This is a genomic window from Campylobacter sp. GTC17093, from assembly GCF_055397635.1.
In genome coordinates, this window is sequence record NZ_AP038832.1 from 519,045 (window position 1) to 576,715 (window position 57,671).

The window sequence follows — 57,671 nt, forward strand, 5'->3', positions numbered from 1 at the left end:
TGTTGTAATATTTGCTATAGGTGTTTTCTTTGTAGTTTTATATGCACTTGCTATATCAAAAAATATCGCATGGATTAAAACAGTAACACTACCAAGAGATGGTGCGATTTGTAGCTTTATGCTTACAATTGGTGCTGCTATTGTTATGTTTTGTAAAGTTGATACAAGCAAACTTCTTTCAACTAGTACATTTAAAAGCGGTATGAGTGCTTGTATATGTGTTTTAGGTATTGCATGGCTTGGAAATATTTTTGTCCAAGGTCACATTGGAGCTATTAAAGATGTAGCTTCACAAGTTGTTTCAGCGTATCCTTGGAGTTTAGCTGTTGCTTTATATTTTGTTAGTTGCCTCTTATACTCACAAGCTGCAACTACAAAAGTTATGATGCCAGCAGTTGCTATTGCTCTTGGTATGACTGGTCCAGAAAACTCACAACAAGTTTGGATTATGGTAGCTTCTTTCGCAGCTGCTTCTGGTCTATTTATATTACCAACATACCCAACAACACTTGGTGCCATAGCAATGGATGATACAGGAACAACAAGAGTTGGAAAATTTGTATTTAACCACTCATTCCTTATACCTGGAACAATCATGGTAGCTGTTTCGGTTGGTCTAGGATTTATTATTGCTCCTGCACTAATTGGTTAAGGAAAACTACTTATTTAAAAAATAAAATGCTTCGAGACACCTTAAAAATTAGGTGTCTCTCTTTTTTACTTCTTTAAAGGATATTAATTGAAAAGAATTGGTATCATTGGTGGCATGGGACCACTAGCAACAATAGATATTTACGAAAAAATAGTTAAACTTACAAACGCTAGCAAAGACCAAGATAATATACCTATAGTTATAGATAATTATCCTCAAATTCCAGATAGAACGGCCTACATATTAAATGGCGGTAAAGACCCGTATCCTTATCTAAAAGAGAGTGCTATGCGTCTTAAAAATGCTGGATGTGAAGCAGTTTGTATGGCGTGCAATACGGCTCATTACTTTGCAGATAAACTTGTAAATGAAACAGGTATAAATTTAATCCATATAGCAAAAAATGCCGTAGATGCCATAAAAGATGAATTTCCAAGAGCTAAAAAAATAGCAGTTATTGCTACAACCGGCACAACAAAGGCTAAAATTTATGAAAATAAATTAGTTGATGCTGGATATGAATGTGTAAAAATAAACGATGAAAATATGCAATCCATAATGGACTGCATTTATAAAGGGGTAAAAGCAAATAAAACAAAAGAGTATGTAGATCTTTTTAATGCAACGCTTGAAAATATACAAGCAGATGCTTATATTGCAGCTTGTACGGAGATTCCTATATTATTACCATATTGTAAAAAGAAAGACCAATTTGTAGACGCAACTCTTGAGCTTGCCAAAACAATGGTTAAATTTAGCCTAGAAAAATAATTCTAGGCTTCTTTTGCAGCTAATTTAATAATTTCTTTTATAACTTCACTTGCCATTTTTAAAGAATTTACAGGTATATACTCATAAATCGAATGAAAATTGTGTCCTCCTGTAAATAAATTTGGAGTTGGAATTCCTTTTTGAGAAATTACCGCACCATCATATCCACCACGCATAGGTTTTATTTTTGGCTTAATTCCTAGTTTTTCAAAAGCCTTTAGTGGGAGCATTACAGCTTTATGATCTAAGTTTAGATAATTAAATACATTTTTGTATCTATCACTCAAAGTTATTTTAACTCTTCTATTGTAAATTTCATTAAAAGAATTTACCAATGTTTGTAAAAATTCCCTTCTTTGGCGATACTTTTATTCATCAAATTCTCTTATATCAAGCTTTAATATAGTTTTTGCACTATTGCCACTTAATTCTTTTACCCAGAAATATCCCTCTTTATTTTCGGTATACTCCGGAGCTTCTCCAGCTGGCAAAAGTGAAATAAACTTATGAGCCATTAAAAGCGAGTTTATAAGTTTACCTTTTGCATTCATTGGATGAGCAGAAGCTCCAGTAAATTCTATCTCACAATCCCCAGCATTCCAGTTTTCATATATAAACTCACCTATCTCGCAACAATCCAAACAATAGCCAAAATCAGCCCCAACATCTTTTACATCTAAAGCCTTTGCACCTCTTAAACCCTGCTCTTCATCTGGAACAAAACATAAGATTATTTCACCATGTTCTTCGTTTTTATTTGAGCAAAAATACTCAGCCATATTTACAATAGCAGCAATTGCTGCTTTATCATCAGCTCCAAGTAAACTTCTGCCATCAGTTGTTATAATATCATCTCCGTGATAATTTTTAAGCTCAGGATTTTCACTAACTTTTAATAATATTTCATCATTTAAAGCTATATCTCCACCGGCATAATTTCGCACAATTTTGGCTTTTGTATCATTAGTTTGTTCTGCGCTTGTATCAAGATGTGCAAAAAAGGCTATTTTGGGTAAAGATTTTTTAGAATTTGTTGGAATTTTTGCTATCAGGATAGACTTCTCGCTTAAGCTTATATGTTTTATGCCAAAAGTCTCAAGCTCATTTTTTATAATTTTAGCAAGTTGTAACTCATAGGGGTTGGATGGCATTATGCCATTTGCCCCATTTTGTCTATTTGTGGTAGTATTTATCTTTGTATAGTTCAAAAATCTTTCTACAATATCCACATATTATCCTTTTATAGTATAAAAAATGCTATAACCACAACAGATACAAACATTCCTAAAAATGTTCTTTTTGCAAGATCGACTGGATTTGCCATGGCAATTCCAGCACAAACAATGCAAGCTCCAGCTATAGGAGATGCACTTCTACCTAAACTTCCTGCAATTTCTGCTGCCATTCCAAGCTTATCTTGAGCAAAACCAAGGTCTTCAGCATGAACAGTAATAGCAGCATTAAAAGCCATGGTTGCAGCATCTCCTGATCCAGTTACTATTCCCATGATAAATGGTATAAAAGTTCCACCAAATTTAACATATGTTTGCTCATGCTTTAAAAACTCTATGACCCATTCAATAGCTCCACAAGCCGTAAGTCCTGCCACAAAAACACTAGCAGCTATGATAATACCCATTATCTCAGCATAAGCACTTCCCATACCGCTAAAAAACTCTTGTGTTATTTTTTGCGGATCTGTCCATGTAATAAAAATAGATATAATCGCACCTAAAATCATTGCTTCAGCAACACCCATTTTTGTCCATTTTAGATAATCATATTCACTCAAGCTTGTACCGCCTATTATTAGTATTGCAAGCGGTATTAAAGGCATCAAAGCATAAAGAATACTTGCTTTAAATTTATTATCACCTTTAGAATTATTTATTAGCGTATAGTCTTTAGTTTTGTCATAATCTTTTAAAATTATTGCCATTATAGATATACAAATAGCAACTATAACAAGAGCAGTAAAAGCATTTGGCATTTGAACTTTTATAACATCTTGAACTGTATAAGCAGCATTTCCTGATTTTACAACCAAGTCTGTTACATATATGTTGTGTGACGCACCAGGGCTTAAAACTGAACCAAAAGTTCCAGCAAGAACACTAGCTGCAGCCATAGAAGGTCTAACACCTGATGCCATTAAAAGCGGTATCAAAGTTGCACCAACTGCAGCAGAACATCCAGCAGCTGATGGGATGGCAATATTTATAAAATATGTTAAAGTTGTCGCAAGTGGAATAAGTAAGAATCCTAAATTTTTAATAGGCTTCGTAAGAAGCGCAACTAAATGTTGATCGCATTTTGTAAATTTCATAACATATGCAAATCCCATACTAGCACATATTGCTTTTATTAAATTTGCATTTGTCATAGATTTTGTAAATGCTTCAAACGCCCCCATAGGCTTTAAACAGATCACACACAATATAAGCCCAACACCGCCCAAAACCGTCTTTGTATCGCACTTTTTTATAAGTAGAAAAACAACTACAAATATACTAGCAAGTGCTAAAAATAGTTTTAGCATCTCCATAAAAACTCCTTTTAAATTTCAGTTATTAAATTTTAAATTTCTCGCCAACTTTTAAATTTTGAACATCTTTTTGATATTCAAATTTATAAATTTCATCTGCCAAACCACAAATTTTGCATGTATTATCATTTATCTCAAGCCATGTTCCTTCTGGTAAAGCATATATTGTTTCGCCAGGATTTGCAACCAAAAACTCCTCTAACCTCTCTTCCCTGCTCTCGCCATTGTGTCCAGATATTTTACCGCTTATAAAATGCGGATTTATCTGATAAGGAAAAATTCCAAGAGTTTCAAAGCTTTTTGGCATGATTATAGGCATATCATTTGTCGTCATCATGGTTTTACCAGCTATATTTGCACCAGCTGACCAGCCGAAATAATTTACTCCATTTTCTACTGCATTTCTTATCTCGCCAAGCAAATCAAGTTTATAAAGCTCATGCAACAACATAAAAGTATTCCCGCCACCAACTGCTATGGTTTTAGCACCTCTTATGGCTGCTTTTTTATCCTCATAGCGATGAATAGACTTGATATTTTTGGTTTTTAATCTATCAATTACTTTTAATTCATATTCTTCATTTGTTCTTCTAACTCCAGCATATGGGATAAAAAGAATCTCTTCTTTAAAATCATCTCCTAAAAAATCTTTTATAGGATTTTTACAATGTCTTAAATAACCAGTATCTCTATAGCTTGATGCACTAAAAAGCAAAGCTCTTTTCATATATTTTCCTTTATTTTGAATTTATTTTGTACGCGGCTCTTAAAAATAGATCTACACCAGCTAGCATTGAGTCTTCATTTATATCAAATTTGGAGTTATGATGACCTGCGCTTAAATTTGTTCCTATCATTACATATCCGCTTTTACCGCCACTTTTTTGAACTGAATGCATAAAATGAGCGTAATCTTCACAAGCGCCAAAGTCTTTTTCTTTTATGATTTTATCATCATCTATAAATGGTGATATTTTAGCGAGCTCATAAATCATATCACTTATCTCTTTGTCGCTATCGCCACCTGCTGTCCCGCCAGTTATAGTTATCTCACTTTGTACATCATAAATTTCGCTCACTCCTTTTATGATATCCTTACATCTTTTAAGCATAAATTCATTAAGTTCTGTTGTCTCACCTCTTGTCTCGCAGGCTAGATATCCATTTGGTGCTATGACATTTCTACCCTCGCCAGCTCTTAACACACCAACGTTTACGCGTGTTACGCCACCAGCGTGGCGAGTAATCCCATGCATATTAAGAGCCATCTGGGAAGCCGCAAGAAGAGCGTTTTTACCATTTTGAGGAGCTCCTGCTGCGTGAGCTGAAACACCTTTTATATTTACATCAAATTTTGTTGTTGCAAGAAGTTTGTTTGAGCCGCAAATTACTGAGCCCATAATGTCTGCTTGAAATCCCATATGAGCACCAAGCAATACATCTACACCATCACAAACTCCAGCTTCTTCCATAGCAACTGCACCTCTTGTGCCTTCTTCTGCTGTTTGAAAAATAAATCTAAATTTACCACTAAAGTCATCTAAATTTTCAGCTATTAGCTTTGCTAAAGCTAATCCCATTGTAATGTGCGAATCATGCCCACAAGCGTGTGTAATGCCAGATATATCCGAACAAAAACCTTCTTTGAATGGTCTATGACACTCTTCGTTACTTTCAGTAACATCAACACCATCTATATCAAATCTAAATGCTACTAGCTTTCCACTTCTACCAGTATCAATTTGTGCAACAAGCCCAGTTAAGCCATCTTCCATAATATCAAGATATTTTGCTTGCTCATCGTTTAAGAGAATTTTTGCTCTTTTTATAGCATCCTCACATGATTTTTTATCTCCAAGACCTTGTCTTGCTTCAGGCTTTATGGCCTCGCGACCCATTTTTAACTTATAGCCAAGCTTGCTTAACTTATCGGCAATAATGGCTGTTGTAAAAAATGTAAAAAATCCAGTTTCTGGGTGTGAATGAAAAAATCTGCGAGTTTGAATCATATCTTCTTTCAAATTTGTAACCATATTTGCTATATTATCCATCGATATTCTCCTTTTACTAGCGAATTTATTGATTATATAATTTTAAATCTTAAATAAAAATGTATTTTTAAAAATTAAGTTATTTTTTATATTTATAAAATTATCACTCGCTTGCTAAATTTATCATAGTACGGATTAGTATTTCAGTACCTTTTATAGCATCTTCAAAATTTATACTCTCGTTTATATTATGACTTATTCCATCCTTACAAGGGATAAAAATCATTCCAACGCTTTTTGCTATACCTTTTAGATGCATTGCATCATGACCTGCACCACTTGGCATTTTAAGGGTATTTATACCCAAATTTATAGCATTTTCATCAAGTAAATTTACCATATCATCATCAAGCTTTACAGGTGTATCACATGCTAATTCTTTGATCTCATAGCTAAATTTTAGCTCTTTTGACAAATCTTTTATATATTTTCTTAAATTTACATTCACCAAATTTAAAGTTGCTTCATTAATATCTCTAATATCAATGCCCATAATAACTTCACCTGGAACTACATTTATCGCTCCTGGAATTACTCTTATATATCCAACAGTTGCTACTAGTGTTTTTTCTTGTCTTGCTAAGTTTTGCGCTTTTATAATTATATGACTTGCAGCGACTAAGGCATCATTTCTCATATCCATGGGCGTTGCGCCACTATGATCTGCTCTACCTTTTATGTTTAACTCAAAGCGAATAGGCGCTGCTATGCCAGTTACTATGCCGACACTAAAACCTTTTTCTTCAAGCACTCTACCTTGTTCTATGTGAAGTTCTAGATAACTTTTATATGTATTGTTTTCTAATACACAGCTTTGTAAATTCTCTGGCTCTAAACCAAAGCTTTTCATGGCTTCAAAAACTGAAATTTCATCATCATCTTTTAAATCTTTAAGTCTTTGGATATTTATTTTACCACTAATAATCTTGCTACCAAGGGTTGCCATTTTAAAGCGACTTGATTCTTCACAAACAAAAACTATGAGTTCGAGTGGCCTTTTGAGTTTAACGCCACTTTCTTTTATAGAAATAATCGCCTCAAATCCGGCCATAACCCCTAAAGTTCCATCATAAAATCCACCTTTTGGCACGCTATCTATATGTGAACCCACACTAACTGGAGGTAAATTTGGATCTAGCACATCATCAAATTTGGCAAAGATGTTTCCAACTAAATCTATTCTAACTTTCAATTCAGCATTCTTCATTAAATTTAGCAAATATTTTCTGGCATTTTTATCTTCATTACTAAAAGCTAGCCTAGTAAGTCCTCCACCGCTTAAAGCACCAAATTTAGAAATTTCTCTAAAATTTTCTTTAAATCTTTCTTGGTCTAGCATTGCCATTCCTTTCTATAAAATTAAACTTAAAATATAGTTTTATTGTATCAAATTTAATACAGCTGTAAACTTAAAAAATTTTTGTTTAAGTAGGAATATAATAAAATTACAAAATTCAATTCATTCACGAGGTTACAAATGACCTACACACAAAAAGACCTTATAAGCACACAAAATCTCACAAAAGGTGACATAATTTCATTTTTAAATTTAGCAGATAAATTTAAAAATCTCAACAAACAACCAAACAAAAAAGATAGTTCACTCGCTGGTAAAACTGTTATAAATGTCTTTTTTGAAAACTCAACTAGAACTAGAACTTCTTTTGAGATAGCAGCAAAAAGACTTGGAGCAGACGCTATAAATTTCACAGCTTCAAATAGTAGCACTAAAAAGGGTGAAACCCTCATAGATACGATCAAAAATATGGAAGCTATGAGAAGCGACATTTTCGTAGTGCGTCATGACTGCTCAGGAGCTATTAAATTTATAGCAGAAAATACAGATGTCTGCGTGGTAAATGCAGGAGATGGATTAAACGAGCACCCTTCACAGGCTCTTCTTGATCTTTACACCATAAGAGAGCAAAAAGGTAGCTTTGAAGGACTAATCGTAGCTATAATAGGTGATGTCTTTCACAGTAGAGTTGCAAGATCTGACATTTGGGCTATGAAAACACTTGGCATAAAAGTAAAAATTTTTGCTCCTCCTATCATGATGCCTTTAGGCATGGAATCTCTCGGTGTTCATATCTGTAAAAATATAGAAGAAGCTATAGAGGGAAGCGATGTTTTAATAATGCTTAGAATTCAACTTGAAAGACAAGATGGAAGCGCTAAATTCCCATCAGTTAGAGAGTATTCTAAATTTTTTGGCTTAACAAAAAGTAAAATGGAGCATGCAAAAAATGATGTTATGATACTTCATCCAGGTCCTATAAACCGTGGTGTTGAAGTTGATAGTAATGTAGCCGATGATAAAAGATTTTCGCACATATTAAACCAAGTTGAAAACGGAGTTGCCATCAGAATGGCAATACTTAGCACTCTTGATCAAAATAGATACAAAGGCAAATGATGAAAACCCTTATAAAAAACGCAGTTATAGTAAATAGAGATGAAACTATAAAAACAAATATTTTAATAGAAAATGAGATTATATCTCAAATCACAAATGAAGAAAAATTAGCTGATAAAATCATAGATGCAAAAGGGCTTTTTGTTGTACCTGGACTTATAGATATGCACACTCACTTTAGAGATCCTGGGCAAGAGTATAAAGATGACATAAATAGCTGCTCTGAAAGTGCCGTAGCTGGTGGCGTAACAACAGCAATGTGCATGGCAAACACAACGCCAGTTAATGACAATGCGTCTATAACTAGACAAATGATAGCAAAAGCAAAAGCAAGGGGGCTTATAGATTTATTGCCAATTGGCGCTATCTCAAAAGGCTTTAATGGCGATGCTATCGTAGAAATGGGTGATATGCTTGAAGCTGGAGCAGTTGCATTTAGTGATGATGGGCTTCCAGTTAGCAGTAGTCTTGTTATGCGTTCGGCTCTTGAGTACTCAGCTCACTTTGGCTCTTTTATTATAAATCACTCAGAAGACTGTTCGCTTTGCAGACATGGTGTTATGAATGAAGGCAAAGTTGCAGCAAAACTCGGACTAAAAGGTATGCCAAAAGAACAAGAAGAGATAATGATTTCAAGGGATTTACTATTAGCAAAACTAACAGGTGGACACATTCATGTAGCTCATGTTAGCTCTGCTTGGTCTTTAAAACTCATACAAATGGCAAAAAACGAGGGTATAAATGTAACTTGTGAGGTAACGCCTCATCATTTTACATTCAGCGAAGAAGAGCTTTATGGATACAATACAGCTTTTAAAATGTCGCCACCTCTTCGAACAAATGAAGACATACAAAGCATGAAAGATGGATTAAAAAGTGGTCTTATTGATGTTATAGCAACTGATCATGCACCACATAGCTGGGATGATAAATTTATAGAATTTGATAAAGCTCCATTTGGTATTTTAGGGCTTCAAACGCTTATTCCCCTAACTCTAAAACTAGTTGAAGATGGTGTCATTTCTATGCAAAAATTTGTTGAACTAACCAGCAGTAATGCTGCAAAAATTTTAAAAATTACAAATAAAGGCAAAATAGCTCCAAATTTTCTAGCAGACATTACTATAATTGATCCAAATTTAGAGTATATTTATGATGCAAATTTAAATAAATCAAAATCTACAAACTCGCCAGTTTTTGGCAAAAAACTAAAAGGCGCAGCAGTTTATACCATAAAAAACGGTGAAGTTGTATTTGATTTTCCAAATGTTATAAAATAGAATTAAAAATAATTCACAAAAAAACTATTTTTATAGTATACTATATGTTAAATAAAATTAGCGAAATTTAAAGGATTAGAAATGGGTTTTAAACAAAAGATTTATGCTACTATTAGTTTATTGCTTATACTTGGCTATGCCACTTTTACCTTTGTTAGCTATCAAAGCAGTAAGCAAATCATACAAAGCGATATTGAAAAATCTTATACTGATGCTGTAAATACAAATTTAAATTATATAAGAAATTTTGTTTTAAATATCCAAAATGTGAATGATTCAACAGCAAAAGCAGTGGCACAATTTAATGGAAATGAAAAAGAAGATATTTTAAGATTTATAAAATCGGCTAGAACCTCAATGGGTTCAATTACTACATATGTTGCTCTAGAAGATAATTCTTTTTTTGATGCAACAGGTTTTATTCCACCACAAGAATGGAAAGCAACCCAAAGACCTTGGTATAAAGATGTAAAAGCTGCTGGAAAAACAATTATAACAGATACATATTTGGATGTAAATACAAATAAAATGGTAGTAACCATAGCAAGTCCTATTTTAGAAAACTCTAAATTCAAAGGAGTAATAGGATCTGATATATCTCTTGAGGTTTTAAGTGATTATGCCAAAAATGCAAAATTAAATGGCGGATCATTGAGAATACTTGATAGAACTGGTGTTGTAATAGGAAATGAAGATACAAAAATTGTAGGAAAAAAATATATAGATCTTTTCCCAGAACTATCTCATGTTGTAAAAGAAGTATACTCTAAAGATACAGGTATAATAGAATATAAAAATAAACAAGGTAAGAATAGGATTAATTTCTTCTCAACAGGAAGTACAACAGGTTGGAAAGTTATGGCCATACTTGACAAAGATGTTGCTTATGCAAACCTTAATAATCAACTACGTAACTTAACAATCTTATCAATCATAGCAATAATCTTAAGCATCACAGTAGTCATGAGTGTACTAGCAGTTTTATTTAAACCACTAAGCAGATTATCTTTAATGATAAAAGACCTTGCAGTTGGCGAAGGAGATCTAACTAAAAGACTTAATGTAAATGGCAAAGATGAAATAGCTAATATGGGTAAAGATGTAAATACATTTATACAAAAGATTCAAACCCTTATAATAAACTCAAAAGCAACTAGCTCTGAAAACGCTTCAGTTGCAAATGAACTATCTCAAACATCTCTTGCAGTTGGAAAGAAAGTTGAAGAAGAAAGTGCAGTAGTAAATAATGTAACAAAAGATGGAGAGCAGATCATTCATGATATAAGCTCTTCTGTTGAGAATGCTGAAAATAATGCTAAAGAACTATCTAAAGCTAATGAGAACTTAGAGAATATCAAAAATGATATGATAAAACTAAATGCAGTTTTAAGTAATATCTCTCAAAAAGAAATAGAGCTATCTCAAAAATTAAATCAAACAAGTAGAAATACTGAAGAGGTTAAAACTGTTTTAACTGTTATAAATGATATATCAGATCAAACAAATCTTCTAGCTCTTAATGCTGCAATAGAAGCTGCACGTGCAGGAGAAGCAGGACGTGGATTTGCAGTTGTTGCTGATGAAGTTAGAAAACTAGCTGAGAAAACTCAAAAGAGTTTAGATGAGATAAATACAACTATAAACCTAGTTGTTCAATCAGTTAATGATGCAAGCTCTCAAATGGAAGAATCAACCAAAGATATAACTGATATTTCTGAAAATGCTAGAAGCTTAGAAGATATAGTAAGTAAAAATACTATTATCATTCAAGAAAGTATTAACTCTAATCTAAATAGCGTAAAAGAGTATAAAGAAGTATCTAATAATATTAAAAACATTATGAAAAAAGTAAAAGAAGTTGATGCAATTGCTAGTGCTAATGCTAGAAGTGTTGAAGAAATAGCAAGTGCTAGTGAACATCTATCAAATATGACATCTAAACTAGATAATGAGCTTGGGAAGTTTAAGGTGTAAGATAAAGCCTAATTCATACTGCCATAAACTTAAACTTATGGCAGTAAATTTAAATACTTATAAATAAATTTGGTAAAATATACTCAATTTCAAACAATATCACAACAATAAAACAATTCTAATTAAATTTTAATCTTATTTTAATATTTTTAAATATAAAATGAAAAGCTATTTATAATTATTTACAATAAGGATTTTAACTATGTCAAACACTATAAAAATAAGTCTATTAGCATCTATAGTACTTACAAACCCACTACTTGCCAATGCTTCTACAGAGTTAGAAGAAGCTATTAAAAACACTAAATTTACAGCAGAAATTAAATCTCAATATGCGTATTCTAATCTTTTAGGATATGATAGCGCTGATAAAATGGCTGGAGTTGGTGGTAATATAGGTTTTTTAACCGGAGATTTTTATGGTCTAAAACTTGGCGCAACACTTCAAGCTATGGGGAAAATTTATAGCGATAGAAAAAATGATTTATTTAAAGATAGTCTAGATGCAAATGGGCTAGCTTTATCTGAAGCTTATGTAGACTATACACTTCAAAATACAAATTTAAAACTTGGTAGACAGTTTATATATACGCCATTAGTAAGCTCGGCAATAAACGGCAAATCTTCTGAAGTTATACTAAAAGATGCATTTGAGGCATATACTATAACTAACTCAGATCTTCCAGATACTACTATTACCGCAGGTTTTATAAATAGATATCAAAACTCAACTGATTACAATGGTCATATAGGTAAGTTTAAGAAATATGACTTAACTCAAGACGGTGCTTATACTGTGTATTTAAAAAATACCTCTATAGAAAATTTAAAGCTTCAAGCACAGTATTTAAGAGTAGATGGTTATGATGATAATAAAGATGCTGTATTTTTTCAAGCAGATTATAATCTAATGGGACATATTCTTTCGGCTCAATATACTTTTGCCAAAAATAGAATGATGCCATCTGAGCTAGAAGACTCTGCTGTTTGGGGTATTAGCGCAACAGGTCCACTTGGAATATCAAATTTAGGATATGCGACAGCTTTTACATCTAGTTATAAAGATGGCGATAGCTATGCTGGTCTTGGAAAAGGTACAAATGATACATTATTTACAGCAATGCCACTTGGTGGAGATCAGGTAGCTAGACGCGGGAATAGCGATACTGTAGTTGGTGCTATAGTTGTTCCAGTTGAGCAATTCACTTTCATACCATATCTTGGCAAATCTTTTGCAAATCCTAATGATAAAAATCAAAGTTCTTTAATAGGAGATGTTTTGGCATATGGTCTTGGTGCAATGTACAAATATGATGAGCATTTAAATTTAAAAGCAAACTGGGAATATGCTAAAACCGAGGAAAGCATAATTATGCCAAATGGAAATCAATCAGACAAAGACAACAACACGGTAAAAATTTACGCTTCTTATCTATTTTAATAGGTTAAAAGGCCATAAATGAATGTATGTATAATACCAGCAAGAGGTGGTAGCAAAAGAATCCCTAGAAAAAATATCAAAGATTTTCATGGGCAGCCAATCATAGCTTACAGCATAAAGGCTGCCATAAACTCTAAACTTTTTAATGAGATTATAGTCTCAACAGATGATGATGAGATAGCTGGGATAGCGATTAAATATGGTGCAAGTGTACCGTTTCTGCGCCCAAAAGAACTAAGCGATGATTATACAACGACAGGAGATGTTGTTGCACATGCGATTAAATTTTTAAAAGACAGTGGTAAAGTGGTTGATTTTGTCTGTACGCTTTATGCAACAACGCCATTCATTCAAGAAAAATACCTTAAAATTGCCTATGAAAAGCTAAAAAACTCAAATGCATGTAGTGCGTTTTCTTGCACTTCTATGCCATTTCCAATACAAAGAACGTTTAAAATTACACAAGATGATAGATGTGAAATGTTTTTTAAGGAGCACTTTAATACAAGAAGTCAAGACTTGGAAGTTGCATATCAAGATGCGGGTCAATTTTACTGGAGTAATCTTGCTAAAACTCCAACAGATATTTTCTTTGGAAAAGATAGTATACCTATAGTTTTACCACGTTACATAGTGCAAGATATAGATACTATGGAAGATTGGGCAAGAGCTGAGATAATGTATGAAGCGATAAAAAGGATAAAGATATGAAAAAACGCGAAGTTAGTATCATAAATTTTTTACACCTCAACAACGAGGAATACTATAAAATTTTAGAATATCGCAATCAAGAATTCGTACGAAAATTTTCAAAAAATAAAAATATCATATCTCAAGAAGAGCATGAAAACTACCATAAACTCCTAGAAAAAAAAGATAAATTTTTTGCATTTTTGATAAGGGTTGATGGAAAAGACTATGGTGTATTAAACTTGAAACAACAAGATGCAAATACATATTATGTAGGAGATTATCTTGTAAAAGAAGATTATAAATTTGAAGGTGGTGGTGTAGTTAATACAATTTGCTTAAATTATATATGCGAAAATTTAGGAATCAAATATTTATTTTATGAAATCTTAAGAGCAAATACAAGAGTTTTTAGACTTGGTATAAATAAAATTCACTCACAACAAGATAATGGTGACTCTTTTTATGAAACAGTAGAGATAGTGCCACTAAAAGATAGTTCAAATTCAAAAATTAAAAAAATATTTGATAAAATGTATGAAATAACCAATTATAATTACTAAAACTCAGTTATTAACATATCACAAAAATCAAATTTACCAAGTTTCATAACAATGCCAGAGTATGCAAGCCCTGCACCAAAACCAGCTAACATACATTTATATTCATTGCTTATTAGTTCATTTTTTGCATTATGACAAATACAAACTGGTATTGTTGAACTATTTGAGTTGCCATAATGTGTTACAACATTACTAGGCACCTTTTGCTCTGGCATACCTATCTTTTGTGCGAGCTTATCAACCATAAATTTGTTTGGTTGATGAAAAAAATAGTACTCAATGTCGCTTTTGCTAATTTTTGCAAATTCTAAAGTTTGAAGTATATATCTTGATACATCTTGCATAACAAACTGAAAAACAGCTTGTCCATCCATATGTATACACTCTAAATTTTGAATATTACCATACTTATTACTAGCAAATTTTTTCTTCTCAGAATCACTTAATGGTCTGAAGCCAAGTGCTGGATAAACAAGTGCATCGTAAGACTTTGCATCTATAACAGAGTGAAAATAAATAGGTTCATTATTAGTAGAGTTTTCAACAATAGTTATACAAATCGCATCTCCAGATAACGGATATGAACTAGTATTGCTTCTGTCAGGATTTTTACACATTACATCTCCTGTTATAAGCACAACTTTTTTCATATTATCATTATTTAAAAGCATAAAGGCTTGCAAAAGCCCATTTGTGTAACCAGTGCATTGTTGATTTGTATCTATACAATATACACTACTATCTAGATTTGCAGCTTCCATTATCAAATTTGCAGTTGAAGGCATCAAAAAATCTGGCGTAGTAGAAGACACAACAATAGCTGAGATATCCTCTTTTTTGAGCAAACCGCGCTTGAACATATATTTGAGCCCATAAACGGCAATTTGTGATACATAAGACTCATTTTTAAAAATCCTATGCCTATCATAACCCATAGTTTTTTGTAGCTTTATGTTTTGAGCTCTAGAAAGAGAGTTGAATTTCATATCTTCTTCAAAAGTATATTCAGTTTCTGGTAAAAGCGTCAAAATACCTGAAATTTTTTTACCATGAAATACAGTTTTCACAACTCTCCTTCTAAAAGTATCATATTTTATTCACTACTTCTTTTTGCTTGATTTAATCAAATTTTCAATAGCTTCAATGCTAGCAAAATTTTCAGCTAAAATCTCACTTCCATCTACCTTTACATTGAATTTTTCTTCAAGTTCCGTAACTAAAGTTAATATATCAAAGCTATCCAACATTCCACTTTCTATAAAATTTTCGTCTCCTAAAAAATCATATTCTGGTCTAATGTCTATTAAAATTTCTCTTATTTTATCTTGCATATTTACACCCTTAAATACTAATTATAAAAAAGAACCACCATCTATAAAATAATTTTCACCAACTATGTATTTTGCACTATTGCTTAAAAGAAATATAACCATATTTGATACCTCTCTTGTGCTAAGAATTTTAATATCACGAGAATTCTCTTTTTGAGTATTTTCATCTTGCAAAGATCTTATAATTTCTGTTTGTTCCACCATTTTAGTGATAACACCACCAACTAGTATATTGTTTACTCTAATTTTTCTTTTTAAAAGTTCTAATGAAAGTGTTTTTGCGAGCGATTGAGATGCACTTTTACTCATGAGATACGCTATTTGTCCTTTAGCACGATTGTTGTGGACTAAAAATGATGACAAAAATACAACACTTGCACAATCATTTGAAAATTGTTTTTTTGAAAATTGTTTTATAAGTTCAAGATAAGAAAAAGTATTTATCTTAAAAACTGTATCTAATTTTTCATAATCCAAAACTTTTATAGGGTAAACAGCAGGAACACCAGCTGCATAAACAAGACCATCAAATTTAACACCATCAAAATTAACTGCACTATTTATAAGCTGTGAAATACCATTTATATTTTCTAAGTCATAAATAAAATACTTATGTTTATTTGGCTCCATCATTAAAGAAATACTCTCTTTAAGGTTATCTTCATCCCTAGCTACTAACACAACACTAGCTCCTAGCTCACTAAGATGAATAGCTATTTCTCTACCTATACCAGAGCTTGCACCAGTAACTAAAAATTTCTTACCATTAAATTCGCTCATAAATAACCCCTGACATCAAAGCATCTTCCATAAACACCGCTTGATGCATCGCTCAATAAGAATGCGATATGTTCTGCTAAATTTTTTGGGTCTATTGCATCTGTTTTCATCATATTAACTAAATCTAAAACTCTAGGAGAAAAATCTCTTATACCATCATCCACTACAGCCGGTCTAATGGCATTTACTCGTATATTTTTTTTATGTAATTCCTTTGCCATTGCTATAATGCTGCTATCCATAGCACCTTTTGATGCTGCATACGCGATTCTTCCAATATCAGGGTTTATACTAGAATATGATGATAAAGCAACTATGCTAGCGTTTGGATTGGATATTTTTTTATGACTAAAACATCTTACCAATTCTACAAAAGAGAAAAAATTTACAACCATTACATTGTTTAGAATATCGTATGTTGTATTTTTCAAAGGGATAATCGGAGCAGTGCCAACACTATAAACAAGTCCATCAAATTTATGTCCGTCAAATTCTACTAATTTATTTATAAAATCACTAATTTGAGATAGATTTTGTAAATCAAAAGATAAGTATCTATGAGATGCGTTTTTATTTAATAAAGAAAAAACATTATTTAATTTTTCTTCAGATTTAGCGCTTATAACAACTTTTGCACCAAGTTCACTAATTTTGATCGCAGTAGCTTTTCCTATAGTACCAGTTGCCCCCATTATGAGGATTTTTTTACTATCAAGCCTTAGGAGTTGCATCTAAGACCTTCTCTCGTCCTTCATCCCAAGTAATATCAGTTTGTATGATAGAAAATATATCAGATGGCCTTATATAAGCATCAGCCACACCAAGTGATAAGCCTATACCAAAACCAGACATTATAATTTTTATATTTTCATTTGAGTTATTTTCTCCATAATGATAGCACATGGCATTTGGTATACTAGCACCTGACGTGTTGCCATACCATTCTAAAGATAAAGGAACTTTTGATATATCAACTTTTAGTTTTTTAGCTATAACTTCCAACATCGATTTATTTGCTTGATGGAGTAAAATTGTATCGTATTCATCTGTATTTGTATTAAAGGTTTCAAGAAATTTTTTAAATAGTTTTGGAACTCTAGTAATACTAAATGTAAAAATAGCAAGTCCATCCATATTTATTTCTGGATCAAAATCTGGATTATCTACAAATTCATATCTAAGACCCTTTACGGCGCCAAGAGCTTTAAAGCCACTTCCTATAGTTTGCAAAGCAAACCTAAATCCAGGAGCACCTTCTTCATAATCTATAATAGTAGCACATCCACAGTCACCAAATAAAAATGTATTTAAATTTTTATGTTTTGGATTATCTGAATGCACATCGCCAATCAAAAGCAAAACTCTTTTTAAATAACCGCTTTGAAGTTTTGAAGCCGCAAGATGAAGACCATAAACATATCCAGAACATCCCAAGTTTACATCATAAGCCATACACTCTTCACTTAAACCAAGTCTATATTGTAATGTGCTTGATGTTGTCGGATCTGGATAATCAGGAGATTGTGTGATAAATATAAGAGCATCTATACTATTTCTATCGATGCTTTTTTCTGTAAAAATTTTTTCAGCTGCTGCCAAACATAGATCAGAAGTTATAGTTTTTTGTTTTTTACTATAAAACTTACGTTTTACTCCGGCATCTTTAACAAATCTATCTACACTATCTTTTCCAAGATCTTCATAAAAATCTTTAGCCTCTAAGCTACTGTCTGGGACAGCACAACAAACAGCTGAAATTTTGACATTTTTTATATGATCTATCATTATTTCATGCTATCCAAAACATCTTGTATAGTTTTAAATTTTCTAATATCCTCAGGTTTTGCAACAATCCCAAATTTCTCATCCATCATAACTACATATGATATAGTAGCAAGAGAATCCCATTCCTCTATGTCTTCTAGTTTAGTTGAGGGCGAAAAATCACTAACTTCTAGTTCCAAAAGCTCAGCTATGAGCTCCATTTTTTCTTCTAACTCCATGATTAGCTCCATTTAAAGAAAGTTTGAGAAATAAGCATAATTTTAGCTTATAAAGTTTAAAATATAGCTTAAGTTTAAGCTTAAAAATCTAGTAGGATTTTATTATGCAAAAAAATATTTTAGAGTATTTAGAAAAAAGTGCCACAAATTTTCCAGATAAAATAGCCATAGAAGACAAATCATCAAATATAAGTTTTTCAAATTTAAAAAATAGCTCTAAAGCAATTGCTACTCATTTGCAAAAACTAAACATAAAAAAAAATATGCCAATAGCTACATTTTTACCAAAAAGTATATCCGCTATACAAGCATTTTTAGGGATAGTTTATAATGGTGATTTTTATGTCCCGCTTGATGTCAAAAATCCTCTAGATAGAATAAAAGCCATTATCAATAATATGCAGATAAAATATATCATAACAGATAAAAGTTATAGTAATTTTTTTAAAGAATTTGATATTAATTTAATTTTATTTGATGATATAAATTTAAATGAATATCAAACTTTTAATGATACAAATTTCAACCTATCACTAGATACAGATGTATTGCATGTTTTAAATACTTCTGGTTCAACTGGCGTACCAAAAGGGGTTACTATACCTCACCGCTCTATAATTGATTATATAGACTGGATAACTAATGAATATAAATATGATGATAGTTTAATAATAGGCAATCAATCCCCCCTAAATTTTGACATTTCAACATCAGATATTTTTATGACATTAGCAACTGGATGTAAGCTCATTCTTATAGATGAACAACTATTTATGTTTCCAGCTAAACTTATTGAATTTTTAGAACAAAAAGATATAAATTTTGTATTTTGGGTACCATCTATACTATCAAATATATCCAAACTAGATCTACTTAAAAACAGTAACCTGAAAATAAAAAGCGTGTGGTGTGGCGGAGAATTAATGCCAACCAAGCATCTTAAATACTGGCAAAAACATTTGCCAAATACTATTTATGTAAATACTGGTGGCGCAACAGAAGTTGGAGTTGTGTGCACGCATTATAAAATAGAGCGAAAATTTAATGATGAAGAATTACTGCCAATAGGACAAGCTTGTAAAAATATGCAAGCATTTATATTAGATGAAAATAATAATTTAATCGATAAGGCAGATATTGTAGGAGAGCTTTGTATCAAGGGTAGTGCTTTAGCTTTAGGATATTATAATAATCCAGAAAAAACAGCACAGTCTTTCGTGCAAAATCCACTAAATAAAGCATATCCAGAAAAAATATATCGCACTGGAGATTTGGCATATTATAACGAAAATAAAGAATTGTTTTATAAAGGTAGAAAAGACTTTCAAATAAAGCACATGGGATACCGTATAGAACTAGGAGAGATAGAAACCGCTGTTTTAGCCATGCAAAATATAGACAATGCATGCACTTTATATGATAAAGAAAACAGTAATATCATTTTAATATACGAGTCAAAAACCAAAGCTTCACAAAAAGAAATTTTGCTAGAACTTCGCGATAAGCTCCCAAAATACATGTTACCAACTAAGTTTATTTGTCTTGATGAAATGCCGCTTAATGCAAATGGGAAGATTGATAGAAAAAAACTTCAAACAATGATATAAAGAGGATTTTGTGAATCAAAATAAAATATTAGAAAATTTTAAAGTTAGCTTTTCTAACAGCTTTAAGCTTCACAACAATCTTATATTGCCAAACGAACTTTTTGATAAACTAGAAAAAAATGAGCTTTTACTAACTCAACATGAAAATAACTTTTTTATATATACTAAGCAAAACGCTCTTACTTTTTTTATAAACAATGATAGTAAAAACTTTAATTTGCCTAGCTGTGTTTGCAAGATAAGTGCAAGAAAAGAAGAAGATTTCGCTAAATTTGATAACTTTTTAAACCAAAATCATTTTAAAACAGCAGATGCACTCTTTTTAATGTATAATCAAAAGCCTATACAAAATCCACTTGACGATAAAGACATAGTCTATACAAAAGGTGAAAACTTGGCAAAAGATATACATGAGTTTTTATCATATTTTTTTGGTGATACTTGGATGATTTACATCTCGCAAAATGACATAAAAGAAAAAATAGCAAAAAATGAAATTTTATTAGATGTTTATGGTGGCAAGATAAGCGGTGTTTTAATTTTCAGCAAAAATTTAGGACAAATTGTAATAGATTATATTGCTACAAAAAAAGAGTATAGAAAAAACGGTGCTTTTTTACTTATGAGTAAGCTTTTTAGCGATACTTCAAATTTAGCAAAAAAAATATTTGTGAGCTACAAGAACGAGCACGCTATAAAATTTTATGAGCGTCTAGGTTTTGAAAAGCTTACCTCATCTCCTAGGATAATCAAATTTTATAAAAACTACTGAAATTTTTCTGATAGTAAAAATTCCTTAAAATGCCCCGGTTTTACAAGTAAATTTCTATCTAAACTTTTAAAAAACGGCACCGAAACACTCTCATAGATTTTTTTGCATTTTGAGTTTAAAAAAAATGGCTCTACATATCCGCTAAATAAAGAATCTCCAGCAAAAAGCAACTTATCCAAGATTATCACACACGATCCATCACTATGCCCTGGCGTGTGAAAAAACTTAAACTCTAAACCATGCCAATTTAATATAAATTTGTCGTCAAAAACAGTATCAGCTGGTTTTATAATAACTTCTCCTCTATTTACTATTTTATTTGCTTTCATAAATTTATAAATAAGTTCTGAAAATTTGGACATATTTTTAGAGCTTGAGCCAAAATTTAGACTTGCTTTTTGCTGCGCTATAACTTTTGCGCCATATTTCTCACGAAGTTTATCAACTCCTAAAATATGATCAAAATGTTCATGTGTAACGAAAATATATTCTAATTTCGTTTTATCTATGACTTTAGAAATTTCTTCAAAATTATTTGGATCTATAACTACGCTAAACTCGCCTTTTTTTAGCACATAGCTATTTATCTTAACCTCATTATCATTGCAAACTATGATATCTGGAAGTGTGACCACTCTAAAACCTCGCCCTTTTTTACATCTTTGCTTAGCCTAAGTCCTATAACTTTATCCCTATCAAATGGCGAAATGCCATATCCTGGACGAAGCATATCAAGATCATCTTTTGTAATTATATCTCCTGCTTTTAGATCTCTTTTTAGATGTAAAGATCTTGTAGCCCAATGTTTTTCAGGTACTTCATTTTGCGGCAAAAGCTTTCTTTGATCACCAAAAGCAATTTCTAAATTTCTAACCTCATTAACTATATTTTTCATATCAATTGGATCCATACTAAACCAGTGGTCAGGTCCCTTTAAATTTTTATCTATCGTAAAATGCTTTTCTATGATTTTTGCCCCAAAACAAACCGCTCCAAGAGTTGCAGTTATACCAAGAGAGTGATCAGAAAATCCTATGACACACTGTGGATACATCTGTTTTAAGGTTTTGATTACATTTAAGTTCATATGCTCCATTTTTGAAGGATAATTAGTCACACAGTGAAGTAAGCAAAGATCTTTTGTGCCATTTTCTTCAAGCAAATTTATAGCCATATCCATCTCAGCTAATGTGCATTTGCCTGTTGAAAGAAAAACAGGTTTTTGTAACCTACCTATAACTTCAAGCATATCTACATAATTTACATCTGAAGATGCGATTTTATAGATAGGATTATTTAGCGTTTCTAAAAACTCTACACCCTCAAGACTAAAAGGCGTAGAAAAGCAAATGAGTCCTTTTTTAGCGGCGTAGTCATAAATTTCTTTATGAAATTCCCTCTTAAATGTCACCATATCAAACATCTCTTTTAATGTTTGCGTAATTTCTTTGTTGTTGCCGTATTTATATGTGTATTGCATGTCTTTGTTTGAAAGAAGTTCTTCGGCTGTATAAGTTTGAAACTTCACAGCGTCCACGCCACACTGGCTTGCAGCATCTATACTTTCTTTTGCTAAGTTTATATCCCCATTATGATTTGCGCCAACTTCAGCTACGATGAAAGCAGGAGCGTCGTTTGAGATAATTTTATCATTTATCTTTATCACATCTGTCCTTTTAAGTGGATTATGATTTTTTCTATATTGTCTAATGCGCTTGCATCTATAAGTTTACGAGCGTAAGCACATCGTTTGTTTACATCGGCAATTTTTAAATTTATTAAACTCTCATACGCTTCATTTATGCTAAAAAGATCATTTATCATACCAAGTTTAGCAAAATTTGCTACGCAATACTCTAAATAACTCCACCTAACACAAGCAACGGGCACACCAAGCACCATGGCTTCATATGTGCTCATTCCCCCAAGAGTTACCAAGATATCATTTTGCAAAAGCAAATTTATAAGACTTTTTGGACTATTTACATAATTTATATTTGGTTTTTTGATATTTGCTATTTTTTCTTTTCGCTCCTTGCTCATTGCTGGACCAAGAACTATAGTGTAGTGGTATTTATCATCATCTATAATGTTTACAAAATACTCCGTGAAATTTGCAGGATCAGCTCCTCCAAAACTTATCAAAACATTTTTTATGATATCTATATGAGTATCTTTTTTGCGGTATTTTAGCAAATCTTGCGAAATGATATAATATTCAAAGCCACGGTAAATTTGATAATTTCCATTTTTAACTTCATAATCAAATCCATCCATCACAACTAGCACGTCAGGTTCAAAACCATGCTCAACACCGTTAAAATGAATGATATTTTTTACCTCACACTCTTTGCGTAAAAAATCGCTTAAATCCTTATTTGCATCAAGCAAATCACATATATAAATTTCTGGCCTTAGCTCTTTTAAAAGGTTTAAAGAACTATTTACATCTGCACTTTTGAATACATTTTTATACTCATATCTTTTAAAAAGTTCATCATTACACTCAAAAATTGCCATAACTTCATATTTATCAAAAAGAAATTTAAAAAGTTCAAAACATCTTGAGAGATTTCCAATACCTATTTTTTCATCGCCTCTTGCGTGGATTAGTATCATTTTATAACCTTTCTAGAAAATATTATATATAAAAATTTGTAATATAAATTTTATTTGGCTTCTTTTATATAGTTTTTTTGTATAAGTAAATTCAAAGTGCTAAAACGAGATAATTTCAAAATATTTTCAAATTTAAAGGCTCAAAATGACTATAAATGAGATAAGAACCCCAGCTTATGTATGCGAAGAAGAAAAACTTATATCAAATTTAAAGCTTTTAAATGAAATATCTACCAAAAGTGGTGCGAAAGTGCTTTGCGCATTAAAAGGTTTTGCATTTTCCCTAGCAATGCCTTATATTGATAAATATCTAAATGGTGTTACTTGTAGTGGATTACACGAAGCAAAATACGCACAAGAGTTTATAAAAAATGGCGAGATACACACCTACTCTCCAGCTTTTAAAGATGAAGACTTTGATGAAATTATAAAAATTTCAAACCATATTGTTTTTAATAGCTTTAACCAAGTAACTAAATTTAAAACAAAAGCTTTAAAAAATTCCCTTCACTTGGCCATAAGAATAAATCCTGAAACTTCATTTTCACCAACAGATAGTTACAATCCTTGCTCAAAATACAGCCGTCTTGGTATGACAAAAGCAAATTTGCTTTTAGCTTTACAAAAAGATAACTCATTTTTAGATGGCATAGAAGGACTACATTTTCACGCACTTTGCGAAGAAAGTAGTGAAAGCTTAGAGATAGTTTTAAATGAATTTGAAGAAAAATTTGACGAGTTTATAAGAAAGATGAAATTTATAAACTTTGGTGGTGGTCATCACATCACAAGAAAAGATTACAATATAGAGCTTCTAATAAATTTAATAACTAAATTTAAGCAAAAATACGGCGTAGAAGTTTACTTAGAGCCTGGCGAAGCTGTCGGCTGGCAAACAGGATATCTTGTAACTAGTGTACTTGATATCGTACAAAATGAAGCAAATATCGCTATCCTTGATACATCTGCTGAAGCCCACATGCCAGATACTGTGATAATGCCTTACAGACCTGCCATTAGAAACGAAAGCAAAAATGGTGAATATGTGTATAGATTTGGCGGAAATACATGCCTTTCTGGAGATATTGTAGGACAGGATGCAGGAGATAGCGAATATAAATTTGATAAACCTCTGAATATAGGCGATAAAGTTATATTTGAAGATCAAATTCACTACACTATCGTTAAAAATACTACATTTAATGGAATAAAACTTCCTGATTTGCATCTAATAAACAAAAATGGTGATATTTTATCGTCTAAAATTTTCGGTTATGAAGAGTATAAAAATAGAAATTAAATTTAAAATAATCTTAAAAAAATCTTCTAATTTTATAAGATTTAGCTAAGCTTTATAAATTTAAGCTTTGGTAGAGTATATTAAATTTAAAAATTTATCATTTTTTTATATTTTTGCAATTCCCTGCTTATACTTATGAAATGGTGCTTACCAAAATATTCTAAAACTGCATATTTAAGCTAGTTTTAATAATTTAAATTAGAAATTTTTGTCTATATCTAATTAAACAAAAATATTGTAAATTCTGAATATTATAGAATAAATATAGAAAGGCAAAAATTGGAAAACTTAAATTTAGCAAGAGGACTTTACTACTCACTATTTTCAAAACTTTTTGTTTTTACAAATAAAGAAGATAGATTTGATGGTATTAAAGAAAAACTTCTTCTAATTTGCCAAAACCCAATTGATAAGTCTAGTTTGCACGCTGCAAATAGAATTTTGCATAGCTTTGATCAAAGTAACTATGAAAAAGTTATATCTGAGTATGATAATATTTTTCATACTCCTCCAAGACCTCTTAGAACTACAATCAGTTACTTTGACGAGGGCAGAGAAATAGGTGATGCTTGTGTAAAAATAAAAAGAATATTAGCACAAACAGATATTAGAAGAGATAAAGACAAATTCAAGGAGAGTGAAGACAGTTTTGGTTTTATTTTTACTTTAATGGGATATATGATATCTCAAAATATACAAAATGGTGGTAAATTTGAGAATCTTTGTGAAGAGCTTTTTGTAAATTATATAAACCCATTTATAGATGAGTTTATAAATTCTATAATGAAACATCCAAAAGCGTCGATATATAAAGATATAGCACTAATAATGTCTGATTTTATAGAGTTTGAAAGAGTGTATTTTGTACAAAGCAAGCCAGATACACAAAAACACAAACAAGTTAGCAATGATTTATCAAAATCTGAAATGATACGAAGAGAAGCAAATAAGGCTAGGAGAGATAAGGAGAAAGAAAATGAAAGAAAATAGACGTGAGTTTTTAAAAAACGCGGCTATGGTAGCTAGTGGTGTTGCAGTAGCAAGTATTCCTGCTGCAGCCGTTAAGGTTGAGGATATTAAAAAAAATAGCGGTAAAAAAACCGAGATTTTATATCAAAAAAATCCCACATGGGAATTTTATTATAAACAAGCAAAATAACATAGAAGAAAGGTAAAATTATGTCAATAAGTCATAGCAAGATAGGTCGTAGATCTTTTCTTAAAATGGCAGCACTTTCTGGTAGTGTCGGCTTAGGTTCTTTAAGCTTAGCTGATGTCACAAGAGATGCCACACAAGAAGAGATGAAAAACCCATTTCCAAACTCAAAACTTGTAAAATCAATATGTACAGCATGTTCTGTTGGATGTGGAGTTATCGCAGAAGTTCAAGATGGTGTTTGGGTAAGACAAGAAGTAGCGCAAGACCATCCAGTAAGTGCTGGTGGACACTGCTGTAAAGGAGCAGATATGGTAGATATGGTTCGCTCCGCTGTTCGTTTAAAATACCCTATGGAAAAAGTTAACGGGGAATGGAAGAGAATCAGTTACCAAGAAGCTTTCGATAAAATAGGTGCAAAGCTTAAAGAGTTAAGAGAGAAAAATCCAGAACAAGCAATGTTTCTAGGCTCTGCAAAAACTAGTAATGAGCAAGCGTATTATATACGTAAATTTGCAGCATTTTATGGAACAAACAATATAGATCATCAAGCTAGAATTTGACATAGTGCAACAGTCGCCGGTGTGGCGAATACTTGGGGTTATGGCGCTATGACAAATCATCTTGGAGATATCCAAAAAAGCAAAGCTATAATAATATTTGGAGCAAACCCGGCAGTAAACCATCCTGTTGGTTTTAGACACTTTTTGCTTGCGAAACAAAAAGGTGCGAAAATAATAGTTGTAGATCCTAGATTTACACATACTGCCGCAAAAGCGGATTATTACGCACAAATTAGACCAGGAACAGATATAGCATTTATATATGGTATGCTTCACATTATTTTCAAAAATGGTTGGGAAGATAAAGAGTATATAAGAAAAAGAACATACGGTATAGAAGCCGTTATGGAAGAAGCTAAAAAATGGACTCCAGACATTGTTGAGGACGTAACAAGCGTAAAAAAAGAAGTTTTAGAAGAGATTACTAAAGTTTATGCTCAAAATAGACCAGGTACGCTTATTTGGGCTATGGGTCTAACTCAGCATACAATAGGAACATCTAATACAAGAATGGCTCCAATATTGCAATTAGTTCTTGGAAATATTGGTGTTGAAGGAGGCGGAACAAATATCTTAAGAGGACATGATAATGTTCAAGGTGCTTCTGATATGGGATGTTTAAGCGAAAATTTACCAGGATATTATGATCTAATAGAATCTTCTTGGAAATGGTTTAGCAAACAATGGGGTGTGTCTCACGAATGGATGAAAAGCCGCTTTATAAATGAAGACATGATGTATAAAAAGGGCTTTACCCTAGCTAGATGGTGGGCTGGCGTATTAAACGGCAAAAATGGAAATGATCCAATAGACAATGCAGGAACTAGCTTAAAAGCACTAGTTGTACTTGGAAATGGTATAACTTCGACCGCACAACAAATGAAAGTCAAAGAAGGGCTTGATAATCTTGACTTATTGGTTTTAGCCGACCCATTTGTAAATGAAGCTGGTATTATAACCGATAAAAAAGATAATATCTTCCTACTTCCAACAGCAACACAATTTGAAACATCTGGTTCAGTTGTTGCAACAAATAGAAGCGGACAATGGAGATATCAAGTTGTTGAACCTCTTTACGAATCAAAACCAGACCATGAAATTTTGTTTGAACTTGCAAAAAGAATCGGTTTTTACGATGAATATACAAAAACTATAAGAGATGATAAAGGCAACATCCAGTGGCCAGAAGCCGCAACAAGAGAGATAGCAAATACTCTTAAAAGTATTGGATATACAGGTTGGACACCAGAAAGACTTAAAAAACATACGGATAATTGGGATAAATTTGATCCAATAACCCTAATGGGTAGTGGCGAAGTAGCTGGGGAATATTATGGTCTTCCATGGCCATGTTGGACAGAAAAACATCCAGGTAGCCCTAATTTATATAATATAAATATTCCTGTAAGTAAAGGCGGTATGGGATTTAGAGCTAGATTTGGACATATTAGAGATGGCAAAAATCTACTTGCAGAAGAAGGTTCAGCTCCTGTTAATTCTAGCATAAATGGTGGATATAACCAAATCACCAAAGAAAATATAGAAGAAGTTTTAGGCATCAAATTAAGTGAAGAAGAAAAAGCTCAAATGGGTAATAGCTGGTCAACAGACGCTAGCAACATAATAGCTGAAAAATGTATAGAAAAAGAAATAGCTCCTTATGGCAACGCTAAAGCTAGAATTATTGCATGGAATTTTATTGATCAAATTCCATTACACAGAGAACCGCTTCACTCACCAAGACAAGATCTAGTAGAAAAATATCCAACTTTTGAAGACCAAGAAAATCAATATAGAGTATTTACTAGATTTAAATCAATTCAATCTGCCAAAAACTATAGTAAAGAATTTCCTGTAAATTTAATAACAGCTAGACTTGTAAATTTAAATGGTGCAGGTATGGAAAATAGAGCTAGTATATATCTTTCAAGAATTACCCCTGAGATGTTTTGTGATATAAATCCAGCTCTTGCAGATAAATACGGTATAAAAGATGGCTCTATGATGAAAATTTATAGCCCAGAAGGTACATGGATAAAAGTAAAAGCTAGATTTACACATTCAGTAAACGAACAAAGCATATTCTTGCCTTTCCACTTTACTGGAATTATGCAAGGTGTTGATATGACCAAAAACTTCCCTGCTGGGACTGCACCTTATTCAAGTGGTGAGAGTGCAAATACTGTTACAAACTATGGATATGACATAGCGTGTCAAATTCCAGAAACAAAAGGCGGTTTATGCCGCATAGAAAAAGCTTAAGGAGTAACCCATGTCATCAACTATAAGAATGAAATTTTTATGTGATTTAGATAGATGTATAGATTGTAGTGGTTGCTCAGTTGCTTGCGATGATGCACATGAGCTTCCACTTGGCATTAGAAGAAGAAGGGTTATAACTTTAAACGAAGGAATTCCAGGTAAAGAAGTATCAAGCACAATTGCTTGCATGCACTGTTCTGATGCACCTTGTGCTCAAGTTTGTCCAGTTGATTGTTTTTATGTTAGAGAAGATGCTATTGTTCTTCACGATAAAGATATCTGCATAGGTTGCGGATATTGCCTATACGCATGTCCATTTGGTGCTCCACAATTTCCAAAAAGTGGTATTTTTGGGACAAAAGGGTCAATGGATAAATGTACAATGTGCGCAGGTGGTCCAAAACCTACAAACTCAGAAGAAGAAAGACATTTATATGGACAAAATAGAATTTCCGAAGGAAAAGTTCCTGTTTGTGCCGCGATGTGTTCTACAAAAGCCCTACTAGTTGGCAACAGTGAAGATGTTGATGCAATATATAGAGCTAGAGTTATGGAACGCAAAAGTGTGCATGGAGAATTAGGTACACCTAAAGAAAATATTTTTTAAACTAAGTGTGCTATAATAAATAAAAATTGTTATAGCACAATGTATTATATAAGACTAAAGGAAATTCTCATGAAAAAATTACTTTTCTTGTTAGGTTTTGCGTGTTTCGCATTTGGAAATGATTTTTTAAAAAAACTTCAACATGATAGTTCAGTTTGGGCAGAAGATCGCATAAAAAATATAGATAGTTACTATGATGGTTTTGCGCCGTTTTTTGTTAATTGGCAAAGTAATGGTTACTTTTCTTGGCTAGCTGCTGGTGCAATTATAGTAGTAATTTTAGCTTTTGTTGGGCATTATGCAATAGTTGGTCCAAAAATATTTTCACACCATCATGGCAAAGTTTACGCATTTAATGCTATAGAAAGAATTGTGCATCTTCTTGCTGCTGTTGCTTGGGTTATACTTGTACCAACAGGTCTTATTATAATGTTTGGCGATGCTTTTGGCGGAGGTTTTTTTGTAAGACTTTGTAAAAATCTTCATGGTCTTGCTACTATAATATTTGCCATATCTCTCATACCAATGTTTTTATTTTGGTTTGTAAGAATGCTACCTGCAACTTATGATTTAAGATGGATGTTTATGGTCGGTGGATATCTTTCAAAAAATAAACAACCAATTCCAGCTGGCAAATTTAATGCTGGTCAAAAAGCATGGTTTTGGGTTGCAACTGTTGGTGGGTTTTTTATGATACTAACAGGCGCTAGCATGTTTTACCTTGACTACAATATACCTGCTTTAAGAGAAAGTATGGGAATGAGTCAAATAGAAATTTTAAGACTATCAGCTACTGTGCATAATATTTTAGGCGCAGCTTGTGCTGTATTTTTATTAGTGCATATTTATATGGCTGTTTTTGCCATAAAAGGCTCTATACACTCTATAATAACAGGATATAAAGAAGAAGAAGAGGTTTATATACTTCATCATTATTGGTATCAAGAACTAGTTAGAAAAGGTAAAATTCAAAGATCAAGTTTTGAAAATCAATATACAAATTTAGCATAAGGAAGTATTATGGAGCCACTTTTTAGCACACAGATTACTAAATACAAAGGAGATGAAAGTTTTATTTGTGATGATGTTTTAGTTAGAGAAATAAAACTTGAAATTTTAGTAAATTATAAAAAAGTTGGCTCTGTTATGGCAACTCCAGTTGATCAAAAAGCACTAGCTGTTGGCTATTTGATGAGTGAGGATATTATTTCAAGCGTTAATGACATAAAAGATATTACAGAACTTGATGATGGTATGAAAATTTCTATAACTGCCAAAATAAATGAAAATAGCTTAAAAAGATTAAACGCCGAAGGTGTAGTTATAAGTGGATGCGGTAGAAGCAGTACTGCAAACATAGATCCAGATGCAATAAATGCTAAAATTATACAAAATGATATCAAATTTAGCAAACACATAGTACTTGATCAAATGAGCAAATTTTATACTCAATGTGAACTTTATGAAAAAACAGGCTGTGTTCACACTGCTAAACTTTTTGTAGATGAGAAAACCTTTTTTATAGGTGAAGATATAGCACAGCACAATACCATAGATAAGGCCATAGGTAAAGCTAGACTTGCGGGCGTTGATCTAAATAAAACTTTTTTAATGGTAAGCGGTAGACTAAGTTCAGAAATGGTAGCTAAAGCTGTAATGCACCAAATTCCACTTCTTGTATCAAGAACCGCACCAACTTGTCTTGGTGTTATGATAGCAAGAAAATTTAACCTAACATTATGTGGTTTTGCTAGAGGCGAAAACATAAATGTGTATAGCGCAGTAGAGAGAATCCATGCGTGAAAATATAGCTGAACTTATAAAAACATCTTTAAACAAAAACGGCAAACTAAACTGCGCGACTGCATTTAAAATAGCAACAAAAACAAAAAGTGAGCCAAAAGATGTTTCACAAGCGGCAGATGAACTAAATATCAGGATAGATAATTGTGATTTAGGTCAGTTTGGCCATCTAGAAATAGATGCTGGAGATTCACAAGTTTTTGAGAAATTAAAACCTTTTGTGGATGATAAAAATAGGATTTTGTGCAAAGATGCAAGATCTTGCGCTAGTGGAGTTAGTCTTAAAAAAGTTCGTTCGACATTAAAAGAATTTAAAGTTGATGTAAAATACTGTGAACTTGGGTGTTTTAAAGAAAAAAAAGGAAAAACTATGCAGATAAAAACAAAAATTTGGATAGAAAATCCCAAAGGTGAGTTACTTTTTGGCAAAGGAAAAACAGAAGTTCTAAATGTTATAGAACAAACTGGGAGTATAAAAAAAGCCGCCGAAATATTAGGCATGAATTACAAAAAATGCTGGAGTCATCTTAAAATTTTAGAAACAAATTTCAAAGACGAACTTTTTGAAACAAAACAAGGTGGTGGCGAGGATGCCGGAACAAGACTAAAGCCTAAGGCGTTTGAACTTATCCAAAACTATAGGCAACTTGAAAAAGACATAGAAGATTTTGCAAACAAAAGATTTAAAGAGCTCTTCTTAAAAAAATAGTCGTAGCAAAAGCTACAACATTAATGGCAAGTTTTTGCTATTTCATACCCGTAGCTTTTTATTTTTTCTACTTCTGTTGCTGGAGTGTTACCCTTTGCTATTAGATAATCTCCTAAAACTACGGCGTTTATACCACACTCAAAAAGAGCCTTTTGATTATCTCCAAACACTACTTCCCTGCCCCCTGCTATCATTAAACGTGAATCTGGAAGATATTTTTTAGCAAGCTTTACACATTCTAAAGCATCATTTCTACTCATTGTTGGTTGATTAATCTTAAGCCCTTTTGCATTTATATAAAAATTTATAGGAACGGTATGAGGTTTTATACTAGCAACTTGTTTTAAAAATTCATGTCTTTGATCATTGCTTTCCCCAAGTCCAAAAATTCCACCACTACAAATTCCTAGACCTACACTAGCAACATTTTCATTTGTTTCATATCTCTCATCCCATGTATGAGTTGTACAAATTTTAGGGAAATGACTTTTTGCTGTTTCTAAATTGTGATTATAACTTGCTACGCCATTTTTTTTAAGATAAGAAAGCGAGTCTTTATCTGCCCTACCACAACATGCTATAATGTGTAAAGATGGTACTTCCTTACTTATAATACTAGCAAGCGAAGCTATGTATTCGCATTTATTACTATCAAGCCCTCTTCCAGAAGTAACCAAACAAAATCCAAGAGCACCATGCGATCTAAGTAGTTTTGCCTCTTTTAAAACCTCATCCTTATCTTTATATTTATAAGTTTTTACTTCCAAATCATTATGGGCGCTTTGCATGCAATATCCACAGTCTTCGCCACAGTTTCCGCTACTTACATTTGAAATCGAACATAAAAATATATCTTTCATTATCAAACCTTTTTGTTTTTGATTTATTATGATACTTAAATAAACTAAATTTAAGACAAAATTTATTCTTGATTTTATATTAAATTTATAATCTAATATTATTTTTTTAGATATAATATAATAAATTTATTCTAAAAGGAAAGTAATCATGAAAAAGAAATTTTTTCTTGCGGGTTTAGTCTGCCTTGCCTTTATTGGCTCATCAGTTTTAGCTTGCACAACTATTCTTGTTGGAGAAGAAGCCTCAAATGACGGCTCTTTACTTGCTGCAAGAAGTGCTGACAGCAAGGCTGTAAAAGCCCAAGTTTTTTTAATTCACCCAAAACAAACTGGGCAAACAGGTTTTCATAGTTCAAAAGCTCACGATGGCGCAAATGATTTTAAATATCCACTTCCAGAAAATTCTATGCGCTATACAACTGTTGCAAATTCTCATACAAAACTTCACGGTGCAGTTGGATACAATGAAGCTGGTGTCGGCTTAAGTGGAACTGAGACAATATATGCAAAAGATGAGCTTTTAAAAATAGATCCTTATAATGAAGAAACTGGCATAACAGAAGATGACATACCAGATGTGTTGCTTCCTAGGATTAAAAGCGCTAAAGAAGGTGTATTACTTCTTGGAGATATAGTTGAAAAAATCGGTGCTGGAGAAGGTTTTGGCGTGATTTTCATAGACAAAGATGAAATTTGGTATTTTGAAACAGGTACCGGTCATCATTGGATAGCAAATAAACAACCTAAAGACAAATATTTTGCATCTGGAAATCAAGGAAGATTGCAAGATTATGATCCAAATAATAAAAATTTCTTAGCATCAAAAGGCTTAGTAGAATTTGCTATAAAAAATGGTACCTATAATCCAAAAAAAGACGGAAAATTTAACTTTACAAAAGCCTTTACAAGAGATGACGATAGAGATATAACATATAATTATCCAAGAGTTTGGTGGATTCAAAAGATGTTTAGTCCGTCTTTAAAACAAGACATCACAAAAGGCTCAGAATTCCCAGTTTACTTAAAACCTGACAAAAAATTAAGTGTAAAAGATCTAAAAGATGCTATGCGTTCACACTATGACGGCACAAAGCATGATCCTTATGTAAATCAAAACACAAAAGATGATATATATAGAGTTATAAGCGTATTTAGAACTTATGAATCTCATGTAATGCAAGTTAGGCCTTGGCTTCCTATGGAGATAGGTAGAGTTACTTATGTGGCACTTGGAATGGCTGATTTAAGTGTTTATTTGCCGTATTACTATGGTTTAGACGGTTTCATAGACGGATATGACAAAGGATCATATCAAGCTGATGATGAATCGATTTACTGGGTGTATAGAAAACTTCAAACTTTGGTTATGATGGATTATAACAAATACGCACCAATAGTAAAAGAAGCTTACAAAAATTTTGAAGATTCCCTAGATATTAGACAAGAAAAAATGGAAAAAGAATATGTCAATCTATATAAAACTGATAAAAATAAAGCTAATAAGCTTTTAAACGACTTTAGCAAACAAGCTATGATGGATGCCAAACTTTTGACCATGGATCTTACAAATAAAATCTTTACACTTCTTACAGAAGATACTGATGCAAAATGGAAACAGCTAAATAGAAACAAAAAAGACTAGGTTTTTATAGATTTTATCTTAAATTTATGTTAATATCCTTTGATAAAAAGGATATTAACAATGAAAACTTTATTTTTTTGGCTTTGTAATTTTTTTTATAATATTAAAATTTATGGCAAATTTGAAGCTAGAAAAAATGAATCTACCATTATTATTTCCAATCACCAATCTATTTTAGATGGTGCTCTTCTATGGGTCATATTGCCACAAAAGCCGCTTTTTGTTATAAATACAACTATGGCTAACAAAAAATTAGTTAAATTTTTTATAAATTTCTGCGATTATGTAACTATAGATCCACTAAATCCAATGTCACTAAAAAACGTCATACAAAACATTAATTCAACTTCAAGACCAGTTGTTATATTTCCAGAAGGTCGCGTTACAAATACAGGCTCACTTATGAAAATATACGGAGGAGCTGCATTTATAGCACAAAAAACTGGGGCGATCATACAACCAATGATTATAAACGGTAGCAAATTTACATATTTTTCAAGAATGCCTCATGCTTTTCCAAAACGTATTTTTACGCCTATTTCTATTACATATTTTGAGCCATTTAAAATAAAATTTGACGAGAATATATCAAACAAACTAAAAAGAGAAAAAGCCTCTCAGTTATTGCAAATAAAAATGCAGGAATTTTTATTTCGCTCACGTACAAGACGGGATATATTTGAAGAATTTTTGTATGCCAAAAAAACTTATGGCTCTAAATTCAAAATAGCCGAAGATATCAAAGGTATGTATTCTTATAAAGATATTTTAACCATGAGTATTATTTTAGGTAAAATTTGCATAAGACTAACTGCAAATGACAAAAGAATAGGTGTTATAATGCCAAATATCATTGCAACACTTGGATTAATTTTGGGACTTATCTCTAAAGGAAAAACTCCTACGATGTTAAATTTCACATCAGGTGTTTCAAATATCCAAAATGCCATAGTGGCTACAAATTTAAACTATATAATTACCTCTAGAGCATTCTTACAAAATGCAAAACTACAAAATAAAATTGATAGTTTGAAAAAAGTTCAAATCCTTTACATAGAAGATTTTAAGCAAAAAATAACTCTTTTTGATAAATTATGGCTTATAGTTTTTGAGAAAAATTTCTTTCATTTAACATATAAAGCCAAAAATCCAAATGAAGAGGCTGTTGTGCTTTTTACATCAGGAAGTGAAGGAAAACCAAAAGGAGTTAGCCTTAGCCATAATGCACTTTTAGCAAATATATATCAAATAACATCGATCATAGATGTTACAAATGAGGATAAAATGCTAAATGCGCTACCTCTTTTTCACTCATTTGGATTAAATGTAGGTGGATTTTTACCACTACTAAGCGGAGTTAAGCTTTTTTTATATGTTTCGCCGCTTCACTATAAGATAATGCCCGAAATTTCATACGATACAAATGCAACTATACTTATAGCTACAAATACATTTTTGCTAAATTATGCAAAAAAGGCTCATGTTTACGACTTTTATACCATAAGATTAGCTATATGTGGCGCAGAAAAATTATCCCAAAACACCAAAAAACTTTGGTTTGAAAAATTTGGCTTACGAATTTTTGAAGGCTATGGGGCAACAGAAACTGCTCCAATAATCTCAGTTAACACACCCCTTGCATATAAAAGTGGTTCTGTTGGCAGGGTTTTACCAGCTTTAGATGTAAAGCTTGAAAAAATTGAAGGCATCAGCGATGGTGGAGTATTGTGTGTAAAAGGCGAAAATGTAATGAGTGGCTATCTAAAAGCAACAAATCCAGGAATTATTGATAAACAAAACGGATGGTACAATACAGGCGATATAGCTAGAATTGATGAAGATAGATTTTTATATATCATAGGTAGACTAAAACGATTTGCAAAAATTGCAGGAGAAATGGTATCACTGCAAGAGAGTGAAAAATTAGCAAAAAGCACATCTCCAGACTTTATTCATGCTATAATTAGTGTAAAAGATGATAAAAAAGGTGAAGCTTTAGTTCTTTTTACAACAGATGAAAATCTAAACAGAAGCAAGCTTTTAACTAGCGCAAAACAAAATGGTACAAGTGAGCTTTGCATACCAAAAAAAGTTATATTTACCAAGGAAATACCACTTTTAAGTACAGGTAAAACAGACTATGTATCTTTACAAGAAAACTATAAAGAATAACTTAAAAATATACTTTCGCTATTTTATATAATTTTATAAATTTAAAGCAAATTATATATAGAAATAAAAAATAGCTTAAATCCCAGAATGGCATTATTTAAGCAAACAAAATAACAATATAATTTTAATATTATTTAAAAAAATGTTGTAGTATATTAACACACTCAAATATTAAAGGAGAAAAATGACTTTAAAATTAGAAAGAAAATTTAATCCTCCAGTTTTTTACACATCTGTACTTGTTATATCTCTTATCATCGCCGTAACGATGATTTTTCCAAAATTTACACTTGAGAAGTTAAAATTTGCCCAAAACTATTTAACTGTAAATTTTGGTTGGTTTTATGTTTTAAGCATGACTATCATATTTTTTGTTGTAGTATTTTTAGGTATTTCAAATTTTGGAAAAATAAAACTCGGACCAGATCATTCTAAACCTAATTATACAAACGGTTCATGGTTTGCGATGCTTTTTGCAGCTGGAATGGGCATAGGACTTATGTTTTTTGGTGTAGGTGAACCTTTAATGCACTATCTTGCTCCTCCAAGCGGTGATCCTAGAACAATTGAAGCCGCAAAGAAAGCTATGAATATTACATTTTTTCACTGGGGGTTAAATGCTTGGGCTGTTTATGGTATAGTTGCCATTATACTTGCATTTTTTGCTTATAGACATAATCTTCCTTTAACTCTGCGCTCAGCTTTTTATCCAATAATCGGCAATAAAATTTATGGTAAATTTGGTGACGCTATTGATGTATTTGCTGTACTTGCAACACTTTTTGGTGTTACAACATCTCTTGGACTTGGAGTTTTACAAGTAAACTCCGGCTTTAATTATCTTTTTGGTATGCCAATAAGCTCTTTTTCTCAAGTTTTGCTCATCACTGCCATAACAATAGGAGTTACCCTTTCAGCAACAAGCGGCATAGATAAGGGCATAAAGCTACTTAGCAATACAAATATGATATTAGCTGTGATATTTGTGATTTTCATACTAGTTTTGGGCGAAACTAGTACACTTTTTAAATCTTTGATCGAAAATACTGGCATTTATTTATCATCTTTTATAGGAGATACTTTTAATCTTTACGCTTATGAAAAGAAAAATGATAGTTGGATAGGTGGGTGGACGATACTTTATTGGACTTGGTGGATATCTTGGTCGCCATTTGTTGGGCTTTTTATAGCTAAAATATCAAGAGGTCGAACGATAAGAGAATTTGTGATTGGTGTTTTATTTGTGCCAGCCGGTTTTACTCTTATTTGGATGACTGTTTTTGGAAATAGTGCTATAAATTTAGTAAATAGTGGTTTCGAACAACTTGCAACTATGGTTAATAAAGATATTTCACTTGCTTTATTTATATTTTTAGAGCAATTTCCGCTTACATTTGTTTCAGCTTTTATAGCAGTTTTAATGATAATACTTTTTTTCATTACTTCTGCTGATTCAGCTTCAATGGTTATAGATATGCTTTGTTCAAAAGGAGAAGACAAGACTCCAAAATGGCAAAAAATATTTTGGTGTACTTTAACTGGTATTTTGGCTGCAGTTTTACTATATACTGGAGGACTTGATGCACTTCAAACCATGACAATCATTTCGGCACTTCCCTTCACTCTTGCAATTCTAGGTTCTATTTATGGGCTTTTAAAAGCTTTAAAGATAGATTCTGAGAAAAAATATACTCAAAACATAGCAAATTTGCCTACAACTATAGGAAGCACTAAAAGTTGGCAAGAAAGACTCCAAGCCATTATAGATACTCCAAATAAAAATGAAGCAAAAGATTTCTTAGCTGAAGTTGTAGAGCCAGCATTAAATGAAATCCGTGATGTATTTAGTAAAAACTCTCTAGATGTTAAAGTACATAAAAATGAAAGTAAAATTTCGCTTGAAGTTAACCTACAAGATGAACAAAATTTTCTTTATGGCGTTCAACTTATAGAGAAAAACTCACCTGCTTACGCAATGAATGATAGCTACTACAGAGCTGAGGTGTTTTTAAAAGAAGGTGGTCAAGATTATGACATTATTGGATGGAGCAAAGCATCTGTTATAAATGATGTTATAGAGCAATACCGCCGTCATATGCACTTTTTACATAAAACAAGGTAGCATTTATGATAAATTTATCTTATTGTGTGATAATGCACAAAAACTATTAAAGGTAACAAAATGAAGTTAAAATTTATAGCTTTACTTATAGCAATATCTCAAATTTTTGCTATTGCAAATGATACAACAAGCGAAAAAAGTATTGTTGTATATGGAGATAGTCGTATTAAAGTTGAGCCGGATATGGCTATAGTTGATTTTATAATTTCATCAAGAGCTAACACACCTCAAGATGCAAAGGAAAAAAATAGCAAACTTTCTAGTAAAGTAAAAAAGATAATAAATAAAGATGACATACAAAAACAAAATATAAAAATCAAAAATAATGCCATAACACCACAAGATATCTATAATAAAGATGGCAAGATAGAAACAACATTTTATTTAGCATCTCAAAATATAGAAATTATACTTACTGATATATCTAAAGAAAGTGAATTTTTAAATGAACTCACTAAAATAGGCATAGAAGATATATCTACAAAATATAAAAAATCTAAAATGCAAGAACAAGTTGATTTAGCAATAAAAGAAGCTATAAATTCTGCTGTATTAAAAGCTAAAAATATGGCACAAAGCACTAATGCCACATTAGGAGATATTTTAGAAATAGAAGAAATACAAACAAGTCCTTCTTATGGATCTTACAGAATGACAGCGTTTGGTGGCGCTGAGCAAGATCTAAATGGAAGTGATGGGGTTATAGATATAAGCGCTAAAATTAGAATTAAATTTGCTATAAAATAATTTAATTAAAATAGTAGCTAAATTTCGCTAAAATTGATTCTTAAAAGTAAAATTTAGGAATTTCATGAAAAACATAAGAAATTTTAGCATTATAGCTCATATAGATCATGGCAAAAGCACACTCGCAGATAGAATCATAAGCGAGTGTGGAGCTGTGAATGATAGACAAATGAGCGCTCAGCTCATGGATACAATGGATATAGAAAAAGAGCGTGGAATAACTATAAAAGCTCAATCTGTTCGACTTACATACAAATATAAAAACGAAGAATATATTTTAAATCTAATAGATACTCCAGGACATGTTGACTTTAGCTATGAAGTTTCACGCTCACTAGCAAGTTGCGAAGGTGCACTGCTTGTAGTTGATGCAGCTCAAGGCGTACAAGCTCAAACTATAGCAAATGTTTATATCGCTCTTGAAAATAATCTTGAGATCATACCAGTTTTAAACAAAATAGATCTTCCAGCTGCCGAACCTATACGCGTAAAAGAAGAAATAGAACATATCATAGGACTTGATTGCTCCAATGCGCTTGAAGTTAGTGCAAAAACAGGTATTGGAATAAAAGATCTAATTAAATCTATAATTGAGCGCATACCAGCTCCAAATACTAATGACGAAGCACCGCTTAAAGCTCTTATTTATGACAGCTGGTTTGATAGCTATTTAGGCGCTCTAGCTCTTGTTAGAGTTTATGATGGTGTTATCAAAAAAGGTGATGAAGTTTATGTCATGGGAACTAATAAAAAACATGAAGTTTTAGATCTTATGTTCCCTCACCCACTCTCTCCTGTAAAAACAAAAGAAATTAAAAGTGGTGAAGTTGGAATTGTGATTTTGGGACTAAAAAATGTTAGCGATGTAAGTGTTGGAGACACCATAACTCTAGCAAAAAACAAAGCAAGTCGTGCAATAAGTGGTTTTCAAAAAGCAAAACCTTTTGTTTTTGCAGGAATTTACCCGATAGAAACAGATAAATTTGAAGATTTACGCGACGCACTAGATAAACTTAAGCTAAATGATAGTTCTATCAGCTATGAACCTGAGACGTCCATTGCGCTTGGTTTTGGTTTTCGTGTAGGATTTTTAGGACTACTTCATATGGAAGTTATAAAAGAAAGATTAGAGCGAGAGTTTGGACTTGACTTAATAGCTACTGCGCCAACAGTAACATATGAAATTTATAAAACAGATGGAAGCACTCTAAAGATGGAAAATCCAAGCAATATGCCTCCAGTAAATGAGATAGAGAGCATAACAGAGCCCTATGTAAAAGCTACTATCATAACTCCAAGTGAATTTTTAGGTAACCTTATCACACTTTTAAATTCGCGCCGTGGAATACAAGCTAAAATGGACTATATCACGCCAAGTCGCGTTTTGCTTGAATATGAGATACCAACAAATGAAATAATCATGGATTTTTATGACAAACTAAAATCCCAAACAAAAGGTTATGCTAGTTTTGATTATGAGCCAATTGATTATAGGGTTGGAAATTTGGTAAAACTTGATATAAAAGTTGCTGGAGAGACAGTAGATGCACTTTCTATAATTGTGCCAAATGAAAAAGCTTTAGCAAAAGGAAGAGACCTTGTAAAAGCTATGAAAGAAATAGTCCCAAGACAACTTTTTGAAGTGGCCATTCAAGCAAGTATAGGCAATAAAATCATAGCAAGAGAAACTGTTAAATCAATGGGTAAAAATGTAACCGCAAAATGCTATGGTGGTGACATCACGCGTAAAAGAAAGCTTCTTGAAAAACAAAAAGAAGGTAAAAAACGCATGAAAGCTATCGGAAAAGTTGCACTTCCTCAAGAAGCATTTTTAACTGTGCTAAAGATAGACTAAAAAATGATGAGCCAACAAAAGAGCAAAAGAAAAGCTAATAATAGTATTACAAATTTGATAAATAAAATTTAGACAGAAACAAAAGCTCAATAGTTGTTCTAATAGACTAGATAGATGCAGGTAACTACGGGCTTGACAAAAAAACATAAGTGAACTTAGAAAAATTTATATATTATTTTAAAAAATATATGTTAAAATCTCATTGATCGTAAAAGGATAAAACATGAAAAGTTATTTAATGCTATTTTTTATACTGTTTTTTACAGCTTGTTCAAGCACAATGCAAACAAGTGGCAGTGGATACAATATAAACGGAACATCTGATGAGAAAAAAATAGACTCAAATTCTTTTAAAAATTTTAAAGAGGTTATGAGAATAAAACCAAAATGTGAACCTTGCGGCAATGGTAGTGGTAGTAGCGTAAATTTAAACGGCATCGAATATAGTAGCGATATATCGCTTAGTTGTTGTAGAGATGTGCGCAAAATAGACACTGGCATAGCCATAAAAAAGGTTTACATCCATAGAGTTGCAGACCTAAGAGAAGATCAAAAGATAGTTCGTATTCAAGGTAAAGATAAACAATTTCAAGATATGCATATAAGTAAAAGAGCTGATTATATGTTTTATCTAATACTAAAACAAGAATTAAGAGAGCGTGGTATAATAGTACTTGAGGAAAGAACAAGTCCTTATGTAATGAAGCTTGATTTTGACTTTTTAGCCCTGCAAAGTTATTATTCTCCAAAAGCTGAGCATTTAGCTTCAAACTTGGAAGGATTTTTAATGCTAAAAGACATAAACAAAACAAAAAGGTATAAAATTTTTACAACTCAAGATGTAAGAAAACTAGATACCAATGATCCAGATGATATTGGAGTTTATATAGATTTATTAATTAGACAAGCGGCAAATAAAGTCGCTGAAGAAGTTTCGAAATTTTAAAGGATAATTACATGAAAAAAATCTTTACTTTTGCTTTGTTTTTGCTATTTTTTGTAGGATGTTCTCAAAAGGGAACTGTTATGATTTTGCAACCTTATACAAACTCGGGTAATCAAAACAAGATAAATAAAGAAATTTATATTTCCCAAATCAATGACGTTAGAAAAAATAAAGGTGTTATCGCAACAATACTAGATTCTAAAGGAAGCACCAAAGAGTACGTTATGCTACAAAACAATCTTGCTGGATGGGTTGATTCTTCTTTGCGTTCAGAACTTGCAAGCAGGGGTGCAAATTTATCATCAAATGGCACAAGAATAGAAGTTGATATAGTTAGTTTAAATGCTACATTGCAAGGCTATGCAAAAGATAATCTAAAAGCTGTTGCAAAATTTGAAATTCGAATTTATAAAGATGATGGAACAACTATAACAAAACAAGTTTCACAATCTCAAAGCAAATTTGCACCTATTCATACTGGTGGCGCTTTTGATCCATTTATATGGGAACTTCTAAGAGATCTTGTAGCAAAAGCAGCAAATCAAATTTTGATTCAATGAGATGTATAAACTGCGAAAAATTTAGCTTCTCATATTTTTGCAATGATTGCAAAAGACTACTAAGCGAATGCACTCTACACAAGAGAATAATAGATCTTGATTTAGATGTGTATTCGTTTTATTTTTACAGCGAAATAAAAAAATTAATCCACTCAAAACATAAATTTTATGGTTCTTTTATATATTCTAGGCTAGCTAAATTTAGTTTTCATAAATTTGGCTTAAATTTCTCATATCCTCAAACCATAAATGCCATAGCTTTAGATGATAGCTTAGAGGGGGATTACTCGCAAGTTGCTATTTTACTAAAAGCACTAAAAAGCAAGAATATTAAGCCAATTTATGAAGTACTAAAAGCTACATCTAAAGTGAAATATAGTGGTAAAAGCTTAGCTTACAGACAAAATCACAAAAGAAACTATGTTTTAAAAAAAGATGTCAAACTCCCAGTAATTTTAGTAGATGATATCATAACAACAGGAGAGAGTATGAGACAAGCAAGAGAAGTGCTTACAAAAAATGGCGTAGAAGTTCTTTTTGGCTTAACACTTGCAAACGCGGAATTTTAGGTAATTTATACAAATTACACAACCCATAAAACGGTAAGTTAATATTTAGCAACTTTTTATTAAATTTTAGATAAAATCTATTGTTTAATTACAAGGATAAATATGGAAAACAATATTTTTGATGAAAATCAAGATATAACGATTGTAGATGTAGAAGATTCAGTAAAAGATAGTTATCTTACATACTCAATGAGCGTTATTGTTGGACGCGCTTTGCCAGATGCAAGAGACGGCTTAAAACCAGTTCATAGAAGAATTTTATATGCTATGAATGACCTTGGTGTAAGTAGCAGAAGCCCTTACAAAAAATCGGCTCGTATTGTGGGTGATGTTATTGGTAAATACCATCCACATGGCGATACTGCTGTTTATGATGCACTTGTTAGAATGGCTCAGGATTTTTCTATGAGAGTTCCAGCAGTTGATGGACAGGGAAACTTTGGTTCACTTGATGGCGATAGTGCTGCAGCAATGCGTTATACTGAAGCTAGAATGACAGTTTTAGCAGAAGAGCTACTAAGAGATATAGACAAAGACACAGTTGATTTTACGCCAAATTATGATGATAGCATGGTTGAGCCTGCGGTTTTACCTGCTAGAGTTCCAAATTTACTTTTGAATGGAAGTAGTGGTATTGCTGTTGGTATGGCTACAAACATACCACCGCACAGTCTTGATGAGCTAGTTGATGGTCTGCTTATGCTGCTTGAAAACAAAAATACAACACTTGAAGAGCTAATGAGTGTTATCAAAGGACCGGATTTTCCAACTGGTGGAATAATATTTGGTAAAAAAGGCATAATAGAAGCTTACAAAACTGGTCGTGGGCGCATAAAATTAAGAGCAAAAACTCACATAGAAAAGAAACAAAATAAAGATATCATTGTTGTTGATGAAATTCCTTACCAAGTAAACAAAGCAAGACTTCACGAACAAATCGCAAATTTAGCAAAAGACAAACAAATAGAAGGCATTAGCGAAGTTAGAGATGAAAGCGATAGAGATGGTGTTAGACTTGTAATAGAACTAAAACGCGATGCCATGAGCGAAATAGTTCTAAATAATCTTTTCAAATCAACAACTATGGAAGTTACATTTGGCGTTATCATGCTAGCTATCGATAACAAACAACCAAAAATTTTCAATCTTATAGAACTTCTGGATTTATTTTTAAAGCACAGAAAAACTATAATCATAAGAAGAACAATTTTTGAACTTCAAAAAGCAAGAGCAAGAGCGCACATCTTAGAAGGTCTTAAAATAGCGCTTGATAATATTGATGATGTTATAGAACTTATAAAAAACAGCGAAGATACTCCATCTGCAAGAAATTCTTTGATGGAAAAATTTGGTCTTAGCGAGCTTCAAGCAAATGCTATTTTAGATATGAAACTAAGCAAATTAACAGGACTTGAGCGAGAAAAACTTGATAATGAACTAAAAGAGCTTTTAGCTGAAATTTCGAGACTTGAAGCTATTTTAAAAAGCGAAGATCTTATAGAAAATATAATAAAAGAAGAATTACTAGAGATAAAATCTAAATTTAAATGTCCTAGAATCACTGAAATAGTTGATGATTATGATGATATAGATATAGAAGATCTTATACCTAATGAAAATATGGTTGTAACCATAACCTACAGAGGATACATAAAACGCGTTCCAAGCAAAACCTATGAGAAACAAAAACGCGGTGGCAAGGGCAAAATTGCCATAACAACGTATGATGATGACTTCATAGAAAGCTTCTTTATCTGTGATATGCACGATACTCTCATGTTTGTAACTGATCGCGGACAACTTTACTGGCTAAAAGTTTATAAAATTCCAGAAGGTACTAGAACAGCCAAAGGAAAAGCTGTAGTAAATTTAGTTCAACTTGAACAAGATGAGAAAATCATGGCTATCATTCCAACAACGGACTTTGATGATAGTAAATCTTTAGCATTTTTCACAAAAAATGGTATAGTAAAAAGAACAAATTTAAGCGAGTTTAAAAACATAAGAAGTGTTGGTATAAAAGCAATTAATCTTGATGATCACGATGAACTTGTAACTGCAATAATTGTAGAAAATGACGATACTATATTTAATCTAGAGGCACAAAATAATAACGAAGAAGACATAGAAATTGAAAATATAGATATTCAGTCTGATGATGAAAATTTTGAAGTTGAAAATTCTAGTGGCAAAAAACTTTTAATAGTAACCCAAAAAGGTATGTGTATTAAATTTAATGTAAGCGATACTAGAGAAATAGGTAGAGCAAGCAGAGGTGTTACTGGTATAAGATTTAAAGAAAAAGACGATAAAGTAGTTGGCGCACAAGTTATAGAACATGATGAAGAAGAAATTTTAAGCGTATCTGCTAAAGGTATCGGCAAACGCACAACAGCTGATGAATACAGGCTTCAAAAACGCGGTGGCAAGGGCGTAATTTGTATGAAATTAACACAAAAAACTGGCGATTTAATTGGTATAATTATAGTTGATGAAAGTATGGATCTTATGGCTCTTACATCAAGCGGAAAAATGATAAGAGTAGATATGCAAACAATCAGAAAAGCTGGACGCAATACAAGTGGTGTTAAGATTTTAGATGTAGATGGAGATGATGTTGTAAGTATAGCTAGATGCCCAAAACAAGAAGAAGATGATGGCGAAGAAGCTGAAGATACGGGATTGTTGGAATAAATTTTGCTTGTGTGATTTTATCAAAAAAAGAGGTAAAAAATGAAAAATGTGTATACCATTGCTATGATTTTTATAGCTTTACTAGGTTTTAGCGGTTGTAGCTTTAATGGCTTTGGCTCTTCTTCAAATACGCCAGCCCAAGAAGTTGTTATACAAAAAGTCGATAAAGACGATATTAGAGAAGTTATGAAAAAAGAAAAGATGATATACAGTGCGCCTGAGCCAGCAAATGCTACTTTTAGTGCAGTTGGTGAAGGTATAGCTCCTTTAAATACTGTTTCTCCAGCACAAGCTTTAGCTTTAGCAAAGAGAGCTGCCATGGCAGATGCGTATAGAAACCTAGCTGCAAAACTTTATGGAGTTAAAATCAACTCAAGAGACACAGTTAAAGACGCTATGCTTAAAAACTCATCTATTACATCACAAGTTGATGGTCTAGTAAAAAATGCAGCCGTTACAAATGAGTACTTTCAAAATGGTCTTTACAAAGTCGAGTTAGAACTTGAGATGAGCCAAGAGAAGTGGCAAGAAGTCTTTTCTTACTAATACTTCTTTGTAAATTTGCTTTTGGAGGAGATGAGTTTGTTTTTTGGGCTCAAGTAAACTCTCAAAATCATATCATAAAAAGTGAAATCATAGCTATATCAAAGGCTATGATTTCAACTAAAAGCTCATCAAATTTTGTTTGTAAAATACAAGATTCCATAAAAAATGGTGAAACTTCTTATCAATTTCTAAATAGACATAAAGACGAACTTTTCACATGCTTTTGTGCTTCAAAAATACACATAAAAGATAAATCCAAACTAGAAGATGAAAATTTTTACTCAAATCTCATCTTAACACTTTCACCAATAAGATTTGAGGTTGAATTTAAGCCTGATTTTGCTATCATAAATAAATTTGATAAAGGATTTTAGATGAATATTGTTATAGTTGAGGATGATATAAATATGCGAAAATCCCTAGAAATTGCCCTTAGCGAGTATGAAGAGTTTAACATAACCAGCTTTAAAAGTGCAGTTGATGCACTAAAAAAAATAAGCGATGATACAGATGTTATAATAACTGACATAAATATGCCTAAAATGGATGGCATTGAATTTATAAAAGAACTTGATGGAAAATTTGATGTTATTATAATTACTGGAAATGCAACTTTAAATAGAGCAATAGAAAGTGTAAGACTTGGAGTGAAAGATTTTTTAACTAAACCGTTTGACATAACAACTCTTTATGAAGCTATAATTCGTTCTCAAAAATTTAAAACTAAAATCATATCAAAACCCAAAATAGACATAAAAAATAATGATAAAGATTTTGTTGGAAGCTCATCAGCGCTAAACCAAACACTACATCTTGCAAAAAAGGCAGCTCCAACTGATGTAAATATTATGCTAAGTGGTGAAAGTGGTGTTGGAAAAGAAGTTTTTGCTAAATTTATACACAAAAACTCAAAAAGAGCAAAAAAACCATTTATCGCTATAAATATGGCAGCAATCCCAGAAAATTTACTTGAAAGTGAACTTTATGGATATGAAAAAGGTGCTTTTACAGATGCAACTACTCAAAAAATTGGCTTTTTTGAACTAGCAAATGGCGGAACTTTGTTTTTAGACGAGATCGGTGAAATGCCAATAAAGCTTCAACCAAAACTCTTAAGGGCATTGCAAGAAAGAGAGATAACTAGACTTGGTGCAACAAAAAGCACAAAAATAGATGTTAGGATCATAAGTGCTACAAATGCAAATTTAAAACAAAAAGTTGAAGATGGGGAATTTAGAGAAGATTTATTTTACAGATTAAATACGGTTCCCATAATAATACCCCCACTTAGAGAACGCAAAGATGAGATACAAAGCATAGCAAATTCTGTTTTAGATAAAGTTTGCAAAGAATATAATCTAGGCAAAAAATATTTTAACGACGAAGCAAAAGATGAGCTTATGAGTTATGATTTTCCTGGAAATATAAGAGAGCTTATATCCATAGTAGAAAGAGCTGCTATTTTAAGCGATAACGAAGCTATAAGTAAAGAAGATTTGTTTTTGTATAGCAGAAAAAATTCTTTTTAATTTTGATATAATAATAAAATTTTATTTTAAAGGTTTACTATGAGAAAATACAACATTGCCATAGTTGGTGCAACAGGCGCAGTTGGTGAAGAAATATTGAATGTTTTAGGCGAAGTAAATTTTCCTATCAATAATGTATTACCTCTTGCTAGCAGCAAAAGTACTGGAAGTGAGGTAGAATGCCTTGGTAAAACCTATAAAGTAATTGAGTTAACAGAGACGATCTTTGATGAGCATGAAATAGATATAGCATTTTTTAGTGCGGGTGGCTCAGTTTCTGAGAAATTTGTACCATTTGCAGTAAGAAGTGGGGCTTTAGTAATAGACAATACAAGTCATTTTAGGATGCGAAGTGATGTGCCTTTAGTTGTTCCTGAATGTAACCCACAAGATATAAAAGAGTGGAAAAACACTGGAATCATTGCAAATCCAAATTGCTCAACCATACAAATGGTTCAAATCCTAAAACCGCTTGATGATGCATTTAATATACAAAGAGTCGATGTTAGCACATATCAAGCAACAAGTGGTGCTGGAAAAGAAGGAATGGAAGAGCTTGTTAAACAAATGCAACAGTTTTTTGCCTTTAACCTTGATGAGTGTGAGCCAAAAGTATTTCCATATCAAATCGCATTAAATTTGATACCACATATTGATATTTTCTTAGATAATGACTATACAAAAGAAGAGATGAAGATGGTAAATGAAACACAAAAAATCTTACACAAAAAAATAGAAGTAAGCGCAACTTGTGTTAGAGTACCGATTTTAAGGAGTCATAGCGAAGCTATAACTATACATTTTGCAAATGCAATTGACGCAAACAAAGCAAGAGACATTTTAAAAAATGCACCAAGCATCGTTGTAGTTGATGAGCCTAGCAAAAAACTTTATCCAATGCCACTTCTTTCAACAGATACAAACGATACATATGTAGGTAGAATTAGAAAAGATAACTTTAGAGATAATGTTTTACATCTATTTTGTGCAGCTGATCAAATACGTGTAGGAGCAGCAACTAATGCTGTAAGAATCGCACAAAAATGGATAGAGCTAGAAGACTAATCTACATATAAAATACAAAAAAGGTCAAATTTTAAATAACTAAAAGATAAAATTTGACCTACTACTAAATTAAAAATTTAATGACTTTATAATGACTTTACAGGTAAAATAAATTTTTATTTTTAAATTAAAGGCATTGATATGGTTGAGCGATATGCAAGAAAAGAGATGAGTGATAAATGGAATATGCAAGCAAAATATGATGCTTGGTTAGAGGTTGAAAAAGCAGCAGTAAAGGCTTGGAATAAACTTGGCCTGATAAATGATAGCGATTGCGAAAAGATTATAAAAAATGCTAAATTTGACATAAATAGAATCGATGAGATAGAAAAAACAACAAAACACGATGTTATCGCATTTTTAACAAGCGTTAGTGAAAGCTTGGGCGAAGAGAGTCGTTTTGTGCATTTTGCCATGACATCTAGCGATACCATAGATACAGCAGTTGCTTTGCAAATAAGAGATAGTTTAAACCTTATAATATCTGATGTTAAAAATTTAATGAATGCTATAAAAAAACGCGCAATAGAGCATAAAAGCACACTAATGGTAGGTAGAAGCCATGGAATACATGGCGAGCCTATAACTTTTGGCTTAGTTCTAGCGATATGGTATGATGAGATTGCTCGCTCGCTTGAACTTTTGGAGCACGCAAAAAAGGTTATAAGCGTTGGGAAGATAAGTGGAGCTATGGGAAATTTTGCTCATGCCCCACTTGATCTTGAAGAACTTGTTTGTGAGTTTTTAGACCTACAACCAGCCCCAGCTTCAAACCAAGTAATCCAAAGAGATCGATACGCACAAGTAATGAGCGCTTTAGCTATACTTGCATCATCATGTGAAAAAATAGCAGTTGCCATCCGTCATTACCAAAGAACTGAAGTTTATGAGTGTGAGGAGTACTTTAGCCCTGGACAAAAGGGAAGCTCAGCTATGCCACATAAAAGAAACCCGGTTTTAAGCGAAAACATAACCGGACTTTGTAGAATGATACGCTCTTATGCAATGCCAGCAATGGAAAATGTAGCTCTTTGGCATGAAAGAGATATAAGCCATAGCTCAGTTGAGAGATTTATACTTCCTGATGGGTTTATAACAACTGATTTTATGCTAAACCGCTTAACAAATTTGATAGACAAACTCGTGGTTTATCCAGAAAATATGATGAGAAATTTAAATTTAACAGGTGGTTTAGTGTTTTCTCAAAGAATTTTGCTCGAACTTCCAAAAAAAGGCTTAAGCAGAGAAGATGCTTATAAAATAGTTCAAAGAAATGCTATGAAGGTTTGGGCAGATCTTCAAGAAGGCAAAAAAGCAATCGATGGGCAAGGACATAGCCTTTATCTACAAAATTTACTAAATGATACAGAACTTTGCGAAAAACTTAGCGTTGATGAGATAAAGGCATGTTTTGATTATACATACTATACAAAAAATGTAGACAAAATTTTTACAAGAGTTTTTAAATAAGCCAAGGAAGCAATTTGAAAGTAATAAAAAGAAACGGTAGAACCGAAGAATTAGACATAAGTAAAATAAAAAAATATACAAAAGAAGCAGTTGAAGGACTAGACAATGTTAGCCTAAGCGAGCTTGAAGTAGATGCGAAAATCCAGTTTCGAGATATGATAACAACAGAGGAAATTCAACAAACCCTCATAAAAACAGCTGTTGAAAAGATAGACATTGACCGTCCAAATTGGACTTTTGTTGCAGCTAGACTTTTCTTATATGATTTGTATCATAAAGTTACAGGCTATAGCGGATATAATCATCTTAAAGAATATTTTGAAAAAGGCGAAAAATCTGGTCGAATTATGCTTGGACTTAAAGAAAAGTATGACCTAGATGATTTAAACTCATATCTTGATTATAGTAGAGATTTACAATTTAACTATCTTGGTATAAAAACGCTTTATGATAGATATCTAATCAAAGATAGTAACGCTAAACCTATCGAATTACCACAACATATGTTTATGGCAATTTCTATGTTTCTTGCGCAAAATGAGTTTGACTGCCAAAGTTGGGCAAAAAAATTTTACGACCTTATAAGTAAATTTGAGGTTATGCCAGCAACTCCAACTTTATCAAATGCAAGAACTACTCGTCATCAGCTCTCATCATGTTATATTGGTTCAACACCTGATAATATAGAAGGAATTTTTGATAGCTATAAAGAGATGGCTTTACTTTCTAAATTTGGCGGCGGAGTTGGCTGGGACTGGAACCAAGTAAGAGCAGTTGGCGGAGCAATAGATGGGCATAAAAACGCAGCTGGAGGTATTATACCATTTCTTAAGATAACAAATGACATAGCAGTTGCAGTTGATCAACTAGGCACTAGAAAGGGAGCAATCGCTGTTTACATAGAGCCATGGCATATGGATATAAGCGACTTTATAGATCTTAGAAAGAACTCTGGAGAAGAGCGAAGAAGAGCGCATGAACTATTTCCAGCACTTTGGATAAATGATCTTTTTATGAAAAGAGTGGAAAACAACGAGAGATGGACACTCTTTGATCCAGTTGATGTAAAAGATCTTTGCGATCTTTACGGAGAAGCATTTGAAAAAAGATATATTGAGTATGAAAATGACGAAAGTATTTCTAAAAACACTATGCAGGCAAAAGAACTTTGGAAAAAGATCTTAACAAACTACTTTGAAACAGGAATGCCATTTTTATGCTTTAAAGATAGTGCAAACAAGGTCAATCCAAATAATCATAAAGGTATCATAAGAAGTTCAAATTTATGTACTGAAATTTTCCAAAATACAGATCCAAGCTACTATAAAATAAAAGTAATTTATAAAGATAAAACAGTAGATGTTTTCGATGAAGATGAAGATATAGTAATTGATGGGGGATATAAGAAAAAAGCGAAAAAAATCACAGCTCTTGATAGCTTAAATGGCAAAGAAATTTACATTGTAGAAAAAGAACTTATAGAGGGTAAAACGGCGGTTTGCAATCTTGCAAGTGTAAATTTAAGCAAGGTAAACACTCAAGAAGATATCAATAGAGTTGTTCCAATAGCCATAAGAATGCTTGATAATGTAATTGATTTAAATTTCTATCCACATATCAAAGTTAAAAATACAAATTTAGCTTCCAGATCAATAGGACTTGGAGTTATGGGTGAAGCTCAAATGTTAGCCGAAAAAGGTATAGAATGGGGAAGCTACGAACACCTAGTAAAGATAGATGAAATCATGGAAAACATAAGTTACAACGCTATTTATGCATCTTCAAATTTAGCTTTAGAAAAAGGTAAATATCCCGATTTTGAAGGTTCAAAATGGTCTAAAGGCATTTTCCCAATCGACATAGCAAACCAAAAAGCAAAAGATTTAGTAAAAAGAAATGGACTTTTTGATGAAAAAACAAGAAATTGGAACAAACTAAAAGAAAAAGTTATGAGTGATGGCATAAGAAATGGTTATCTTATGGCAATAGCTCCAACTTCTAGTATTAGTATTTTAGTTGGAACAACTCAAACAATAGAGCCAGTTTATAAAAGAAAATGGTTCGAACACAATCTAAGTGGTATGATACCAGTTGTAGTGCCAAACTTAAGCCCTGATACTTGGCAATACTACACACCCGCTTATGATATAGATCAAAGACTTTTAGTAAAAGCTGGAGCAATCAGGCAAAAATGGATAGATCAAGGACAAAGCCTAAACATATTCATCTCTCTAGATAAAGCCTCTGGTGGTGTTTTAAACCAAATTTACACACTCGCTTGGGAGCTTGGACTTAAATCAACATACTACCTAAGAAGTCAAAGTCCAGAAAGCGAAATAGAGCAAAAAACTGCAGTTGATAGAAGTATAGAGTGTGAGGGTTGCCAATAAAAATCAATAGGTTATAGTTTTATAACACTATAACCTACAAATAATTTATTAGAAGTTCTTTATAAGTGCATCACAATATATAAAGAAACTTATAGTAATACAACAAGCCTAGACTTTGGATACACCAACAACTTCTAGATAGCAATTTAAGTAGTGGGTATAAATACAAACTGTAAAAATCTTTGAACCATGTAGAAGCTTTTAGTAAAATTAAATTTAGTTTCTAAAAATTTATTTCTCGGTAGACTAAATTTTATCATTAATTTAGCCTATATATCGATACTTTTACCCTAATTTTAATATTTAAGTTTATAATAAAAATATAAATTTTTCATCATTTTTTGCTATAATAATCTATAACCACAAAACACAAAGGATATAAATGAAGTTTTTGCACAACTATAATATAGGGCTTTTATTTTTAAGAATTTTTCTTGGAATATGTGTTTTAATGCATGGTATATTTAAACTAAGCAATGGAATCGATTCTGTAAAAGGTATGCTTATAAATAGTGGTTTACCGGGGATGATGTCTTATGGAGTATATTTGGGCGAAGTTTTAGCTCCACTTATGATAATCTTTGGCGTTTTTACAAGATTTGCTAGTCTTATGTTATTTGGCACATCTTGCATTATAATATATATAGCAAACTCGCACGCCCCATTTGCAATTACTCAATATGGTGGATTTGTTGGCGAGATAGTTTATCTTTATGTTGGCGGAGCATTGTGCTTGATATTTTGTGGTGGCGGTAAATTTTCTTTAACAAGAGATATATAATCAGGGCAAAATGTGAAAGAAATTCTCATAACAAATGATGATGGTTTTGAAGCGTTAGGATTAAAAGAACTAGCAAAAGCACTAAAAACTATCGCGAATGTTACCATAGTTGCACCAAGTAGTGAAAAATCAGCTTGTGCACACTCTATAACATGTACTAGACCTTTAAGATTTATAAAAATTGATGATGGATTTTTCAAACTAGATGATGCAACTCCAACTGATTGCGTTTATTTAGCACTTCATACACTTTATGAAAACAAACCAGATATTATAGTAAGTGGCATAAACCATGGATCGAATATAGCAGAAGATATAACATACTCTGGAACTTGCGCAGGAGCAATGGAAGGAGTTTTACAAGGAATTCCTTCACTTGCCGTTTCTCAGTCTTATAATAAAGATAGCATAGATAAATACGGCTTTGATTTGGCATGCAAAATAACTCTTGATATAGTAAAAAAAATTTTTGAAAAAGGCTATCCTCTACCACAAAAACAATTTTTAAATTTAAACATACCAGCTGTTAGTAAAAAAGATTATAAAGGTTTAAAAATAGTTCCAGCTGGAGAGAAAATTTACTCAACGGCCGCACAACTAAACAGAGATCCTAGAGGCATTGAAAGATACTGGATAGGAGCGGATTTTATGGATTTTGATATAGCAAAAAATGACAACACAGATCTTAGCATCATCATGGATGGATACGCATCACTTACTCCAATAAAGTTAAATTTAACCGCCTTTGAAGAGCTAAAAAGAGTTGATGAGTGGATAAAGTAGATAGATTTTCTCGTTCAAGAGCACTTTTTGGAGATAAATTTGACGAGTTTGCTAAAACTAAGATTTTGATTTGCGGATGCGGTGGTGTTGGTGGAGCATGCATAGAAGCGCTTTATAGGACAGGCTTTATAGATTTGACCATACTAGATAAAGATATCTTTGAAATTACAAACCAAAACAGACAATTTGGAAGCGAAAACCTAGGAGAAAGAAAAGTAGATGTCTTTGCAAATAAATTTAGTGGTATAAAAACTATATTTGAAACATTAACCCCAGAATTTTTACAAAACTTTGATATAAAAAAATTTGATGTCATAATAGATGCCATAGATGATATGAGCCCAAAAGTTGCCTTAGCAAAAAAAGTTTGGGATCTAAATCAAAATAGTAAAAAAAAGATAATCTTTATAAGTTCTATGGGTGGTGCAAAACGCATAAATCCAACTGAAATAAAAATTTCAAATATCTGGAAAACTACAAACGACGCCCTTGCAAGAAAATTTAGAAGTGAACTTAAAAAAGAAAATTTTGAAGGAAATTTTGATGTGGTTTTTTCTACGGAACTACCAAAATGTAAAGATTTGGGAAGCTTTATGGGCGTTACTTCTACATTTGGGTTTTATCTTGCTAGTTATGTAGTGCAAAAAATTTACGATAAAAAATGATATTTATTTTACATTTTTATAGTATTTAATATATTTTACTATCATTCTTTTACCCAACTAATAAAAAAACCTCCTTTTAAAAACAGACGCTTCTTTGAAGCATCTGTTTTCTTCTATTCGGCGATCATTTTTTTTCGTTTTATACTATATAAATCTCTTAAAAATTCATACAAGTTATCTTGATCTTTTGTAAGTATCTCGTAATCAGTATAACTTTGGGATAATTTATTTAGCTCTCTATATGCTTTTATATAAGCCGAAGTCCATTCATCATCACGATCAACATATGTTATAGGATCTGCAAAATAATCTCCTACTGAACCAACTAAATCTCTTAAATTTGATTGGCCAATAAGTGGTAAAACTATAGGGAATCCTTCTCCTATCCCCCAATATCCAAATGTTTGCCCAAGATCTTCTACATTCTTTTTTGGTAAATCAAAATGCATAGAAGCAGCATCGCTAAATCCAGCAAAACCTATAGTTGTGTTTATTAAAAATCTTTTTGTTTCATTAAGTGAGTTTTCAAATTTACCTTGCAACAAGTTATTTATAAGTCTAACTGGATACAAAAGATTATCAAAAAAGTTGCTAATAGCACCTTGTATAGGATCAGGCATAACATAATCATAGCCCTTTGCTATAGGTATCAAAACATAACTATATGCGTAATGATTAAAATATGTCATGGGTTTATTATACCAATAAAGTGGATCAAATTTATTCTCATCTACTTTATAGTTTGCTTTAAATTCAGCCAGTTGAGCTGTGTTTTGTGTTTCGTTCATATCTAGTTCACTTGCAAAAACCAGTATAGAACTCAAACTCAATATAAAAAATATTTTTTTCATTTCCAGTTCCTTTGCTTGTATAATGCAATTATACTATCATATACTTTTAAAAATTTATATTTATTTTTTAGGTGGTACAAGAGCTAAAATGTCGCATGCTCTTTTACTACCAAGTTTACAAGCTTTTTCAAGAGCCTTTCCAGACAAGTCAAAATCTTGCACAGTGCCAGTACCTTGAAGATATCTTACAGAAGCTTCGTAACAAGCCTCGGAGCTATTTTTTTCACATGAATCTTTATAAATTTCAAAAGATTTTACCACATCCCTCTTTACACCAAGACCCTTAAAAATCATATCTGCATAAAAATAACAATCCGCTTGATCACCATTTTTACAACCTTTTTCAAGATTATCAGCTATAATTTTGCAACTTTTAAAATCACTTTTTGTAACGCAATCATTTATATTTTTATCACTAGTTGCGAAAGCAAAATTTAGGCTTATTGCCAAAATAAAATAAAGTTTTTTCATAAACAACCTTTTAAGTTTTAAATTTTTGCAATTGTATTATGCAATAACTAGATATTAGCTTATGTTTTTAAATTAGTAAATAAAACAATATAATTTAAAATACTTTCAATATATCAAATAAATTTTTAAGGTTACTTTAGCTAGAATAACATTTTATTTATTTTCGCGGGAATAGCTCAGTGGTAGAGCGCGACCTTGCCATGGTCGATGTCGCGAGTTCGACTCTCGTTTCCCGCTCCAGTTTTATGATTATTTTTGTTGTAGTGCCCGGGTGGCGGAATTGGTAGACGCAAGGGACTTAAAATCCCTCGGAATTTTTTTCCGTGCCGGTTCAAGTCCGGCCTCGGGCACCATATTTATAAGTTATGCATGGCGACATGGCCAAGTGGTAAGGCAGAAGCCTGCAAAGCTTTTATCCTCGGTTCGAATCCGGGTGTCGCCTCCATACTTAAATATAAAAAGGGGATCAAATGCGTTTTTTAATATGTGCTATTTTGAGTTTAACTTTTTTTGTAGGTTGTTCTAATACTTGGCATGGTGCTAAAAAAGACACAAACAATGCCTATGAGTGGTCAAAAGACAAAGTAAATGATGGCGCTGGCTGGGTAGAAGAAAAAACAAGATAATCTAAACCTATACTCGGGAGATGGCTGAGTGGTCGAAAGCGGCGGTCTTGAAAACCGTTGAGGTGAAAGCCTCCAGGGGTTCGAATCCCTTTCTCCCGGCCACTATTTTTTTAAAATTCCAATATAAAATCTTAAAATCATTGCAACAGTTCAGATTTGCAAAATTTTTATTTAATAAATATCCTTTCTCGTTAGTGAGAAAGGACAAAAATTTCTAAAATGCTATATTTATTTTAGCATTAACGCCATTTGATGTAATATCACCGCTATATGCACCCATATATGATAAAGATAAACTTGTATTTTTTGTAATATAAAAGTCAAATCCAGCATTTACAGTTGTTAAATCTTTTATTTCATTGCCAGTTAATTTTGCTCTTCCTACGCCAAATATATCAATATCAGCATTTGGCTCTTTGTCTCCAAAGAATT

The 57,671-nt window shown here is 32.1% G+C and carries 53 protein-coding genes, 4 tRNA genes and 3 pseudogenes (2 of these 60 cut by a window edge); 42 read left to right on the forward strand and 18 right to left on the reverse strand.

Annotated features, from left to right (window positions below; all coding sequences use genetic code 11):
• Together ACZ5VL_RS02605 and cuyB are read left to right on the forward strand one after the other, a co-directional pair.
• Nucleotides 1-652, forward strand: partial view of an anaerobic C4-dicarboxylate transporter gene (locus ACZ5VL_RS02605; protein ID WP_464199638.1) — the 3' end only. 701 nt of this gene lie to the left of the window's left edge; only the last 652 of its 1,353 coding nucleotides appear in the window; its start codon lies off the left edge, out of view; its stop codon occupies nt 650-652.
• A gap of 87 nt (nt 653-739) precedes the next feature.
• Nucleotides 740-1,423, forward strand: coding sequence for a cysteate racemase (cuyB, locus tag ACZ5VL_RS02610; RefSeq protein WP_464199639.1), 684 nt, complete (start codon nt 740-742; stop codon nt 1,421-1,423).
• A gap of 2 nt (nt 1,424-1,425) precedes the next feature.
• Here the strand turns inward: cuyB and pepT are convergent.
• The 5 genes and pseudogenes from pepT to ACZ5VL_RS02635 all read right to left on the reverse strand — a co-directional run bounded on the left by pepT (nt 1,426) and on the right by ACZ5VL_RS02635 (nt 7,358).
• Nucleotides 1,426-2,652 (reverse strand): annotated as a pseudogene (gene pepT / locus ACZ5VL_RS02615) (peptidase T).
• Nucleotides 2,653-2,663: 11 nt separating this feature from the next.
• On the reverse strand, nt 2,664-3,968 hold the full coding sequence (dcuC, locus tag ACZ5VL_RS02620) for a C4-dicarboxylate transporter DcuC (protein ID WP_464199641.1): 1,305 nt from the start codon (nt 3,966-3,968) through the stop codon (nt 2,664-2,666).
• A gap of 25 nt (nt 3,969-3,993) precedes the next feature.
• The gene (gene pepE / locus ACZ5VL_RS02625; protein ID WP_464199643.1) at nt 3,994-4,695 is read right to left on the reverse strand and encodes a dipeptidase PepE; all 702 of its coding nucleotides are present in this window, start codon (nt 4,693-4,695) and stop codon (nt 3,994-3,996) included.
• Nucleotides 4,696-4,705: 10 nt separating this feature from the next.
• Nucleotides 4,706-6,019 (reverse strand): amidohydrolase, encoded by a 1,314-nt coding sequence (locus ACZ5VL_RS02630; RefSeq protein WP_464199645.1) that lies wholly within the window; start codon nt 6,017-6,019, stop codon nt 4,706-4,708.
• Between the two features lie 103 nt (nt 6,020-6,122).
• Complete coding sequence (locus tag ACZ5VL_RS02635; RefSeq protein WP_464199647.1) at nt 6,123-7,358, reverse strand: M20 family metallo-hydrolase; 1,236 nt, start codon at nt 7,356-7,358, stop codon at nt 6,123-6,125.
• 138 nt (nt 7,359-7,496) lie between these two features.
• Here ACZ5VL_RS02635 and ACZ5VL_RS02640 point away from each other — a divergent pair, with 138 nt between their 5' ends.
• The 7 genes and pseudogenes from ACZ5VL_RS02640 to ACZ5VL_RS02670 all read left to right on the forward strand — a co-directional run bounded on the left by ACZ5VL_RS02640 (nt 7,497) and on the right by ACZ5VL_RS02670 (nt 14,383).
• A complete protein-coding gene (locus tag ACZ5VL_RS02640; protein WP_464199648.1) occupies nt 7,497-8,435 on the forward strand; it encodes an aspartate carbamoyltransferase catalytic subunit in 939 nt (312 codons plus the stop codon).
• Entirely contained in the window at nt 8,435-9,715 is a 1,281-nt protein-coding gene (locus ACZ5VL_RS02645; protein WP_464199650.1) for a dihydroorotase, read from the forward strand. Before ACZ5VL_RS02640 ends, ACZ5VL_RS02645 begins: the two co-directional genes overlap by 1 nt.
• Nucleotides 9,716-9,796: 81 nt before the next feature.
• Nucleotides 9,797-10,783, forward strand: a pseudogene (locus tag ACZ5VL_RS02650) (PDC sensor domain-containing protein); the annotation flags it as partial.
• Between the two features lie 399 nt (nt 10,784-11,182).
• A pseudogene (locus ACZ5VL_RS02655) lies at nt 11,183-11,689 on the forward strand (methyl-accepting chemotaxis protein); the annotation flags it as partial.
• Nucleotides 11,690-11,891: 202 nt separating this feature from the next.
• Nucleotides 11,892-13,130, forward strand: a complete 1,239-nt coding sequence (locus ACZ5VL_RS02660) for a hypothetical protein (protein WP_464199652.1) — start codon at nt 11,892-11,894, stop codon at nt 13,128-13,130.
• Between the two features lie 18 nt (nt 13,131-13,148).
• Entirely contained in the window at nt 13,149-13,841 is a 693-nt protein-coding gene (gene pseF, locus ACZ5VL_RS02665) for a pseudaminic acid cytidylyltransferase (protein ID WP_464199654.1), read from the forward strand.
• Nucleotides 13,838-14,383 carry a hypothetical protein gene (locus ACZ5VL_RS02670; RefSeq protein ID WP_464199656.1) on the forward strand — a complete coding sequence of 182 codons (546 nt, stop codon included), beginning with the start codon at nt 13,838-13,840 and terminating at the stop codon, nt 14,381-14,383. Before pseF ends, ACZ5VL_RS02670 begins: the two co-directional genes overlap by 4 nt.
• On the opposite strand, the gene ACZ5VL_RS02675 is transcribed toward ACZ5VL_RS02670, so the two are convergent.
• From ACZ5VL_RS02675 to ACZ5VL_RS02700, 6 genes are read right to left on the reverse strand one after another with little or no spacing between them, the layout of a single operon-like run.
• On the reverse strand, nt 14,380-15,450 hold the full coding sequence (locus ACZ5VL_RS02675; RefSeq protein ID WP_464199658.1) for a 3-oxoacyl-[acyl-carrier-protein] synthase III C-terminal domain-containing protein: 1,071 nt from the start codon (nt 15,448-15,450) through the stop codon (nt 14,380-14,382). The genes ACZ5VL_RS02670 and ACZ5VL_RS02675 overlap by 4 nt on opposite strands.
• Before the next feature lie 33 nt (nt 15,451-15,483).
• Nucleotides 15,484-15,714 (reverse strand): phosphopantetheine-binding protein, encoded by a 231-nt coding sequence (locus ACZ5VL_RS02680; protein ID WP_464199660.1) that lies wholly within the window; start codon nt 15,712-15,714, stop codon nt 15,484-15,486.
• A 21-nt stretch (nt 15,715-15,735) separates the two neighbouring features.
• Nucleotides 15,736-16,494 (reverse strand): SDR family oxidoreductase, encoded by a 759-nt coding sequence (locus ACZ5VL_RS02685; RefSeq protein WP_464199662.1) that lies wholly within the window; start codon nt 16,492-16,494, stop codon nt 15,736-15,738.
• A complete protein-coding gene (locus ACZ5VL_RS02690; protein ID WP_464199664.1) occupies nt 16,491-17,225 on the reverse strand; it encodes an SDR family oxidoreductase in 735 nt (244 codons plus the stop codon). The genes ACZ5VL_RS02685 and ACZ5VL_RS02690 overlap by 4 nt, the downstream gene beginning before the upstream one ends.
• A complete protein-coding gene (locus tag ACZ5VL_RS02695) occupies nt 17,206-18,279 on the reverse strand; it encodes a 3-oxoacyl-ACP synthase III family protein (protein ID WP_464199666.1) in 1,074 nt (357 codons plus the stop codon). The genes ACZ5VL_RS02690 and ACZ5VL_RS02695 overlap by 20 nt, the downstream gene beginning before the upstream one ends.
• Complete coding sequence (locus tag ACZ5VL_RS02700; protein ID WP_464199668.1) at nt 18,279-18,497, reverse strand: phosphopantetheine-binding protein; 219 nt, start codon at nt 18,495-18,497, stop codon at nt 18,279-18,281. Before ACZ5VL_RS02700 ends, ACZ5VL_RS02695 begins: the two co-directional genes overlap by 1 nt.
• A 104-nt stretch (nt 18,498-18,601) precedes the next feature.
• On the opposite strand from ACZ5VL_RS02700, the gene ACZ5VL_RS02705 reads away from it, so the two are divergent.
• Complete coding sequence (locus ACZ5VL_RS02705) at nt 18,602-20,104, forward strand: amino acid adenylation domain-containing protein (RefSeq protein ID WP_464199670.1); 1,503 nt, start codon at nt 18,602-18,604, stop codon at nt 20,102-20,104.
• Between the two features lie 10 nt (nt 20,105-20,114).
• The gene (locus tag ACZ5VL_RS02710) at nt 20,115-20,876 is read left to right on the forward strand and encodes a GNAT family N-acetyltransferase (protein WP_464199672.1); all 762 of its coding nucleotides are present in this window, start codon (nt 20,115-20,117) and stop codon (nt 20,874-20,876) included.
• Here the strand turns inward: ACZ5VL_RS02710 and ACZ5VL_RS02715 are convergent.
• The 3 genes from ACZ5VL_RS02715 to ACZ5VL_RS02725 are packed head-to-tail and all read right to left on the reverse strand — an operon-like array spanning nt 20,870 to nt 23,495.
• Nucleotides 20,870-21,511: an MBL fold metallo-hydrolase gene (locus tag ACZ5VL_RS02715; protein ID WP_464199673.1), complete on the reverse strand. Its 642-nt coding sequence runs from the start codon at nt 21,509-21,511 to the stop codon at nt 20,870-20,872. The genes ACZ5VL_RS02710 and ACZ5VL_RS02715 overlap by 7 nt on opposite strands.
• A complete protein-coding gene (locus ACZ5VL_RS02720) occupies nt 21,487-22,542 on the reverse strand; it encodes an N-acetylneuraminate synthase family protein (RefSeq protein ID WP_464199674.1) in 1,056 nt (351 codons plus the stop codon). Before ACZ5VL_RS02720 ends, ACZ5VL_RS02715 begins: the two co-directional genes overlap by 25 nt.
• A complete protein-coding gene (locus ACZ5VL_RS02725; protein ID WP_464199675.1) occupies nt 22,539-23,495 on the reverse strand; it encodes a hypothetical protein in 957 nt (318 codons plus the stop codon). The genes ACZ5VL_RS02720 and ACZ5VL_RS02725 overlap by 4 nt, the downstream gene beginning before the upstream one ends.
• Nucleotides 23,496-23,640: 145 nt before the next feature.
• On the opposite strand from ACZ5VL_RS02725, the gene nspC reads away from it, so the two are divergent.
• The 8 genes from nspC to ACZ5VL_RS02765 all read left to right on the forward strand — a co-directional run bounded on the left by nspC (nt 23,641) and on the right by ACZ5VL_RS02765 (nt 31,895).
• On the forward strand, nt 23,641-24,795 hold the full coding sequence (gene nspC / locus ACZ5VL_RS02730; protein ID WP_464199677.1) for a carboxynorspermidine decarboxylase: 1,155 nt from the start codon (nt 23,641-23,643) through the stop codon (nt 24,793-24,795).
• A 279-nt stretch (nt 24,796-25,074) separates the two neighbouring features.
• Nucleotides 25,075-25,785, forward strand: a complete 711-nt coding sequence (locus tag ACZ5VL_RS02735) for a TorD/DmsD family molecular chaperone (RefSeq protein ID WP_464199679.1) — start codon at nt 25,075-25,077, stop codon at nt 25,783-25,785.
• Nucleotides 25,772-25,954, forward strand: a complete 183-nt coding sequence (locus ACZ5VL_RS02740; RefSeq protein ID WP_464199680.1) for a twin-arginine translocation signal domain-containing protein — start codon at nt 25,772-25,774, stop codon at nt 25,952-25,954. The genes ACZ5VL_RS02735 and ACZ5VL_RS02740 overlap by 14 nt, the downstream gene beginning before the upstream one ends.
• Before the next feature lie 20 nt (nt 25,955-25,974).
• Nucleotides 25,975-28,776, forward strand: a complete 2,802-nt coding sequence (locus ACZ5VL_RS02745; RefSeq protein WP_464199682.1) for a molybdopterin-dependent oxidoreductase — start codon at nt 25,975-25,977, stop codon at nt 28,774-28,776.
• Between the two features lie 10 nt (nt 28,777-28,786).
• A complete protein-coding gene (fdh3B, locus tag ACZ5VL_RS02750) occupies nt 28,787-29,383 on the forward strand; it encodes a formate dehydrogenase FDH3 subunit beta (RefSeq protein WP_464199684.1) in 597 nt (198 codons plus the stop codon).
• Nucleotides 29,384-29,452: 69 nt separating this feature from the next.
• Nucleotides 29,453-30,394, forward strand: a complete 942-nt coding sequence (locus ACZ5VL_RS02755) for a formate dehydrogenase subunit gamma (protein ID WP_464199686.1) — start codon at nt 29,453-29,455, stop codon at nt 30,392-30,394.
• 9 nt (nt 30,395-30,403) lie between these two features.
• Nucleotides 30,404-31,186: a formate dehydrogenase accessory sulfurtransferase FdhD gene (gene fdhD, locus ACZ5VL_RS02760; RefSeq protein ID WP_464199688.1), complete on the forward strand. Its 783-nt coding sequence runs from the start codon at nt 30,404-30,406 to the stop codon at nt 31,184-31,186.
• The gene (locus ACZ5VL_RS02765; protein ID WP_464199690.1) at nt 31,179-31,895 is read left to right on the forward strand and encodes a winged helix-turn-helix domain-containing protein; all 717 of its coding nucleotides are present in this window, start codon (nt 31,179-31,181) and stop codon (nt 31,893-31,895) included. Before fdhD ends, ACZ5VL_RS02765 begins: the two co-directional genes overlap by 8 nt.
• Before the next feature lie 20 nt (nt 31,896-31,915).
• Here the strand turns inward: ACZ5VL_RS02765 and ACZ5VL_RS02770 are convergent, their stop codons facing one another.
• Nucleotides 31,916-32,755: a biotin synthase gene (locus ACZ5VL_RS02770; RefSeq protein ID WP_464199692.1), complete on the reverse strand. Its 840-nt coding sequence runs from the start codon at nt 32,753-32,755 to the stop codon at nt 31,916-31,918.
• A 148-nt stretch (nt 32,756-32,903) separates the two neighbouring features.
• On the opposite strand from ACZ5VL_RS02770, the gene ACZ5VL_RS02775 reads away from it, so the two are divergent.
• The 18 genes from ACZ5VL_RS02775 (at nt 32,904) to ACZ5VL_RS02860 (ending at nt 55,291) form a co-directional block, all read left to right on the forward strand.
• Nucleotides 32,904-34,397, forward strand: coding sequence for a C69 family dipeptidase (locus ACZ5VL_RS02775; protein WP_464199694.1), 1,494 nt, complete (start codon nt 32,904-32,906; stop codon nt 34,395-34,397).
• Nucleotides 34,398-34,457: 60 nt separating this feature from the next.
• Entirely contained in the window at nt 34,458-36,569 is a 2,112-nt protein-coding gene (locus ACZ5VL_RS02780) for an AMP-binding protein (RefSeq protein ID WP_464199696.1), read from the forward strand.
• A gap of 184 nt (nt 36,570-36,753) precedes the next feature.
• A complete protein-coding gene (locus ACZ5VL_RS02785) occupies nt 36,754-38,691 on the forward strand; it encodes a BCCT family transporter (protein ID WP_464199698.1) in 1,938 nt (645 codons plus the stop codon).
• A gap of 60 nt (nt 38,692-38,751) precedes the next feature.
• Nucleotides 38,752-39,438, forward strand: coding sequence for an SIMPL domain-containing protein (locus ACZ5VL_RS02790; protein WP_464199700.1), 687 nt, complete (start codon nt 38,752-38,754; stop codon nt 39,436-39,438).
• 64 nt (nt 39,439-39,502) lie between these two features.
• On the forward strand, nt 39,503-41,293 hold the full coding sequence (gene lepA, locus ACZ5VL_RS02795) for a translation elongation factor 4 (protein ID WP_464199702.1): 1,791 nt from the start codon (nt 39,503-39,505) through the stop codon (nt 41,291-41,293).
• Between the two features lie 223 nt (nt 41,294-41,516).
• Nucleotides 41,517-42,239: a hypothetical protein gene (locus tag ACZ5VL_RS02800; RefSeq protein WP_464199704.1), complete on the forward strand. Its 723-nt coding sequence runs from the start codon at nt 41,517-41,519 to the stop codon at nt 42,237-42,239.
• A gap of 11 nt (nt 42,240-42,250) precedes the next feature.
• Entirely contained in the window at nt 42,251-42,799 is a 549-nt protein-coding gene (locus ACZ5VL_RS02805) for a YajG family lipoprotein (RefSeq protein ID WP_464199706.1), read from the forward strand.
• A complete protein-coding gene (locus ACZ5VL_RS02810; RefSeq protein WP_464199708.1) occupies nt 42,796-43,368 on the forward strand; it encodes a ComF family protein in 573 nt (190 codons plus the stop codon). Before ACZ5VL_RS02805 ends, ACZ5VL_RS02810 begins: the two co-directional genes overlap by 4 nt.
• Nucleotides 43,369-43,470: 102 nt before the next feature.
• Complete coding sequence (gene gyrA / locus ACZ5VL_RS02815; protein ID WP_464199710.1) at nt 43,471-46,062, forward strand: DNA gyrase subunit A; 2,592 nt, start codon at nt 43,471-43,473, stop codon at nt 46,060-46,062.
• A gap of 39 nt (nt 46,063-46,101) precedes the next feature.
• Nucleotides 46,102-46,608 (forward strand): LPP20 family lipoprotein, encoded by a 507-nt coding sequence (locus tag ACZ5VL_RS02820; protein ID WP_464199712.1) that lies wholly within the window; start codon nt 46,102-46,104, stop codon nt 46,606-46,608.
• Nucleotides 46,584-46,982 (forward strand): hypothetical protein, encoded by a 399-nt coding sequence (locus tag ACZ5VL_RS02825; RefSeq protein WP_464199713.1) that lies wholly within the window; start codon nt 46,584-46,586, stop codon nt 46,980-46,982. The genes ACZ5VL_RS02820 and ACZ5VL_RS02825 overlap by 25 nt, the downstream gene beginning before the upstream one ends.
• Nucleotides 46,983-48,137: a sigma-54-dependent transcriptional regulator gene (locus ACZ5VL_RS02830; RefSeq protein WP_464199715.1), complete on the forward strand. Its 1,155-nt coding sequence runs from the start codon at nt 46,983-46,985 to the stop codon at nt 48,135-48,137.
• 39 nt (nt 48,138-48,176) lie between these two features.
• The gene (locus ACZ5VL_RS02835; protein WP_464199717.1) at nt 48,177-49,202 is read left to right on the forward strand and encodes an aspartate-semialdehyde dehydrogenase; all 1,026 of its coding nucleotides are present in this window, start codon (nt 48,177-48,179) and stop codon (nt 49,200-49,202) included.
• Nucleotides 49,203-49,343: 141 nt separating this feature from the next.
• Complete coding sequence (purB, locus tag ACZ5VL_RS02840; RefSeq protein WP_464199719.1) at nt 49,344-50,672, forward strand: adenylosuccinate lyase; 1,329 nt, start codon at nt 49,344-49,346, stop codon at nt 50,670-50,672.
• Between the two features lie 14 nt (nt 50,673-50,686).
• On the forward strand, nt 50,687-53,062 hold the full coding sequence (locus ACZ5VL_RS02845) for a ribonucleoside-diphosphate reductase subunit alpha (RefSeq protein WP_464199721.1): 2,376 nt from the start codon (nt 50,687-50,689) through the stop codon (nt 53,060-53,062).
• Between the two features lie 382 nt (nt 53,063-53,444).
• On the forward strand, nt 53,445-53,843 hold the full coding sequence (locus tag ACZ5VL_RS02850) for a DoxX family protein (protein WP_464199723.1): 399 nt from the start codon (nt 53,445-53,447) through the stop codon (nt 53,841-53,843).
• 12 nt (nt 53,844-53,855) lie between these two features.
• On the forward strand, nt 53,856-54,626 hold the full coding sequence (gene surE, locus ACZ5VL_RS02855; protein WP_464199725.1) for a 5'/3'-nucleotidase SurE: 771 nt from the start codon (nt 53,856-53,858) through the stop codon (nt 54,624-54,626).
• Nucleotides 54,614-55,291, forward strand: a complete 678-nt coding sequence (locus ACZ5VL_RS02860) for a tRNA threonylcarbamoyladenosine dehydratase (protein WP_464199727.1) — start codon at nt 54,614-54,616, stop codon at nt 55,289-55,291. Before surE ends, ACZ5VL_RS02860 begins: the two co-directional genes overlap by 13 nt.
• 113 nt (nt 55,292-55,404) lie before the next feature.
• On the opposite strand, the gene ACZ5VL_RS02865 is transcribed toward ACZ5VL_RS02860, so the two are convergent.
• On the reverse strand, nt 55,405-56,142 hold the full coding sequence (locus ACZ5VL_RS02865; protein WP_464199729.1) for an MlaA family lipoprotein: 738 nt from the start codon (nt 56,140-56,142) through the stop codon (nt 55,405-55,407).
• A gap of 60 nt (nt 56,143-56,202) precedes the next feature.
• Nucleotides 56,203-56,613: a tetratricopeptide repeat protein gene (locus tag ACZ5VL_RS02870; RefSeq protein WP_464199731.1), complete on the reverse strand. Its 411-nt coding sequence runs from the start codon at nt 56,611-56,613 to the stop codon at nt 56,203-56,205.
• Between the two features lie 165 nt (nt 56,614-56,778).
• On the opposite strand from ACZ5VL_RS02870, the gene ACZ5VL_RS02875 reads away from it, so the two are divergent.
• From ACZ5VL_RS02875 to ACZ5VL_RS02895, 5 genes are all read left to right on the forward strand, one after another.
• Nucleotides 56,779-56,853, forward strand: a tRNA-Gly gene (locus tag ACZ5VL_RS02875).
• A 25-nt stretch (nt 56,854-56,878) separates the two neighbouring features.
• Nucleotides 56,879-56,966: transfer RNA gene (locus tag ACZ5VL_RS02880), tRNA-Leu, on the forward strand.
• An 18-nt stretch (nt 56,967-56,984) separates the two neighbouring features.
• Nucleotides 56,985-57,058, forward strand: a tRNA-Cys gene (locus ACZ5VL_RS02885).
• Nucleotides 57,059-57,083: 25 nt separating this feature from the next.
• Nucleotides 57,084-57,239 carry a hypothetical protein gene (locus ACZ5VL_RS02890; RefSeq protein ID WP_464199732.1) on the forward strand — a complete coding sequence of 52 codons (156 nt, stop codon included), beginning with the start codon at nt 57,084-57,086 and terminating at the stop codon, nt 57,237-57,239.
• Between the two features lie 14 nt (nt 57,240-57,253).
• Nucleotides 57,254-57,341, forward strand: a tRNA-Ser gene (locus tag ACZ5VL_RS02895).
• 112 nt (nt 57,342-57,453) lie between these two features.
• Here the strand turns inward: ACZ5VL_RS02895 and ACZ5VL_RS02900 are convergent.
• Nucleotides 57,454-57,671, reverse strand: partial view of a S8 family serine peptidase gene (locus ACZ5VL_RS02900; protein ID WP_464199733.1) — the 3' end only. It continues 3,091 nt past the right edge of the window; the window shows 218 of its 3,309 coding nt (coding positions 3,092-3,309); its start codon lies beyond the right edge, outside the window — the gene reads right to left on this strand; the stop codon is at nt 57,454-57,456.

Bases quoted from the DNA above. Each gene is read 5' to 3' on its own strand.
- ACZ5VL_RS02700 (WP_464199668.1), bottom strand. From the start codon at position 18,497: ATGGAGTTAGAAGAAAAAATGGAGCTCATAGCTGAGCTTTTGGAACTA.
- ACZ5VL_RS02685 (WP_464199662.1), bottom strand. From the start codon at position 16,494: ATGAGCGAATTTAATGGTAAGAAATTTTTAGTTACTGGTGCAAGCTCT.
- ACZ5VL_RS02635 (WP_464199647.1), bottom strand. From the start codon at position 7,358: ATGCTAGACCAAGAAAGATTTAAAGAAAATTTTAGAGAAATTTCTAAA.
- ACZ5VL_RS02870 (WP_464199731.1), bottom strand. From the start codon at position 56,613: ATGAAAAAACTTTATTTTATTTTGGCAATAAGCCTAAATTTTGCTTTC.
- ACZ5VL_RS02690 (WP_464199664.1), bottom strand. From the start codon at position 17,225: ATGCAACTCCTAAGGCTTGATAGTAAAAAAATCCTCATAATGGGGGCA.
- pseF (WP_464199654.1), top strand. From the start codon at position 13,149: ATGAATGTATGTATAATACCAGCAAGAGGTGGTAGCAAAAGAATCCCT.
- gyrA (WP_464199710.1), top strand. From the start codon at position 43,471: ATGGAAAACAATATTTTTGATGAAAATCAAGATATAACGATTGTAGAT.
- nspC (WP_464199677.1), top strand. From the start codon at position 23,641: ATGACTATAAATGAGATAAGAACCCCAGCTTATGTATGCGAAGAAGAA.
- ACZ5VL_RS02670 (WP_464199656.1), top strand. From the start codon at position 13,838: ATGAAAAAACGCGAAGTTAGTATCATAAATTTTTTACACCTCAACAAC.
- ACZ5VL_RS02890 (WP_464199732.1), top strand. From the start codon at position 57,084: ATGCGTTTTTTAATATGTGCTATTTTGAGTTTAACTTTTTTTGTAGGT.
- ACZ5VL_RS02765 (WP_464199690.1), top strand. From the start codon at position 31,179: ATGCGTGAAAATATAGCTGAACTTATAAAAACATCTTTAAACAAAAAC.
- ACZ5VL_RS02705 (WP_464199670.1), top strand. From the start codon at position 18,602: ATGCAAAAAAATATTTTAGAGTATTTAGAAAAAAGTGCCACAAATTTT.
- ACZ5VL_RS02800 (WP_464199704.1), top strand. From the start codon at position 41,517: ATGAAAAGTTATTTAATGCTATTTTTTATACTGTTTTTTACAGCTTGT.
- ACZ5VL_RS02820 (WP_464199712.1), top strand. From the start codon at position 46,102: ATGAAAAATGTGTATACCATTGCTATGATTTTTATAGCTTTACTAGGT.
- ACZ5VL_RS02785 (WP_464199698.1), top strand. From the start codon at position 36,754: ATGACTTTAAAATTAGAAAGAAAATTTAATCCTCCAGTTTTTTACACA.
- ACZ5VL_RS02805 (WP_464199706.1), top strand. From the start codon at position 42,251: ATGAAAAAAATCTTTACTTTTGCTTTGTTTTTGCTATTTTTTGTAGGA.
- fdhD (WP_464199688.1), top strand. From the start codon at position 30,404: ATGGAGCCACTTTTTAGCACACAGATTACTAAATACAAAGGAGATGAA.
- lepA (WP_464199702.1), top strand. From the start codon at position 39,503: ATGAAAAACATAAGAAATTTTAGCATTATAGCTCATATAGATCATGGC.
- pepE (WP_464199643.1), bottom strand. From the start codon at position 4,695: ATGAAAAGAGCTTTGCTTTTTAGTGCATCAAGCTATAGAGATACTGGT.
- ACZ5VL_RS02865 (WP_464199729.1), bottom strand. From the start codon at position 56,142: ATGAAAAAAATATTTTTTATATTGAGTTTGAGTTCTATACTGGTTTTT.
- ACZ5VL_RS02630 (WP_464199645.1), bottom strand. From the start codon at position 6,019: ATGGATAATATAGCAAATATGGTTACAAATTTGAAAGAAGATATGATT.
- purB (WP_464199719.1), top strand. From the start codon at position 49,344: ATGGTTGAGCGATATGCAAGAAAAGAGATGAGTGATAAATGGAATATG.
- ACZ5VL_RS02770 (WP_464199692.1), bottom strand. From the start codon at position 32,755: ATGAAAGATATATTTTTATGTTCGATTTCAAATGTAAGTAGCGGAAAC.
- ACZ5VL_RS02850 (WP_464199723.1), top strand. From the start codon at position 53,445: ATGAAGTTTTTGCACAACTATAATATAGGGCTTTTATTTTTAAGAATT.
- ACZ5VL_RS02640 (WP_464199648.1), top strand. From the start codon at position 7,497: ATGACCTACACACAAAAAGACCTTATAAGCACACAAAATCTCACAAAA.
- ACZ5VL_RS02830 (WP_464199715.1), top strand. From the start codon at position 46,983: ATGAATATTGTTATAGTTGAGGATGATATAAATATGCGAAAATCCCTA.
- ACZ5VL_RS02755 (WP_464199686.1), top strand. From the start codon at position 29,453: ATGAAAAAATTACTTTTCTTGTTAGGTTTTGCGTGTTTCGCATTTGGA.
- dcuC (WP_464199641.1), bottom strand. From the start codon at position 3,968: ATGGAGATGCTAAAACTATTTTTAGCACTTGCTAGTATATTTGTAGTT.
- ACZ5VL_RS02835 (WP_464199717.1), top strand. From the start codon at position 48,177: ATGAGAAAATACAACATTGCCATAGTTGGTGCAACAGGCGCAGTTGGT.
- ACZ5VL_RS02790 (WP_464199700.1), top strand. From the start codon at position 38,752: ATGAAGTTAAAATTTATAGCTTTACTTATAGCAATATCTCAAATTTTT.
- ACZ5VL_RS02810 (WP_464199708.1), top strand. From the start codon at position 42,796: ATGAGATGTATAAACTGCGAAAAATTTAGCTTCTCATATTTTTGCAAT.
- ACZ5VL_RS02775 (WP_464199694.1), top strand. From the start codon at position 32,904: ATGAAAAAGAAATTTTTTCTTGCGGGTTTAGTCTGCCTTGCCTTTATT.
- ACZ5VL_RS02740 (WP_464199680.1), top strand. From the start codon at position 25,772: ATGAAAGAAAATAGACGTGAGTTTTTAAAAAACGCGGCTATGGTAGCT.
- ACZ5VL_RS02780 (WP_464199696.1), top strand. From the start codon at position 34,458: ATGAAAACTTTATTTTTTTGGCTTTGTAATTTTTTTTATAATATTAAA.
- ACZ5VL_RS02680 (WP_464199660.1), bottom strand. From the start codon at position 15,714: ATGCAAGATAAAATAAGAGAAATTTTAATAGACATTAGACCAGAATAT.
- ACZ5VL_RS02725 (WP_464199675.1), bottom strand. From the start codon at position 23,495: ATGATACTAATCCACGCAAGAGGCGATGAAAAAATAGGTATTGGAAAT.
- fdh3B (WP_464199684.1), top strand. From the start codon at position 28,787: ATGTCATCAACTATAAGAATGAAATTTTTATGTGATTTAGATAGATGT.
- ACZ5VL_RS02695 (WP_464199666.1), bottom strand. From the start codon at position 18,279: ATGATAGATCATATAAAAAATGTCAAAATTTCAGCTGTTTGTTGTGCT.
- ACZ5VL_RS02645 (WP_464199650.1), top strand. From the start codon at position 8,435: ATGAAAACCCTTATAAAAAACGCAGTTATAGTAAATAGAGATGAAACT.
- ACZ5VL_RS02660 (WP_464199652.1), top strand. From the start codon at position 11,892: ATGTCAAACACTATAAAAATAAGTCTATTAGCATCTATAGTACTTACA.